This is a genomic window from Micromonospora sp. KC606 (assembly GCF_004348675.1).
Lineage (GTDB): Bacteria > Actinomycetota > Actinomycetes > Mycobacteriales > Micromonosporaceae > Micromonospora.
Genome location: NZ_SMKN01000023.1, coordinates 1 through 46,394 on the forward strand (window position 1 = coordinate 1; position 46,394 = coordinate 46,394).

Consider the following 46,394-nt stretch of genomic DNA (forward strand, 5'->3'; position numbering starts at 1 on the left):
AAGAGACAGGGGCGGGGCGTGTCGTGGTCGTCTGGTTCCGGTGACGGTGGCAACGCAGACGGTTCCGGTGGCGTGTCAACGGCCATCGGCCCGCTCTGCTGGAGCGCAGGGTCCGATTGCCGCCAGTATCTTTCGCTTGCTTCAGGGAAAGTTGGCCATGGCTCGCGCACTGTGCGGCGGGCCTGTTCAGCTCATCCGTGCGAAAGGCAATGACATGCATGTGGTCCCCGGTCTCAAGGTGCTGTACTTCGGAACTCCGGTGGTGTTGATCAGCTCGCGCAACGAGGACGGCACCGCGAACCTCGCGCCGATGTCCTCGGCGTGGTGGCTGGGCCAGTCCTGCATGCTGGGGCTGGGCAACCGTGGCCAGACGACGGCGAACCTGTTGCGCGAGGGCGAATGCGTGCTGAACCTGCCGTCATCGGCAATGGTCGAAGCGGTGGACCGGATCGCGATGACCACAGGCAAGGCGGTGGTGCCTGAAGGTAAGGCGGCGCAAGGCTACCGGTATGAGCCCGAGAAGTTCTCCACCGCCGGCCTGACCGAGCAGGCCTCAGACCTGATCCTCCCGCCCCGGGCTGCGGAGTGCCCGATCCAGATGGAGTGCAAAGTCGTCTCGGCGACCCCTTTCAGCGGCCCCACCTCCTTCGCCACCGCCTTCCATGTCGAGATCCTTCGCACCCACGTCGAGGAGGAGCTGATCATCCCGGGGACGCACTACATCGATCCGCTGAAGTGGGACCCGCTCATCATGAAGTTCACCGAGTTCTTCGGCGGCGGGCAGAATGTGCATCCGTCCAGGCTCGCCGAGGGCTGGAACATGCCGCATCAGCTGCAGCCGGCGACCGTTTGACGTGGTGCCGCGTGCCGCCAACCCCACCCACCAGCTGTTCGTGATCTTTCGTACGGAACTATCTTACTTAGTATGTCTGGTGGGGATGGCCTGTTCGAGGTGGATCCGGCGGCGGTCGCCCGGCCGACGACCGTGTCGGCTACGCCGGGGAGGAAGACGTTCCGGGTGTTCGCCCCCGATCAGATGCTGTTGCTGCCGCCTTCGCTGGATGAGTGGCTGCCTGAGAACCATCTGGCCCGCTTCGTCGCCGAGCTGGTCGATGAGGTCCTGGACCTCGGGCCGATCCTGGCCTCTTATACGGAGAGGCGCGGGTTCCCGCCGTATGACCCAAGGCTGATGGTCCGGCTGCTGATCTACGGGTACACCACCGGGGTGCGCTCGTCGCGGGCGGTCGAGCGCAAGTGCGTAGACGACGTGGCATTCCGCTACCTGGCCGCAGGGCAGGGCCCTGACTACCGGTCGATCTCCCGGTTCCGGGCCCGGCACCTGGACGCCCTGGCCGGGATCCTCACCCAGTCGCTGCACCTGGCGCAGAAGCTGGGCATGGTGAAGATGGGCCGGGTCGCCCTGGACGGCACCAAGCTGGAAGCCAACGCCTCCAAACACAAGGCCATGAGCTACGCCCGGCTGATCGACAAGGAAGAACGCGTCGAGCTTCAGATCGCGGAACTGGAGGCGGAGGCGCTGCTGGCCGACGCCGAAGCCGCCGATGCCGCCGAGGACGCGGTGTTCGGGGTGAACGGCAAGGACATCGACCTGCCCGGCGAGCTGGACCGGCGGGAGAAGCGCCTGGCCCGGCTGCAGGCCGCCCGGGCGCAGATCGAGGCCGAGGCCGCTGAGAAGGCGCGCAGGCACGCCGAGGACAAAGAGACACGCCGCCAGGGGCGGTCCGGCGCTGACGATCCCGATGCCGTCACCGCCGCCGGACGCACCGCCGCCGGCACCGCACGGCCGAAGGACAAGGCACAGGCCAACTTCACCGACCCGCAGTCCCGGATCATGAAGAACGGTGACGGCGCCTACATCCAGGCCTACAACGCCCAGGCCGTCGTGGACGACGCCCACCAGATCATCACCGCCGCCGACGTCACGACGAACCCCTCCGACGCGCTGAACTACACCGGCATGCTCGACCAGTCCGCCGCGAACACCGATGTCCACGCCAAGCAGGCCCTGGTCGACGCCGGGTACTGCTCCGAGGCCAACCTAGCGGCCGCCGCCGCGCGTCAAGCCGAGCACGGCACCGAAACCCTCATGGCCACCGGCCGCCTGGCCCACGACGAGCAGGTCAGCGCCGCCCCGCGCGGACGCATCCCGGCCAACGCGACACCCAGGGAACGCATGGCCCGCAAGCTGCGGACCAAGCCCGGCCGCGCCGCCTACGCCCGCCGCAAAGCCATCGTCGAACCCGTATTCGGCCAGATCATAACCTGCCAGGACGGCCGGGAACTCCTGCTGCGCGGCGAGAACGGAGCACGCGGCGAATGGCGGCTCCTGGCCGCCTGCCACAACCTCCGCAAAATCTTTCGGCACGCCGGAACCGCCGGGCTGACCGCAGCCCGCCCCTGACGACCGGGCCGGCAGGGACTCTCCAGACCGAAGGAGGCCCGCTACCGCGCCCCGAAAGCCGATCTGCGGCCATGAACACGCCAACCAGGCGAACACGACGGGCTACGCCCGCCACGATCACCCGTTACCGACCCACGCTCCTAGCCATTGGTCGAGCGTCTGGGGAAGGGCGCCGTCCGGCGGGGCCATACACCGGTCGTCTGCCGAGCGTGATTTGAGATAGCGCGGGTCGTCTGAGACGACGACGGCGAGCCCTTCGTCGAACCACTGGGGCACCGTGGTGTCCGATCTGAGCCGGCTTATGTCGTCGATACGCTGCTCGACGAGTGGACACCGGTGATCGACGGCGATCTTTCGACCATGGCGTTTAGTCAGGTTGGCAACGTCGATCACGTCGTTCAGCATCCGGCCGGGCCGTGCACGAGTCATCGGCCAAAGGTTGACACCTACCGACGACGCCGTCCCAGCTGCGAGATCGGGAAGCCGTCCGGCTCGCGGAGCTGTTCGGCGAGCCCGCACTCGTACCCGAGGATGACCAACTGCGTGCGGTCCCGCACACCGAGCTTCAGGAACAGGCGGCTCAGGTACGTCTTGACCGTGGCCCGGCTGAGGAACAGCTCCGCGGCGGTCTCCTCATTGGACATGCCTCGCAGAATCGCGGCCACGACATCGCGCTCGCGATCCGTGAGCACGTCGAATCGGGCCAGGTCGGGTTGTCGACGGTCCATCCGCACGGAGACATCGGCGATCAGCCGGCGGGTTACCTCCGGCGCGAGCATCGCGTCACCGGCATGTACCACGTGGACGGCGCGCAGGGTCTCCGCCGGCGCGGCGTTCTTGAGCAGGAACCCGGACGCGCCGAGGCGGAGGGCCTTGTAGACGTACTCGTCAAGGTCGAACGTCGTCAGAATGAGGACCCGCGTCGCCGGTTGTCGCTCACAGATCAACTCCGTCGCGGTCAATCCATTCATCACCGGCATACGAATGTCCATCAACACCACGCTGGGCCGGACCCGGTCGACCGCGGCGACCGCCTCCCGACCGTCGCGGGCCTCACCCACCACGACGATCGACGGATCGCTTTCGAGCAGCTCGCGCAACGACGCCCGTAACAGATCCTGGTCCTCGGCGATCAACACGCCGATCCGCTCAGCCACCGCTCACCTCGTGCCGCCCCAGCGGGACGACCGCGCGCAGGGCGAACCCGCCTTCGGCCCTTCTCCCGGCAGTGAGGGCGCCGCCCATGAGTCGAACCCGCTCCCGTAGGCCGACAAGCCCGAACCCGGATCCGGTGGCTGCGCTGCGGGATACCAACCCGTTCGCCGGACCGGTGTCCACAATCTCGACACGTACATCGGTGTCGCCTCCGACGACCGCCACCTGGCAGCTGGTACCGGGCGCGTACCGGGTCACGTTGGTCAGCCCCTCCTGCGCGATTCGGTAGACGGCCAGCCCGGGACCCGGCGGGACCCGGTCGCAGCCGCTCACCGTCAGATTCACGGCGATCCCGGCATGCTCGACGCGTTCGACAAGCCCTCGCAGGTCATCGATGCCCGGCTGCGGGCCGCGCGCCACGCCTTCACCGGGGTCACGGACTGCAACCAACGCCGCACGCAGCTCATCCAGCGCCTCGCGGCTCGTCGTCTCGATCTGCGCGAGTTTCTCCCTCATCCGTCCGGCGTCGTCGCCGACCTGACGCGCGACACCAGAGACGACCGAGATCGTGCCCAACGAGTGCGAAACGATGTCGTGGACCTCCCGAGCGACCCGAAGCCGCTCCGCCGTGACCGCGTGCTCCTTCTCGGCCCGCAACGCGTGCTCGGCTTGCCGTCGTTGCCTCCTCATCGTGCTGCCCAACGCCCACGTCCCGGCCAGCACCAGCAGACTCACCATCACATACCGGACGGTCTCCTCAGCCCCAGCCGGTCCGCCAACCGCCACTAGGACGATCGCCAACCCAATCGTCACCGAGGTGGCAGGGACCAGCCTGGGACTGCCCCACGAAACCGCGACAGGAAAAAGGGTCCACGCGGCGGCCACAAACGGGTCATGAGTCATGCCCGACACCGCGCCGGCGAGCGTCACTCCCGTAACGAGGCAGAACGCCACGACGGACCAGCGCGACCGGAGCAGCATCCCCACGATCAACAGGACGATGGCCCACGCATGCACGGAGCGCGACCAGCCGGGACGGTCGACCAGCGGCAGCCAGAAAACCAGAACGCAGAGCAGCGCGGCGCCGAGATCCAGGCCGAACGACCGCGCCAACAACGACAGGACCTGACGCGGCCGAGCCATGTCTGCACATTACCCGGGGCCATCAGCCGACAGGAATCGGTGACCGCGTGGTCACGCCGAAGGGCCACCGGCTGCGTCTGCGTCCCGGTCTCGTACGCACCCGCGTTTAGCAGAGCCCAAGGCCGGCAAGAACCGTGTCCACCTGGACATCAGAGAGCCGGCGGCGGTGTATCCGGCAGGTCCGGAACCGATGATGACCAGCGGATGGGGTTCGGATATGAGGGGCTCCCGCTCAGCGATGAGCCGCCCGCTGGCAGGTGGGCTGCCGGCGGGGTCGTCGAGCCGCCAGTCCTCGTGGCGTTTGCCGGGGAAGACGGGGCAGGCGTCGCCGCAGCCCATGGTGACGATCACGTCAGACGACTCCGCGGTCTCGTACTCGAGAAGCTTGGGGGTCTGGTCGGTGACGTCGATGCCGACCTCGCGCATGGCCTCGACGGCGGCCGGGTTGACGGTCTCGGCGGGTGCGCTGCCGGCGGAGCGGACCTCTACGGCGACTGGCAGACAGCCCGCGACGTCCAACTCGACCTGCTCGAAACCGGCGTCTGCAACAGCAACCCCAGCGACTCCACCGGCACCGAAAGCTGCTGCGGCACCGCCCCGCAACCCGCCGGCGAAGGACTCGCATGCCCCGCTCAGCCAGTACGTCGGTCGCGGCATCGGTCAGACTAGCGAAACAGGTCATTCGGCAACGATGGACCCCGATCTACGGATGTAGTGTCTTCTTCCACATCCGTAGATCGGGGTCGGCATGGCGCGTAGCGCAATCGTCGTCGGCGGCGGTATCGGGGGCCTGGGTGCCGCCATTGGCCTGCGCCGCAGAGGCTGGCAGGTGACCGTGCTCGAACGGGCCGCCCAGTTTCGCCAGGTTGGGGCCGGCCTGGTGCTGCAGGCCAACGGTGTGCGCTGCCTCGATGTGCTCGGACTCGGCGCCGCCGTCCGGGGGCGCGGCCGGGCCGACATGTCCGGGGGCACGCGCAGATCAGACGGGCGGTGGTTGGCCCGCGTCGACGCCGGCGCCATGGAGCGCCTGCTCGGTACGCCGGCCATCGGCGTCCACCGCGCCGCCCTCCACGAAATCCTGCTAGGCGCTCTGCCGGACGGCACCGTCGTCACCGGCGCCGAGGTAACCAGCGTCACCGAGGACGGCAGCGTCAGGTACCGGACCGTGGACGGGTCGGGGCGGGCACAGGCTGATCTCGTGGTCGGAGCCGACGGCATCCGTAGCGCGGTCCGTAACCTGCTGTGGCCGGAGGCCGGCGCCCCGGTGCACGTCGGCGTGTCGGCGTGGCGCGGGGTGACACCGGTGTGGGACGGCGACCTGGTCGTCGCCATCAGCTGGGACCGGGGTGCAGAGTTCGGTATGGTGCCGCTCGCCGATGGCCGCGTGTACTGGTACGGCGCTGTCAACGCGGCGCCCGGGCAACGGGCCACCGACGAATTGGCTGAGGTCCGTGCCCGATTCGGCGGCTGGCATGATCCGATTCCGGCTCTCATCGCTGCCACGGGCTCCGTGCAGCGCGACGACCTCGCGTGTCTCGACGGGCCGCTCACCACCTATGTCAAGGGGCGGGTCGCCCTGCTCGGCGACGCCGCGCACGCCATGACGCCCAACCTCGGCCAGGGTGCCAACCAGGCACTCGAGGACGCCGTCGTGCTGGCGGCGGTCGCCGACCGCCCGGACGGGTTGGCCAGCTACGACCAGCAGCGCCGGCCACGCAGTCAGCAGGTGGCGAAGGCCTCACGCGTGATAGGCCGCTTCGGTCAGCAACTGAGTAACCCGATCGCCGTGGCTGCCCGCAACACCGTCATGCGTCTCTCGCCACCACAAATGGCCCTGCGCTCGATGGCCCGCTACGCCGACTGGCAACCGCCGAAGCTGGTCTGATCCCCACACGACAGGCCCCCAGTGCCGGATGACCGCCGGTGACGTGGGCTGACGTCGTGGTGCGCTCCGCTGCGGAGAATCCGTGGGCGGCGGACCGGCCCGTCCTTGCCGTGGACCGGTCCGCCGGTGTGGTCGCGCAGCGGTCAGCCGTCGGTCGCGAGTGCTGCCGTCGGGCTGACCCGCGCCGCGCGGCGGGCGGGAATCAGTCCGGCCAGCGCGGTGAGTACCGCGAGGATCACCACCGCGGCGGCGAGTTGGCCGGTGGGAATATCCACCGGCACGTCGCCGCTGCCGGCCTTGACGAACATCGCCGCGTACGGCACCGCGAGCAGGACGCCCATGGTGGCGCCGACGGTGCCGTAGAGCCCAGCCTCGACGGTGAGCATCATGGTGAGTCCGCCACGGGACATGCCCACCGCGCGGAGCAGCCCCGCTTCGCGGATCCGCTCCACCGCCGACAGCGCCGTGGTGGTACCCACGCCCACGACCGCCCCGCACTCGGACGGTGTGCCGTCCGCTGGTGACGGTGACGGTGTCGCCGACCCGTACGCCGGCGTCCTTGGCGACGGCTTCGTCCAGGGCGGCGCGGCCCGGTCCGAGATCGCCCAGGCTGCCGGCCGTGACGCTGGCCCGCATCCGGCTCCAGGTGGCCAGGTCCGCCAGGTGGACGTCGGTGGCGGTCACCTCGGAGGTCGCCTGACCGACCCGAACGGTGGTGCTGCGGTACGGCACGATCGTGGTCAGCTCGGTGTGTGCCTGGGCCTGCCGGACCAGCTCGTCCGGCAGGGTGTGGCCGGATGGGGCGCGAAGATCGAAGTCCGCCGGGGCCACGACGGCGAGGTGCCGCTCCACGTCGGCGCCTCGGCGCGTACCTGCGCTCGCTCGACAACGCTCGGAAACGGCGGCTCGCCGCAGCCCTCGCCGAGCAGCGCGCCGAGTTCGCCCGCGATCTGCACGACTTCATCGCCCACCACGTCACCGGGATCGTCGTGCAGGCACAGGGGGCACGGCTGATCGCCGGACAGGACCCGCAACGGGTGATCGACGCCCTGACTCAGATCGAGTGCGCCGGATCGGAGACCATGACGGCGATGCGGCGCATGGTCGGTGTGCTGCGCGACGATCGGACCATGCAGGCGCCGGTCGTCCCGCTGGCCGGCATCGCAGAGCTGGCCGGCCTGGCGCACCGGTTCACCGCCTCCGGCGGCCCGCCGGTGCGGCTGCACATCGACGGCATCCTCGACGGACTGCCCGTCGACGTGGACACCTCCGCATTCCGGATCGTGCTCGAGGCCCTGACCGACACCCGGAGGCACGCCAGCGGGGCAAGCGCGGTGGACGTGTCGCTGCGCCGTACCCCGGACTGGCTGCTGGTCGTGGTCACCGACGACGGCACGCCTCCGACACGCGCCGGGCGCGCAGGCGAGCACGACGGCTTCGGGCTCGCCGGCATCGCCGAAAGGGTCAAGGCCCTCGGCGGCCGATTCCACGCCGAGCCCGGCATCACCGGAGGATGGACCGTGGAAGCGACGCTGCCGCTGAAAGCGAAGGGAAACGCGTGACGATCCGCGTGATCGTCGCCGACGACCAGGCGATGGTCCGCACCGGCTTCGGCATGATCATCAACGCCCAACCGGACATGCGGCTCGTCGGCGAGGCCGCTGACGGTGTCGAAGCCGTCGAGCTCGCCCGCCGGCTGCGCCCCGACGTCGCCCTGCTGGACATCCGCATGCCACGCCTGGACGGGCTCGAAGCGCTGCGCCTGCTCGCCGGCCCCGACGTGGCCGACCCGATGAAGGTCGTCATCGACGTCGTCAAACTCGTCGCCCGCGGACTGACCAACACCGAGATCGCCACCCGCCTGTTCATCTCCGTCGGCACCGTGAAGACGCACCTGGCAAACGTCCAGACCAAGCTGCCCGCCCGCAACCGGGTCGAAGTCGTTGCCTGGGCGTGGGAACGGCACATCGTCTCGTAAGCGGCGCCGGTGGCAGGACGCCGGTCGCGGCGGCGATCGAGCCGTCACGCACCGAACCGGGTGGGCCAGGGAGCGACCGACGCCGCCGGGGGGTGGTCGCGCAACCGCGCCTGCTGGAAGCTGTCGGGTGAGTCGTTGGGCGAGTCCACACCGGCAGCCGGGAACGTGTGCCCTCTCGCCTGCTCACGAGTCGCTTTCAGGCGCGGCGGGCAGTGCCCAGTTCCTCAACCGAGGCGAGCGCGTCGGCGAGCAGGGTACGTTGGCCCTCGTCCAGCGCGGTGGCGCGTACCCTGGTCAGCAGTTCGTCGATGCGGGCGACGTCGCCGAGCCGCATGGCGAGTTCGGCGCGGTAGACGAGTGCCTCCACCACGACGGTGATGTCGGGCTCGTCGTCGACGCGGGCCAGGGCGCCGTCGAGGACCTTTCCTGCCTGCGTGGCGTCTTCTTTGGAGTCGCCGAGGACAATCGCGTTCTGGAGGGTGCGGCCCAGCCGGCTGGTGGGTTCGGCCTCGACCTCGCCGACGTCGGCATCGTTGGTCCCGTCCGCGGCGGGAGTCTGGAAGATCCGGATCCAGTTGCCACCCGGGTCGATGACGCTGAAGCCGCTGGCCTGGCCGGTGTTCTTCCGCTTCCGGGGGCGGGTGACCCGAGGAATCCCGCCGAGCAGGACCTTGCCGTGCCTCGCTCGCATGCCGTCCGCGAAGGACTGGTAGAGGGCGCCGACGTCCGGGACGAACACCAGACAGCTGCCGTGTGACTGTTCCGGGTCGAGGTCGGGCACCCCAAAGAAGTGGAGTTGGAGGTCTTCCCGCTGGACGGAGACGTAGTGGTTGGGGCGCTCCTGGCGGTGGGTGACGACAAAGCCCAGCATCGTGTAGAAGTCGCCGATGTCGTCGATGGAGCGGCAGGGCAACAGGGGGATGGTTACCTCATTGGCCACGGTCATTCCTCTCATCGGGGGCGGGTCGGTCGGTGTCGAGGGGATCGGTGTCGAGGTACCGCCCGAGGCGACGCAGTGTCGCGGCTGCCGTCTCCAGCTCGGCGAGGGTCATCCCCTCGGCGATCCGATTCGCCCACTGGGCCTGCCGGCGCTCGACGAAGGTCAGAGCCTGCCGCCCCCAAAAAGTCAGTGACATCAGCTTCGTACGCCGATCGCCCGGATGGCCTTCCGACGAGCGGAGTCGGCTGTGGACGGACACGCTGGTCACGGGTTGCCGCGAACCATCGGCGCTCACAGGCTGCCGCCAGGTTGTCGCACGCGTCAGGCCGCTCGCTGGGCCGGTAACAGGCCAACCCGGCGCACCGGCCAGCCCAGCCGTTGGGGGATCACAGGGGTCCCAGCACAGCAAGCGGGTCGGCGTCCAGTGCCAGTGTCTCCAGGACGTGCAGGAGCTTGCGTTCCTCGTACCTGAAGTGCGACTCCATGATCGCCGCCACGCCCTCCAGGTGTTGCTCCAGCTCCACAGGTGAGGCGGCCCGGGTCACGGCGGCCTGCACCCCGGCCAGCAGGTGGGCGATCATCGAGTGGTCCTGCTGGAGGTGGTGCAGCGTCTCGCGTAGCTCGGGGTGCTGCTGGGCGATCGCGGGGAACAGGTCGCGGTCCTCGCCCTCGTGGTGGGCCGTCAGTGCGGTGCAGAACCCGTGGCAGAACAGCAGCAGGTCTCTGGTCGCTGGCTGCGCCGACTCGCCAGCGGCCAGGGCCTGCCGGGTCACGGTCAGAGCTTCGCGCAGTCTGTCGTGGACACCGCGCAGCTCTCGGCTCCAGGCAACCAGCCTGGTCTTCTCGCCCTCACCCACGGGTGGAAGGCGAAGGGACGACGATCATCGTCGGTGCTCCCTTCGGTCCGGCGCCTCCATGCCTGACACGGTCTGCCACCGGCACGCGACGCTGCGGTCCAGCCTACCGCGAAGCGCACCGGGACACTTGTCCGAAGGATGTGACTCTTTGTGAGGCCCGAGCAGTCCCGGTCAGCGTGGAACCGTATCCGGCAGCCCTGAGCGGCGGCGTGCGCCGACGCGTCCCGGTGGCTCGGGCCCTCCTGAACCGCCCGGCGCCGTCGGGGTCCGGGTGGACCGCCGGTCGCGCGGCAGAGTCATGGGGGAGTAGGGTTTGGCCGCCGCCCGGGACCTCGGTGCCGTACGGCGACGTCCGCTTCGAACGATCCGGGTCGGAGCCAGTAGTGGGCAAGGACAACCCGGGGCGCGGCGATCCGACGACCTCCGATCGCCGGCTGCGGCTGTGGGCCGTTCTCGCCGATGCCGCCCGGGGCGGCACGGTCGCGGTCGATCATGTGTGCGCGACGACGGTGTCGGTCGTGGGCGTGGACTCCGCCGCCGTCGCGGTGATACTCGACGCCACCCCGCGCGTACTGATGCACGCCACGGATCGGACCGCGTCGGCGTTGGAAGACCTGACCCTGATCCTCGGTGAGGGGCCGGGCGTGGACGCGACGACCGGTGGACCTGTCCTGGTCGCCGACCTGACGGCACCGGAGTGCCGGAACCGCTGGCCGGTGTTCGCGCCGGCCGCGGTGCTCGCCGGGGCCGGCGCGGTGTTCGCGTTGCCACTACGGGTGGGCGGGATCCGCCTCGGTGTCCTGGACCTCTACCGGGCCCGGGCCGGTGATCTCGGGGCGGAGCAACTGGCCGACGCGCTGGTCCTGGCGGACACGGCATGCGCGGTGCTGCTGGACGACGCGACCCGCCGCGGGGTGGACCGGGACGATCAGTCGCCCGAGCGGACCGGCCTGCGACACCCCGAGGTACACCAGGCGACCGGTATGGTCATGGTCCAGTTGGGAGTGAGCGCGGCGGTGGCGCTCGTCCGGTTACGCGCCTATGCGTACTCCCAGGACCGGCGGCTCCAGGACGTGGCAGCTGACGTCGTCGCCCGACGCCTGCGTCTCGAACCGGCCGGGACACCTGGTGACCAGAATGGGTGAACAAGGGATCGGCGCCAGGACGGCGCGTTACGGACCATCCCGTCGGGCGAGCGACGGAGCCACTGATCAACGAGGTGACCGGAATGGCCCAGACCCAGCTGGCCGACGTTTTCGTGGAGATGGCCGACACTCTCATCGACGACTTCGACGTGATCGAGTTCCTGCACGTGCTGGCCGAGAGGTGTGTCGAGCTGCTGGGTGTGTCGGCGGCTGGGTTGCTCCTGACCGACCAGCGGGACACGCTGCAGGTGGTCGCCGCCTCATCCGAACGCACCCGACTGCTGGAGCTGTTCCAGCTCCAGACCGACCAGGGCCCCTGCCTCGACTGCTTCCGTACCGGCCAGCCGGTGTCGGTCGCCGACCTGACCCTCACCACTGCCCGATGGCCAAGGTTCACCGCCGCCGCGGCCGAGGTCGGCTTCGCCGCGGTGCACGCCCTGCCCATGCGCCTGCGCTCCGACGTCATCGGCGCGCTGAACCTCTTCGACGTCCGGCCGGGGGCCCTCGACGAGGGCAAGCTCCGCATCGGTCAGGCGCTCGCCGACGTGGCAACCATCGGACTGCTGCAACAGCGAGCCATACACCGAGGCGACATCCTCACCGAACAGCTGCAGACCGCACTGAACAGCCGCGTCCTGATCGAGCAGGCCAAGGGCGTCCTGGCCGAACGCCTCCAGGTGGACGTGGGCCAGGCCTTCGCGATACTGCGCGACGGCGCCCGCAGCCGCAACCGGCGACTGTCCGAACTGTCCCAGGCGATCGTCGACGGCTCCGAGCAGTTCGCGCCGGGACCGGACGCCAACCTGCCCGGCTGACGACCGGCTCCACAGCCGAGCCAGTTTCCGAGAACTCGGCTCTCAGGTTGTTGGTCGGGGAGATGGAGGCGTACGGTGGCCATGTCGCCCGGGTCCCCGGTGGCCGCCGTTCTCGCCGTCGCCAACCCATTAGGGGCGTTGAACAATGGTCACCCCCATCCAGACACCGATGGCCGTTTCGTCCCCTCCGACGTCGAGCCCGAAAACGGGGTACAGCGAACAACTGTTGCGTCTACGCGCAGCCCTGAACGTCGACGATCCTGACCGTGCGCGGCTGCGAACCTCGATCATCGAAGCGAACCTGCCGATGGCTGGTCGACTGGCCCGCCGCTACGCCGGCCGCGGGGAACCATACGAGGACCTGGCTCAGGTCGGCGCGATCGGCCTGATCAAAGCCGTCGACGGATACGACACCAGCCGGGACGTGCCGTTCGCCAGTTACGCCATCCCGACCATTCTCGGCGGCATCCGGCGGCACTTCCGCGACACGGCCTGGGCGATCCGGGTGCCACGGGCAGCGCAGGAACTGAGCGCCCGGGTACCCGAAGCCCGCGGCGAGCTCGGGCAGCAACACGGTCGCCAACCGACTGACGAAGAGCTCGCTGACCACCTGGAGGTGACCGCCGCCCAACTCGTGGCCGCCGTCGCCGCCCGCGGCGTCTATCGCCTGCCGTCGCTGAACGGGCCACCGCCCGGGAACGACGGCGTCGAACGCCTCGCGCTCATCGGCGCCGCCGATCCGGGATACGCAGACGTGGATGACCACCTCACCCTCCAACTGCACCTCGCGGCGCTTCCCCCGCGTGAACGTCAGATTCTGACCATGCGGTTCTACGGCGACCTGACCCAGGCGCAGATCGCCACCCAGGTCGGGTTGTCGCAGATGCACGTCTCCCGGCTGCTGAAGCGCTCTTTGGCCCAGCTGAAAGCCGAGATGCTCCGCTGACCGGTCTGCGGGTGTTGCTCCTGGTGGCCGTCCGGCTTCTGCCGCTGGTGATCGTCACGACGTTTGCTGACCGCTGACCGCTTCCCGGGGGCCACCCCGGCACGGCAGGGCCCGTACCGGCGTAGCCTGGAGCGGTCCGGACCGACGAGGTCCCGCCGCTGCGGTGCTGCCACGCCGGCTGCGCCCCGGGGGATCGCACGTACGTGCCCCACTATTCGCCGGTCACGGCGACACGTCGACCGCCCGCCGCGCCTCAGCACCCGGTGAAGGGTTTCGACCGGGCTTCCACACCGCCACCCGTGACCATGATCGTTCCGAACGCTTTTTCGAGGGAGTAGACGATGAGGATCGCCAGGTACAGGATCGTTATGGCTCTGCGCGAGCGCGGCCAGCAGGCCAGGGCCGACTGGGTCGAGCGGGAACTACCGGAGCGGGTGAATCCCGCCGAGCACACCGGGCTGCTCACCACCCTGCGGCTCAATCCGGCCGATCTCGCCGACGCGCCGTCCCCGTGAGGGTGGCTCTGCTCGGGCCGGTCGCCTGGCGGACACCTCCGTACCACTACGGCCCATGGGAACAGGTGACCGGCCTGCTCGCCGAAGGGCTGATCACGCGCGGCGTGGACGTGACACTCTTCGCGACGCTGGACTCGATAACCTCCGCCGACCTCGACGGCGTGTGCCCGCGGGGATACGCCGACGACCCGAGCATGGACGGCCGGGTGTGGGAGGCGATGCACGTCTCCCACGCGATGGCCCGCTCGTCGCAGTTCGACCTGGTGCACAGTCATCTCGACTGGCTACCGCTGGCCTTCGCCGAGCACTGCCGCGCTCCGCTGCTCACGACCGTGCACGGGTTCTCCGGCGCGGGAATCCTGCCGGCCTACACCAGGGCCCGCTCGTCCTACGTGTCGATCTCCGACGCCGACCGGGCCGCCGGGCTCGACTACGTCGCCACGGTGTACCACGGCGTCGACCTCACCGGGCTGCCGTTCACCCCGGACGCCGGCCCCGGACTGGTCGCCTTCGGCCGGATCCATCCCGACAAGGGCATCCACACCGCCATCGAGATCGCCCGCCTCGCCGGCCGGCCCCTGACCATCTGCGGCATCGTCCAGGACGAGCGGTACTTCGCCGAACAGGTGGCCCCGCACATCGACGGGGACCAGGTCACCTTCCTCGGGGCGGTGCCGCCTCGACGGCGCGCGGAGATCCTGGGCGCCAGCGCCGCCCTGCTGCACCCGATCGCCTTCGACGAGCCGTTCGGCCTGTCGGTGGTGGAGTCGATGGTCTGCGGCACACCGGTCGTCGCGTTCGCGCGGGGGTCCATGCCGGAGGTCGTCGACGAAGGGGTGACGGGATTTGTCGTGCACACCGTCGAGCAGGCCGTCGACGCTGTCACCCGGGTCAGCGGCCTCGACCGGGCCGGCTGCCGGGCGCGGGCACGACAGCGCTTCGGCGCGGACCGGATGGTCACCGACTACCTGGCCGTCTACGACGACCTCACCCACCGGCCGCACCTCTGAGCCTGTTGCACGACCGGCGATTCCCGACGACAGGGCCCGCGCGATCCCGACAACCGGAAGGCCCGACACCCATGCCCAGCTACGGGTTCCTCAGCACCCATCCCCCGACCCGGTGCGGACTTGCCACCTTCAACGCAGCCCTGAGCGCCCACCTGACCGCCGACGGAACGCCCGGCGGCATCGTGCGAATCACCGACGGCAGTGACGACCAGAGGGCTCTGCCCGGGGTCGTACACACCTGGTCGGCGCGTACCCCGGCCGGCTGGCGGGAGGCCGCAACCGCCCTCAACGCCTTCGACGTGGCCATCGTCCAGCATGAGTACGGCATCTACCCCGGCACCGACGGCGAGGACGTCCTGCCGCTGCTGCGCCGACTCACCGTGCCGAGCATCGTGGTCCTGCACACCGTGCTCCGTCAGCCGTCCGGCCGGCAGAGGTCCCTGCTGGAGCAGATCATCGCCGCCGCCGGCGCGGTCGTCACGATGACGGACACGGCCCGCGACCGGCTGCTCGTCGGCTACGCCGTGCCTTCGGACAAGGTCACGGTCATCCCGCACGGTGCCGCCGAGCACATCGGCGTACCCGTGCACCGCCGCCCCCGCCCCCACCTGCTGACCTGGGGACTCCTCGGTCCCGGCAAGGGCGTCGAGTGGTCGTTGCGAGCCCTCGCACGATTGCAGGACCTCGAACCGACCCCCACGTACACCGTCGCAGGCCGGACTCATCCAAAGGTGATCGAGCACCAGGGGGAGACGTACCGGGCGGGACTGCACCGGCTCGGCGCGCAGCTGGGCGTCGCGCACGGCGTGGACTACCAGGACGTCTACCACGACGAGGCCACTCTCGGCCGGCTGATCCGCTCCGCCGACGTGGTGGTGCTGCCCTACGACTCCCACGAACAGGTCACCTCCGGGGTGCTCATCGAGGCGGTGGCCGCCGGGGTACCCGTCGTGGCCACGGCATTCCCGCACGCCGTCGAACTTCTCACCGGCGGCCCCGGTCTGGTCGTACCCCATCAGGAGCCGGCGGCGCTGGCCGCCGCTATCCGGCGGATCCTGACCGAACCGGGCCTGGCCGCCCGGCTGGCCGGCCGCAACCGGCCACTGGCCGCCGACCTGCGCTGGCCGGCGGTGGCCGCCCGCTACGACGCCCTCGCCGAGCGGCTCGTCGCGCACCGCGCCACCGTGGTAAGCGCGGCGTCGGCGTGACGACGACCACCGACCTCCCCAGCACGGCGGACAGCGGTCGCCGCTGGTCGGCGCACCCGCCGAGTTTCACGCACCTGAGCCGGCTGAGCGACGACACCGGCCTGTTCGAACACGCACGCCACGCCATCGTCCGCCGCGAGCACGGCTACTGCACCGACGACGTCGCCCGCGGCCTGGTCGTCACCAGCCGCGAGCCGGAGCCGACCGAGGAGGTGATCCGGCTGGCGGAGCGCTACCTCGCCTTCCTGACCCACGCCCAGGACGCGCGCGGTTCCTTCCACAACCGGATGGGCCACGACCGGCGCTGGACCGACCAGCCCGGGCTCGGCGACTGGTGGGGCCGGGCACTGTGGGGGCTGGGCACCGCCGCCGCCCGGAGCCCCGCCGCCTGGATCCGGGAGGAGGCCCTCGTCGCCTTCAGCAAGGGTGCCGCGCGGCGTTCCCCGGCCCCCCACGCGATGGCCTTCGCCGGACTCGGCGCCGTCGAGGTGCTACGACGCCACGCCGGCCACGCCGCCGCGGCCGCGCTGCTGGCCGACGCCGCCATCATGATCGGAACCCCCGATCCGGATCCACGGTGGCCCTGGCCGCAGCAGCGGCTGACCTACGCCAGCGCGGCCCTCGCGGAGGTCATCATCGCCGCCAGCCAGCTGCGCCACGACGGCCCACCGCTCGACGCGGGGCTGCGGATGCTGACCTGGCTGCACGACATCCAACTCCGCAACCGGCGGCTCTCGGTGGTGCCGGCCGCCGGGTGGCGCCGCGGCGCGGTACGGCTGCGCCACGACCAGCAGCCCATCGAGGTCGCAGCCTTCGCCGACGCCTGCGCCACGGCCGCCGCGGTCACCGGCGACCCCGGCTGGGAGACCGGATTACGGCAGGCGATCGGGTGGTTTCTGGGCGACAACGACCTCGGCATGCCGATGTGGGATCCGGCGACCGGTGGCGGCTACGACGGGCTGACCCCGCACGGACCCAACCTCAACCAGGGCGCCGAGTCCACCCTCGCGCTCATCTCCACCCTGCAGCACGCCCGGCGGTGGTCATGACCGGTATCCGGGCTGTTCGGCAGGACCTCACCCTCACCCCTGATCCCCGCCGGGTGATCGTCAAGCTCTTTGTCCCAGGCGAGGACGCGGCCCTGGTACGCACCCGCGCGCGGGCCCTCGTCGACCGCGTCGCGCAGCTCGGTGACGAGGAGACCGGCCGGCTGCTGCGGGACGCCTTCGACCGCTTCGGCACTCGACACCGCGATCTGGACGGCACCTTCCACCACCACTACGACCTCGTCCGGCACCGCGTCGCCCGAACTCGGGACCTCTCCCCCACCACCCGGCTCCTTATCGGCGCCTACTTCAGTCACGAGTACGCGGTCGAGGCGGCGGCCCTGTGCAATCCGTCGATGGTGGTCCACCCCGACCAGGCCGGACTGATCGCCGGGCAGCTGCGCGTCGCGGTCAGCCTGCGCCAGATCGGCGAGGGGCACCTGTCGTCCATCGGGTTCGCCACCGCGGTCCTCGGACCCGGGCACCGGCTCGCCGTCGCCGACCGGTCCGGCCCCCTCGTCGTCGGGCAGCGAGTCGGCATACGGCACCGGCGGGACCTCCTCGCCGCCGGTCTGACCGAGGTGGACTGCGACAACGAGATCACCGCCACCGTGCTGGACGCCCTGCCCGAACGCTACGACGAGGCCACCTTCGAGCAGGTGCTCGGCAACCTGCCGGCAGACCTGCTCTCTCGCAGCACCGGTCCGGGCACTCTCGAGCACCTACGCCGCACCGATGCCGCCAGCTACGCCATGACCTTCCCCGCCGACACCGTCCTCCATCAACGGGTGCTCTGGCCGACCATCCCCGCGGAGAGCAACGGCATGGAGGACGCCCGGTTCGTCAGACTCACCGACGGGGCCGGACCGCTGTACCGGGCCACCTACACCGCCTACGACGGCCGGCGCATCGCCACCCGCGCCCTGGTCAGCGCTGACCTGCGCCACTTCGAGATCACCCCGATGCGCGGGCCGGGCGCCCGCAACAAGGGCCTCGCGCTGTTCCCCCGTACCGTCGGCGGCCGACACCTGGCACTGTGCCGCGCCGACGGCGAAACGATCGGCCTGACCTGCCTGGACGCGGAGAACCGGTGGCAGGCGCCGGTGCCCCTGCACACCCCTTGCGACAGCTGGGAACTGATCCAGGTCGGCAACTGCGGATCCCCCATCGAAACCGACGCCGGCTGGCTCGTGCTCACCCACGGGGTCGGCCCGATGCGCCGCTACGCCATCGGCGCGCTCCTGCTCGACCTGCATCGACCGGAAAGGGTCGTCGCGCGGCTCCCCGGTGCGCTCCTGTCACCTGACAACGCCGACCGGGACGGGTACGTCCCCAACGTCGTCTACTCCTGCGGCGGGCTCATCCACGACGGCGAGCTGTGGCTGCCGTACGGGGCCAGCGACGCCCGGGTCGGATTTGCCACCATGCCGCTGGCCGCGCTCCTGGCCGGGATGGTGGAATCCACGCCAGCACCGGGCGGCCGGGACGGCTGAATGGCCGGCTGCCGCCGAGCTGCTGCTGGCCTTGCCAACGAGCACCGGGATACCCGCCGCCGATCGCCAGCAGAGCACCGACTCCGGTCAGACCGTGCCGGCCGCCGCCAGGATCGCCACCGGAAGCAGGAGCATCCACTGCGGCAGTCGAAGCAGGGGCCGTGACCATTCGGCACGGAGGGTGACGACCACGAACGCCGCCGCGTAGGCGAGGAAGTGCGCGACGATGAACAGCACCAGCGGCGCGTTCGACTCGGGATACAGCCCGAGGCCGAGCAAGGCCACCGCACTGAGTAGCAGGTCCGCGGTGACGAAATGCCACACCGCGTGCAGCGTACGCATGGGCTCATCAGGCAGGGTGCTGCCGAGAAGGGCGCGAACTACGTCCGGCCCGCCCGCGATGACGTGGATGAGGGCGGTGACTCCCGCGACCGCGCCTGAGGCCAGAAGCCAGCCGTCCACCGGACCTCGATTCCTTCAGCGATCATGTGGCGATGCTCCGGCCAGTCGGTGGTCGGGGCGATCGCCGAGGATTCCCAGGTGGAATAGCACGGCGCCGGCGAGCGTGTCCAGGACCAGCTCGACCGGCACGGGGCCGCCGGTCTCACCCGACGCTCGCGCCCGCTCGAACACCTCTGTCCGTCCACCAGCACGCCTTGGCACGCCGGCCGCCGCCCCAACTGACCGGCGTTGGCACTAGTTGCGCTGCCCCTGGTTCTTTGTCTGGCCCTGGTTCTTTGTCTGGCCCGGCAGCGGTGCGACGGTGTTCATGGCCTCGTCCACCAGCTCGTCGAGAGACCGCTGGTTACCTTCCGAAACCCACTCCGACTGGGCGGACTCGAGGCTGGCCAGTGCCGCGCCGGCGAGTGCGACCGCGGCGATCCGGGCCGGTCTGCTCTCACCCTCGGCAAGGCGGCGCTGGAGCACATCGGCGAGCAACACCCGCCAATGCGCGTACTTGTGCAGGTGGCTGGCGTGTAGCGCGGGAGTGCTCAACATCATGCGGGTCATGACCTGTGCTTCTGGTCGGGCGCTCATCCCTTGCACGAGGTCGTCGAAGGCGCGGCGCAGCGCGAACCATGGGGGCTCCTGTGGCGGACGTGCGGCCAAGGCCGTGGCGATCTGTTGGCCCATCTCCGCGAACCACTGCCCGAGCACGTCCTCCTTGCTGGAGAAGTACCGGTGGAAACTGCGGCGGGAAAGGCCGGTTGCGGCCGCGATCTGCTCGACCGTCGTCGCTTCGAAGCCCTGCTCGACGAACAGCTTCAGGGCCGCGCCCGCCAACTGCGCACGCACCATGTTGCGCGTGCGCTCGCGCAGTCCCACCTTCGGCTCGTCCACGGGACCAGCGTACACCAGTCGGCACAATGAGCCATGTTTAGCACTCAGGGTCTAGCCTGACACAGTGAGACATCTTTGGCGTATGGTGAAGCCGTCAACGGCACCAGCCACCGTCACCCGGCCGACACCGCCGATTCCCGCCCTCACCGGGCGATCGAAAGGGTTCCCCATGGCAAAGAACTGGTTCATCACCGGCACCTCCCGCGGCTTCGGCCGTGCCTGGACCACAGCCGCGCTCGAGCGCGGTGACCGGGTCGCCGCCACCGCCCGCGACACCGGCATGCTGACCGATCTGGTCGACCGCTTCGGCGACGCGATCTTGCCGATCGAACTCGACGTCAACGACCGGGCCGCCGGTATCGCCGCTGTCCAGACTGCGTACCGGCACTTCGGCCACCTCGACGTGGTGGTCAACAACGCTGGTTTCGGCCACTTCGGCGCCATCGAGGAGCTGACCGAGGACGAGGCCCGCGCGCAGATGGAGACGAACTTCTTCGGTGCGCTGTGGATCACCCAGGCCGCGATCCCGCTGCTGCGCCAGCAGGGCGGGGGGCACATCGTGCAGGTGTCCAGCATCGGCGGCGTGACCGCGTTCCCCGGCCTGGGCATCTACAACGCCTCGAAGTGGGCCCTGGAAGGGTTCACCGAGGCGCTGGCTCAGGAGGTCGCCGGGTTCGGGATCAAGACCACGCTCATCGAGCCGTCCGGCTTCGCCACCGACTGGGCCGGCTCCTCCGCGGCCCGCTCCGAGCCGGACCCGCTCTACCAGCCGCTGCGCGACGCGATCGCCAGTTGGGGCGACGCTCCCAGCCCCACGGCCGAAGACAGTGTCGAGGCCCTGTTCCAGGCCGTCGACGCGGCCGAGCCGCCCACCCGCCTGCTGCTCGCCTCGTTCGGCTACGACCTGGTCCTGGCCGCCCACGAGCGGCGCATCGCCACCTGGCGAGCCTGGGAGAAGGTCGCCCGCTCGGCCGACCAGAAGGCAACAGCCTGACGGCTGGCCCCGGCCAGCTCATCACGTGGCAGTTGGCTCCGGCGCCCGGCCGCGCCGATAACCGCCGCCACCAATCGCAGACCAACGGCCCGACGGCCGACCGGGCAGATTCATCACCTACGAATCTGCCCGGTCGAGCCGCCGTCGATCAGCTCATGCCGTAGCCCGCATGAACTGCTGGTTCTGCCCGCTCCCACAGGTGTACTGGACCAGGCGGGCGCCGTCGGCGGTGGAGCTGCTCGGGACCTCGAGGCACTTGCCGGAGTGGCGTGCGACCAGGCGCACATGGCCGCTCCCGGCGTCCTGAACCTGCCATTGCTGGTTCTGTCCACCGTTGCACGTCCACTGGATGATCCTGGCGCTGTTGGCGGTCGACGCGGCATTCACGTCGAGGCATTTACCGGAGTGCCCAGCGATGATCCGGTAGTAGTTGTTGCCGGCGCTCTGGAACTCCCAACGCTGGTTACTGCCGCCGTTGCAGCCGTACTGGGCGATCTCGGCCCCGTCTGCGGTCGACGCGCTGATCACGTCGACGCACTTGCCCGAGTGCCGCGCGGTGAGCGTTCCGGTACTACCTCCGCCGTCACCCCAGCCGTGCCTGAGGCGGTCGGCGCCGGTGGAGTTGCGGACACTCAAGGTCAGGTTGGTGCCGCTGCCGTTCAGCGCGAACATGGAGTACCAGTCGTAGTTCTGTCCGGCGGTGATCTTGCCCCCGAGCGCGGGCCAGTAGACCGAGCCCATGTTGCGGGCACGCATACTGTCGGTGACCGCGCGAATGTGCCGGACGAAGTTGTTGGTGCTGCTGGCGTCGTTGTAGTTCAGGCCGGTGTCCATCGGTGCGCCGAACTCGGTCAGGATCGCACGCGAGGCGCAGGAGCCCAGCCGGGTCTCGAAGTGGCTGCGCCAGCCGGCGTAGTCGTTCGTACCGAACATGAAGGCGTAGTGGTGGTAGGACAGCAGGGTGCCGTTGAACCGGCTGTCGTTGCACACGGGCCTGAGGTCGTAGTTGTAGCCCGTGCCGCTGACCAGAATCCGGCCCTTCGGGATGGACGAACGGGCGTTGATCCACGAGGCGGCGAGGTTCATCCACTCGGAGGCGCTGTAGCCGTGGGGTTCGTTCATCGGCTCGAAGTGGACCAGGCTGTTGGAGCCGAACTCGGAAGTCACGGCATTCCACATCGAGTTGAAGGCGCTCATGTTCGTGATCCGGCCGCCGGACGCCGCCCCGTCCTCCCAGTAGGTGAGGATGACTTTGAACCCTCTGGCGGTGGCGGCGTCGATGGTGCCGCGATAGGCGTTCCACCACGACGAACCGACGGTGTGGGTGTTGATCGGCAACCGGACGGTGTTGACACCGAGGTGATTCTCGAACCCGTTGTAGATGGCGTCCGCCTTGGCCCGGACGGTCGAGTAGCTGTCCGACTGGCTCAGCCCGTCGAGGACGAGCAGACCTTCGACGAAGTTGTCACCCCGCACCGCCCAGTTCACACCCCTGAACTGGCTGGTGTCCGCGCTGGCCGGCGACGCACTGGAGAGTGCGGCGACCGGCACCAGAACCAGCGTGCTCAGAACGCTGACCAGAATCCGGCGGAGGGATCGGAATGTAGGCACTGAGGGATGACTGGTGGTGTCGGTGGATGGCATGGTTCTGACCAATCTCGCGAATGTCGTGTCGATGAGGGCACCGAAGGGCGATGTTGACGTCGCCATCCTGGGGGCGGCCACGCTCGGTCCGCCCCCCGGTGTGGTCAGACGGGTTGGCGGGTGAAGCGCTGGTTGGTGCTGCCGTTGTAGGTCCACTGGGAGATGCGGGCTCCATCGGCGGTCGAGCGCTCCCACACGTCCATGGCCAGGCCACTGGCGCGGTTGATCAGGCTCACCGTGCCGTCGCTGTGGTTCTGGACCCGCCACTGCTGGCTGGTGGCGCTGCTGCTTTCGGCCTGCTGGGTGATGGCGGCACCGGTGGAGTTGCCCATGGTCTGGAGGACCAGGCCGCTGTGCCGCGCCTTGATCCGGTAGTGGCCGTCGCCGGCGTCGACGAACTCGAACTGCTGGTTGGTCGCGCCGGTGGCCGCCCACTGGATGAGCGCGGCCCCGGCCGCGGTCGATCGAGCGTCGATGTCGGCCAACTTGCCGCTGTGCTGGGCAACCAGACGGAAGTGGCCCGAGCCTCCGGGGGGCGGCGTGTCGCCCAGGTTGGCTTCCCATCGGGTGTTGGATCCGGCCGCGTCGGCCGGGAGCCGGTCTCGTGCGGCGGTGTCGCCGTACATGCTCCAGCGCGCCCAGTCGACAACGGTGTTGGGGAAGCGCCTGTCGCTCCAGAAGCTGGTGTGGCTTCCCCCGACGAAGGTGAGGAACGCCTTGGGCGCGGGCATCTCCGCGTACGCCTGCCGGGCCGAGGAGTACTGCGTGAGCGTGTCCCGGTCACCGTGGACGAACAGGACCTTGGCCCGCACCGAGCTGGCGGGGTTGCCCATGTCTATGCAGGACTGCGGGTTGGCGGAGATGATCCGGCTGTCGGGCCAGGAGGTCAGCAGGCCGTGGGTGACCATGCCGCCCATGGAGTGTCCGGACACGCCGACGCCGATGCTGGTGTTGATGTGCCCGGCGAGGGGTCCGCTGGAGTTGAGGGCGAGGGTCTGGGTGATGATCTCCGAGACGTCCCGGGAGGTGTTGCCGTTGTTGACCTCGTTGATGCTGTGCTGGAAGTGCGGGGCGGGGACGACGAAGCCCGCCGCGACCAGCGGCCGGATGAGGAACAGAGAGTTCTGCGGACTGCTGTCGTAGCCGTGGGTGTAGTTGTAGACGGGGAAGACCCCGTTGGCGACCGGGGCGTTGGTGACCGGGTTGCCGCCGGCGGTGCCGGTGGCCGGGTAGTAGACGTAGGTGGTGCACGGGCGATTGCCCCGCCGCCAGTCGTACCGGCGCACACCCACGGCGAACGGCGTGGTCGGCGCGGTATCCAGGGTACCGACCGGGGCGGCGTTCGCCTCCCAGGCGCCGAACAGGGCCGTACCTCCCACGGCCGCCACTCCCGCAGCGCTCGCCTTGAGGAAGGCACGTCGTTGCATCGACACGATGACTCCTTCGTAGGTTTCTGGGTGGTCAGCGCCCGGCTCGATGGACGGCCGACGCGCGAGCCGTCGCCCGGCTAGCGTTCCGCCGATGAGCACAAGGAGTAGCGACGCCGAGACGGTATGGCATCCGCCTTGATGTGCCCTGCTCCACCCATGTTAACGATCACATTGAGATATATCAAAGAGTGTTCCTGTCGGACGCATAGTTGTCAATCGATGGACTTCGACGTACCGGTGCCCGGCGCCGACCGCACCCGGACCGACTCTCGAGGGGCGGTGCACCCGACCGGCTCACGATCGATAACGTGTCGGGCCGCACCTACGTGACGGCCTTGCTGTCGGTGCCGACCTGTCCTGGTTGAGCGGCAGGGTAGAGCCCTGCCGTGCCCGAGCGTCCTGAGGACCTGGCCGTGACCCGCGCGTCGCCGCCACCACACCCGCCCCGGGCGGTACTGCGCGGATCAGTCAGCGCCAGGCACTCCTCGGCGGCGTGGTCCTGACTCCAGGCGTAGCGGTGCACGATCGGCTGTGCGAAGAACACGCTGCCACCGATCACCTCCACGTCCGGAGCCGCGACCGCCTCAGGCCACTTCGGGCCGCCTTGGCCGTCCCCTCCCACCGCTCGAAAGGCGACACCACGACATCGACGTCAGCGCGCCCGGCGAACACAAGGCGCGCCGCCGCAGCCAACTCTTGCCCCGGCTCCAAAGCCACCACGCTCCACCCGCGATCGAGCAGCGTGGCCTGACCTGACCCGTGCCCGTCCCGACCTCCCGCACCCTGACTCCAGCGGTAGCCAGACCCGCGTAGTCACCGTTCCAATGTCTGGGTATTCAGCTGGCGTCGGCACTACCGCTTCTGCTCGGGTACCCCTCGAAGGCTGACTTCAGCGTGGCCAACGTCAACAGTGCGATGGCCGTGGCCACATTGGTCAGCGCTCGCCAGGCTCGCCTCATCGCGGTCGCCGGACGCAACTGAGCGCCTCTGCCCGCCGGCCACCAACTCGACGCCGCCCAGGCAACCCACGACACCAGCAACAGGATCGCAGCACCCGCCACCACAAGGGCCGGCCACGGAATCCTCCCGCACCGGCGATGTTCTGCTGCGCCACGTCCCCCGCAGTGACGGTGCCTACCGCAGCGGTCCCGCGGTGACAGCCGCCGGATGGAGCCCCACGCCCAGAAGGCGGCGGAAGGAGCGCGTCCAGGTCATCGTGGACGCCCTCCTTCCGCACCACCATGTCAGATATCCGCCCTGGCAGCCGTGCCCGGAATCAATCGACGCGGCGGTGGTCGCGCACCTGCCAGCGGTGATCCGGGGTCACCGTCATCCCGACGGCCGACCTAGTAGCAATACAGCGAGCTGGCGCGGCTGAGGACATACCAATCAGCCTGTCCGTGACCGGTCCGGATGGTGTAGCACTTCTTCTTCGGCCACTTCCAGCTACATGCCACCCAGGTGCCGTTACCCTTCTTTTTCCCCTTGTTGTTCTGGCAGACGTACTGGTTGCCGCTACCCTTCCAGCTTCCGAGCTTGAAGTAACCGTCGGCCTTGTCGCTTCTCACATACATGGTCCGCCGGTCGAGCCGGAGACACGTCGTCGCCCCGATCTCACCGCTCTTGTAACAGATAATGTTTTTACTGTTCGACCCCTCGAACACTTTCGAGTGCGACACGGCCTTGCCAATCTTCCAGTACAGGTTTCCAGCAAACGCCGGGGATGCGAATCCGGTCACGAGGCCGAGAGCCAGGACCATCCCCATCACGACTGAGCGGATTTTGAACACTAAGCTTCCCCTTTCGCTACTGTCCATTTGCGACAGAAGTCTGGCAGCGCGAAAGACCCTGGTCAATGAAGAGTCGGGTGGCTTGAGGAAATCTTGCGCTTGCCCCGGGTCCAGGCCACATGCCGAGAATAGATGCGAAAGCAACAAGCCAGGCCCGACGCGCGACCTCCATCGTCAGAGAAAGGCCGGGATCACTTCCAGATACTTGACGGGGCGCCTGATTCAAGCTGTTTGTGAGTGATGCGCGTTCAAGTGCCTCGCCAGGTTGGGGTGGCTCATGCCGCGACCGCCGGAGGAATCTGCCATCCCCCGGGCATCCCCCACGTTCGCCGACGTCGCCGCGCTCGCCACCGCGGCGACCCGCGAACTCGCTGCGGGGCGCGACCGGCGTGTTCGTCACCCAGGGGCAGTCCCCTGCACGGTGACCGCCTCACGGAAGCATCCGGCGGGGCGAAACTGCTGGCCGCCCTTGCAGGCCGCGGCCCCGGACCTGCGGGGTGTTCGCAGGATCCGGGGCGCGGCGGCTCTGGCGGTCGTCAGGCGGCCGACGATGCCATGGCTTCGCGTACCTTGGCGGTGTCGACGAATTGTTCGAAACGGACGATGAGCCCGCCACGCACCACGAAGTGGTGGGCGACGCGGACGTGGATGGGTTTGCCGGTGGCCTTGTTGGTGGCGGTGTACCGGGCGAGGACGACGACGTTCTCTCCGTCGACGATGTAGGAGTCGTCGTGGGCGGTCCAGTCGTCCCAGTCGGCGGCGAGCCGCTCCATCACGTTGGATGTGACCCCTTCCGGGGTGCGGTAGGTGCCGGCGAGAGGGAAGCCGGCCATCTCGGTCCACTCCACGTCGGGGGCGAGGGTGGCGCGTAGGGTTTCCAGGTCACCGGCGGCGGAGGCGAGGTACTGCCGGCGTACCACGTCGGCGGGGGCGGTGGAGGTGGCGAAGTCGGTCATCGCTCAGCCCCAGCTCATCTCGCCCTTGGCGACCTTGGCACCGATCTGGGCGGCGATCAGCATGCCGTGGTCGGGGTACCGGGTGGTGAGGGCGTGGGTGAGCGCTGCGCCGTCGTCGGCCTTGCCCAGCTCTTCCTCGAAGGCGTTCAGGTAGTCGCGGGTGCCGGTGATGGCGCTGGCGTCGGCGGGCGTGTCGGGTAGCCGGTGGCCGGGCACGACCAACTGCGGTTCGAGGGCGGCCATCTCGTCCAGCAGGGCGATCCACGCTGCGCGCTGCTCCAGGTTGGGGGTGTCGGCGACCCACACGTGCTCGCGCTGGAAGAGCAGGACGCCGCCGAGGATGGCCCGGTGCTGCCCCTGCCACAGGTAGTGCCGGTCAGGCAGCACGGCCGGTCCGCCCCGCAGCTGGAACACGTGGTCTTCCAGCGTCAGGTCGCCGCTGAGCGGGGTGAGGTCGACCAGCCGGGTGGGAAGGTTCGCGCCGAGCGCGGCCCAGGCCTTGAGCTTGCTCTCGTAGGAGTGGTGGATGTGCGCGATGGTCTGCGGGGTGGCGACGAAGGCCGCGTCGGGGAAGGCGTCGGCGACGACCTCGGCCCCGAAGTAGAAGTCCGGGTCGCCGTGGCTGATGAACACGGTGGTCAGCCGCTTGCCGGAGTCCAGGATGTGGGCGACCAGTCGGTGGCCGTCGGCGCGGGTGAACCCGGCGTCGACCAGCAGCGCGTCGTTGTCGCCGGAGATGAGAGTGGCGGTCTTGTTCTTGCTGCCGGCGGGAAAGTCCAGGTCGAAGATGGTGAAGTCGAGCGTGTGCATCGGTTGCTCCTCGGGATGTGCGGACTTGTGGTCAGGATGTGGTGGTCGCCGTGATGGTGGCCAGGCGTTGGTTGATCTGGTCGGCGGTGGCATGTCCGAAGGCGAGCGGGACCACGCGTTGACCTGCGGCGGCCAGCAGGGTCGGGTACGCGTCGACGCCCAGGTCGACGGCGCGGCGGAAGTCGGCCTCGGCGGCGGCCTGCGCGGCGGGCTCCTGGAAGGCGGCGACGACCGCATCGGCGTCGAGCCCGGCCGCTCCGGCGACCGTGCGGTAGGTCTCCGGTGCAGAGAGGCTGTGCCCATCGATGTAGAAGGCGCGCTGGAGCGCCCCGGCCAGCTCGACCGCTCGGTCGGGGGCGGCCTGACGCAGGGCGGCCACGCCGCGGGCAGCAGCTTCGGAGTCCATCACGAATGAGCCGTCGACGATCAGTCGGTGGTAGCCATCCCCGAACTCGGCTCCGGTCAGTTCGCTGATCTTGGCGTTTGCGGCCGGTACGTACCCGAAGTTTCCGATGGGTTGCCGGCGTTCCCCGACGAACAGGCCGCCGGACACCACCTCGACAGGCAACTCGGGGTGCCTGGCCGCGACCTGCGACATGGTGCGGGAGAACCCGTGTGACCAGCCGCAGTACGCGTCGAAAACGTAAACGAGCTTCATGGCTGTCCCAGCTTGTGCGGCGCTCGCCCGGCGCGAGCGGTTCACCTGATGCAACAGATTCTGACACGTCAGGTATTTCCACCCGGCGGGGGTCCCAGAACGTGATGCGCGCCACAGCGTGGTCAGCGCAGGCGCGGCAGCACGTCTCGCGCCGAGTGGCTGAGGATCCGCAGATCCTCCGTGAAGCGCTCGCGGTGGGAGGCCGGCAGCGGTTGCAGGAAGTACTGCTCGATGTTCTCCACGTGCACCCGGGAGGCGCGGACCACCGTCTCCTCGCCCAGCGGGGTGAGCCGCACCAGCCGGCCCCGTCGGTCGCCGGGATCCGCGACACGCTCCACCAACCCGGCCACCTCCATCCGGTCCACGAGCCGGGTCACACCACCCGTGGTGAGCACCTGCTCCCGGCTGATCGCCCCCATCGACAACCCGCGACCGCCTGCCCTGCCCAAGATCAGAAGGACCTCGAACATCAGATGGCTGATTCCGCACTCCTGTTCGATCGCCCGGCCCAGGATGTACTCCAGCCGATTGGCCGCCCCCTGCAACCGACCAAAGGCCAGTATCAGCTCGTGGTCGGCGGCTTCCTTGGCCGTTGAGATCTCTGCTTGCTCAACCACTGCGCCGATACTCCTCTCGACACCCAACCCTAGATCACGACCGACGAAGGCCCGGTCGCGATACCGAGACAAGTGTCGCGGTGTAGTCGAGGCTGGCAGCGCTTTCTGGCGGTGGCACACGGGCAGGCCGGCAGGCAGGCGTCCGCGGGCACGTGGGCCTGCGCCACGGCTTCCAAGCCGATGGCCCGTCCCCCGGTGCCCGTTACCGGCGAGCCGCCGCCCCGCCAGCAACGGGCGGTCGGGTCAGTAGGCGACGGTGATGCGGCGGCGGATGTTGTCGTCGGTCTCGAGTTCGTCCACCAGCGCGACGGCGTAGTCCTCCGCGCTGATGAAGCTGCTGCCGTCGGTTGCGGTGAGCAGGTGGTCACCGCCTCGCCGGAAGGTGCCGGTGCGCTCACCCGGGGCGATGTGGTCGGCGGGTGAGACGTACGTCCAGTCGAGGTCGGTCACCTCGATGCGGAGGAGGTTGAGCAGGTCGCGCTGGGCGAGCGCCTCGGCCTTGTAGACGGCGGGGAAGTCGGGATTGTCGACCCGGTCCTGTCCGGACGCGGTCTTGAGGCTGCCCGCGCCGCCGACGGCGATCAGGCGGCGTACGCCCGCGGTGCGCAGACCTTCGACGAGCGAGCGGTAGGTGCCCAGCAGTGGGGCGGCGGGGTCGGAGCCGTCGCGGGGCGGGGAGACGGCGGAGACCACCGCGTCGTGACCGGCGGCCTGCTCGGCCACCGCGGATGGCACGGCGGCGTCCAGGGCCACGGCGGTCAGTGTCGGGTCGGCCGGCAGGCCGTCCGAGCGGCCCGAACGGGACGCGGCGGTGACCTGGCATCCGCGGTTGAGCGCCTCGGCGACGATGCGCGAGCCGAGCATGCCGGTGGCGCCGATGACAAGGATCTTCACGAGGGTTCTCCGTTCGTCGGATTCGAGGGATTCGAGGACGGAAGGTGAGGCTGCGACTCGTTCTGCACGAGCCCGCGCGGGCAGTGCCCGAGCACCTTCGTCACCAGTTCCCGCAGGATGAGGCGCTCGACCGGAGTGAGCGCTCCGAGCAGGTCCTGGTTGACCTGCGGCACGTGCGCCTGCAGGGCCCGCCGCAGCCGTTGCCTACCGTCGGAGGTCGGCTCCAGCAGGGCCGCCCGGCGATCGTCGGGGTGGGGGTGACGCACCAGCAGCCCTGCCTGTTCCATGCGGGCGATCAGGCGGGTGAGGCCACCGGAGGTGAAGGAGAGGTCCTCGGCCAGGCGGGCGCTGGTGGTCCGGCCCTCGGGGTGCCGCGCCAGCCGCAGCAATACCTCGAACTCGGAACCGCCGAGCCCCGACGCCTCGCGGATGATCTGCTCGGATCGCCCGCCGATGGTGTCCGTGACGCGCAGGATGTCGCCGTACAGAACCACCGCGTCATCGTTCACGAGGGTTTCCGGGACCGTACCACCGTCGCTCATAAACCTGACTGTACAGCAATCTACAAGCCGGTGCACGGCGCGCATAAACAGAAGAACATGCAGTAAACCTGCGAGTGAGTAGCACCACACCCGCCATCGCCACATGTAAATTAGCTGCAACGGCAGCTAATCTCAGGTCTGAACATGAGACCATTGGAAGGGAGTCATCATGGCGATCGGGCGACGTCAGGTTCTGGTGGGCGGCTCACTCGCGGCCGCGGCTACCGTGGTGGGCACCGCCAGGGAGAACAGCGCTGCGGCCAGCCCAGCCCGCTCGGCCGGACGTCCAGGTTTGACGGTGCACGAGGAGACCAAGAGCCTGCAGCAGCTCTACCGGGAGGCGAAGGCCGAGGGCGGCACCCTGACGGTCTACGCGGGCGGGGACACCGCTGTCCAGCAGGACGGCAACAAGGCGGCCTTCGAAAAGGCGTTCCCCGGCGTCACCGTGAACATGGTCGTGGACTACAGCAAGTTCCACGACGTCCGTGTCGACAACCAGCTCGGCACCGACACCCTCGTCGCCGACGTGGTCCAGCTGCAGACCCTCCAGGATTTCCCCCGGTGGAAGAACCAGGGGGTACTACTGCCCTACAAGCCGGCCGGGTTCTCCCGCATCCACCCCGCGTTCAAGGATCGCGACGGCGCCTGGACCGGCATCTTCGTCGACGCGTTCTCCACGATCTACAACATCGACGAGGTCGGGGCGAAGGCGCCCGCGACCGCCGCGGACCTGCTCGATCCGCGCTGGAAGGGCCGCATCGTCTCGACCTACCCCAACGACGACGACGCGGTGCTGTACCTGTACAAGCTCATTGTCGACAAGTACGGCTGGGATTGGTTGGACAGGTTCGTCGCCCAGGACGTGGCCTGGGTGCGGGGCACGCAGGAACCCGCCGACCGGGTAGAGGCGGGCAGCGCCGCCGTCGCGCTCGGCACCGACGGCGCGCTCACTCCTGGCGCGGGCGTGAAGACCCGTTTCCTCGTGCCGACGCACGACCCGTTCATGGCGTGGGCTCAGCGGGCTGCCATTCTCGCCGGCGCTCGGCACCCCGCGGCGGCGAAGCTGTACCTGAACTGGTGGTTGTCGAAGCAGACCCAGTCCGACTTCTACATGTGGTCCGTCCGCACCGATGTCGCACCGCCCCAGGGCTACCGGCCCATCTGGGCCTACCCCAACGCCAACCTCGACGGCTTCGACCGTTTCATGAACGACCGCGGCCTTGCCGAGCGCTTCCGCCAGCAACTGGCGCTGTACGTCGGCGAGGTCGAGGGTGACCCGTCCCCCGGCTGGCTGGGGCTGCACCCCGGACGATGAGCCCGGCCACGTCATTGTCCATTGACAAGTCCGTTTCGAACGTCCACAGGAGGCATCACATGCGCATCCGCTATCCGCATGCCCTCGCCGCCCTCGCCGCCGTCGCGGCCGGCGGGACGGGAGCCGCCCTCGCCGTGAGCCCCGCAACGGCGGAGGGCGCTACGAACTCGGCGCCCTCGCGGCATTCCCGTACCGTCACCATCACGGCAGTGGAGAAGGGGACATCCATCAACATGGTGGACGTCGCCCCCAGCGACTCGGCCCTCGGTGACCAGCTGATCGGTACCGGCGACCTCGTCGGTACCGACGGCCGCAAGATCGGAACGAGTAGCTTCCAGGGCATCTCCACCAACGCCAAGCCACGCACGTCGGAGATACTGACCTTCGTCTACGAGCTGGCCGGCGGAAAGATCACCACCGCGGGCACCGCCACGCTCTCCGCCAACGGTCCGATCTTCGACGAGCAGTTCGCGATCACCGGCGGCACCGGCAGATACCAGAACGCGCGCGGCCAGGTGCGGGTCGTCCAGGAAACCGTCGAGCAGGCGAAGGTCACCTTCCACATCGAGCAGTGAGTTTCGCGGGCTCGTAGCCGTCACGGCGGTCGCCGGACCGGCCTGGAAGCGGGGGGACGCGCCGGGCAGGCCGGACGACCGGGCCGACGGAGCGCCCGCACCGAATCAACTGAGACCACGACCACGACGCCCGGCAGGTCGGAAGCCAACCCGTACACCGGCGCCGCAGGCGCCACACCGCGCACCTTGAGCAGCGCCTCGACCTGCGCCGCGCGGACCGTCATCGACGATGGGAGGGCGAGCTCAAACGCCCGGTACGCCGCTGCCGCTCTCCCCCAGCTCTGCGGTGAGCTGCTCCTCCGTGAGGGCTTCGACCTCCAGGTAGATCTCCGCCGTGGCAGTCAGGATCGCCGGATCCGTTGCCCGGCGCAGCAGTGCGTCCGCGAGCCGTGCGACGGTCAGCGAGCCGAGCACGTCGTGGATGCGGACGTCGTCGGTGTCGAGGGCGGCGCGGAGGCGCGCAGTGATGGCCGTGGCGAGCACGGAGTCGCCGCCGAGCTGGAAGTAGTCGTCGTGCAGCCCGATCGGGCCGGACTGGAGGGCCTGCTCCCAGACGTAGGCGACCAGCTTCTGCAGGGGCGTTTCGGGGCCTGCGTGCGTCTCGTCCGCCGGGCGCGTCTCGGCGAGGGCCGTGAGCGCCCTGCGGTCGACCTTGCCGTTGGGGGTGAGTGGCAGTTCCGACGTGACGACGAGGGGGTCGGGCAGCATGTGCGGCGGAAGGCGGAGGGCGGCATGCGCGACCAGGTCGGCGGCGGTGACGCCGGCGCTGACCGCGACTGCGGCGAGCCGCGGCGCGCCCGTCCCCCGCAGCACGAAGGCAACCGCCTGGCGGACCTCGGGATGGTCGCCGAGGGCGGCTTCGACCTCGCCCAGCTCGATGCGGAAGCCGCGGATCTTCACCTGGTCGTCGGCGCGACCGAGGAACTCCAGGGTGCCGTCGGGCCAGTACCGGGCGCGGTCGCCGGTGCGGTACCACCGCCCGCCGTCGCGGGTGACGAACCGGTCGGCGGTGCGGTCCGGATCGGCACGGTAGCCGTCGGCCACGCCTGCCCCGCCGATCCACAGTTCGCCAGGGACCCAGTCCGGGCAGTCGCGGCCCTGCGGGTCGACCACCCGGCACTGGACGCTGCGCAGCGGGGTGCCGTACGGAACGCTCGTCCACTCGCCCGGAACCACCCCGTCGTGGACCTCCTGGATGGTGGAGTGGATCGCCGTCTCGGTCGTTCCACCGAGGCCGAGGAAGCGGCAGCCGGGCACCTGGGCGTGCAGCCGACCGGGCAGGTCGGTGCCGACCCAGTCTCCGCCGAGCAGGACGACGCGCAGGCTGTCGCCCAGCGGCTCGGCGCGACCGGCGGTCAGCAGCATGTCGAGCAGGCTCGGCACGCAGTTGAGCACGGTCACGGCGTGGTCGCGGACGAGGGCGGCCCAGGCGGCGGCGTCGCGGCGGGCCGTTTCGTCGACCGCGACGATGGCCCCGCCGACGGAGAGCGGCGCGAACAGGTCGAAGACCGAGAGGTCGAAGTCCAGCGCGGACAGGGCGAGGGTACGGTCGTCGGCGCTGAGGGCGAGCCGCTCGACCAGGTCGTTGATGGTGTTGGCGGCGGCCCGGTGGGACACCTCGACGCCCTTCGGCTCGCCGGTGGAGCCGGAGGTGAACAGCACGTACGCGACGTCGGCCGGGGCGGCGAGAACGGGGGCGGCGGCAGGGTGCGCCGCCGTGACCGCCGTGGCGTAGCTGACCTCGTCGTCGTCGGCCGGGTGCTCGGCAACGACGACCGTGATGCCGGCCCGCTCGCGGATCCGGCGTACCCGCTCCGCGGGCTGCTCCACACCGATCGGGACGTAGTGGGCACCCGCCGCCAGCACCCCGAGGACGGCGACGACCTGCTCCGGGCCCTTGGGCAGCCGGACGGCCACGGCGTCGCCGGCCCGGACGCCGAGGTCGGCGAGGGTGCGGGCGAGGCGGAGGGCACCGTCGGCCAGCTGACCGTAGGTGAGGGCGGTACCGGCTGCGGTCACGACCGCCGGCCGGTCCGGCTCGTGGGCGGCGCGGGCGAAGAACGCGTGGTGTAGCGGGTGCTCTGGCAGCGGGCCAGCGGTGGCGTTGACCCGTTCCCGCACCGCCCGGCACGCCGGGGGACGCAGGTCCCCGACCGGGTGGTCCCAGGCCGCGCCGTTCGCGACGCGACCGAGCAGATCACCGAAAGCGGCGAACATCTCGTCGGCGACGCCGTCGGGCAGCGCGTCGGCACGGACGTCCCAGTTGACGAGCAGGCCGCCGTGCAGCTCGGTCACCTGGGCGTCGAGAACGACCTGCGGGCCCTGGGAGATGATGTGGACCGGCTCGCCGAGGACCCGTTCCACCTCGGCGCCGAAGAGCTCGCCGAGGTCCAACGCGCTGGTGAACACGACAGGGGCGAGCACCTGCGTGCCGTGCTCCCGGGAGAGGTCGCGCAGCACGTCCAGCCCCGGGTACGAGGCGTGCGCGACGGCGTCGTGCATGGACTGCTGCACGTCCTGGGCGCGCTCGGCGAACTCGGCGGGCTGGGACACGTCCACCGGCAGCAGCACCGAGCTGGTGAAGTCGCCGACGAGACGCTCCACATCGGGGTGGACCGGCTGACGGTCGAACATCGGGACGTTGAGCAGGAAGCGTGGTACGCCGCTCCACGCCCCCAGCACCTCGGCGAACGCCGTGGCGACGGCCACGGCCGGAGTGACGGCGTGGCGGCGGGCCTGGCGTACCAGGCCGGCACGGGTCCTGGGGTCGAGCCACCGGTGCAGCCGGACGACCCGGTCCGGGTCGCTCCGCTGACTCTCGGGCCGCGCCGGAAGCTCGGGAGCGCCCGGCAGATCGGCGAGCCGCTCCTGCCACCAGCGCACGTCGTCGGGACGGGGCCGCTCGGTGCGCCGGTGGGCGAGGTACTGCGCGTACTGGAGGCCGAGAGCCGGCAAGGGCTGGTCCGGGTGCTCGTAGAGCCGGACCAGGTCGGCGAGGAGCATCCGGTAGCTGCGGGCATCGGCGGCGAGCATGTCGATGTCGACGTGGACGCGGGTGCGGCGCTCGGGCAACAGGGTGACCCGCACGTCGATCATCCGCCCCTGTTCCACCGGGAGGAGCTGGTGGGACATCTGCTCGCGCAGTGCCGTGGTGGCCGCGGCGGCCTCGTCCGGGGCGGCGTCGCGCAGGTCGAGAACCGGCAGCTCGGAGCCGTGCCGCCATGGTTCGGTGACCTGCCGCCCGTCGTCCAGGATGCGGGCGCGCAGCATGTGGTGATGCTGGGCGAGAACGGCGAGGGCGGCGCCGAGCCGGGCGGGATCGACGTCGTGACCGTCGAACTCGGTGTAGAGGTGCGCCGCGACGGCGCCGAGCTGCTGGCTCGCACCGCGCCCCACCCAGTACGCGTGCTGCATCGGCGCGAGCGGGAACGGTTCGCCCTCGGGGATGGCGGGTACGTCCGGGCGGCCGGATGTGGTCGAGTCGTCGGACGGTGTCGTGGATGCGAGCAGGGCGGACCAGGCGCCGAGGGTGGGGGTGGCGATGAGGTCGGCGAAGCTCACCTGGGCGCCGCGCTGGCGTAGCAGTCCGGCGATGCGCATCAGCTTGAGCGAGTCGAGGCCGAGCGCGATGAGATGGTCGTCGTCGCCGGCAGTGGTTCCGCTGCCCAGCAGCTCGAGGGTAAGTCGCCGCAGGTCATCCAGGTCGGACATCGACAACCTTTCGGGAGTGCGCGCATGGCCGTTGGTCGAGGGTCGTCGACCACTGGTTAGGCTAACCTAACCTACTACGGGACGCGTCCAGTGGGGACCCCCGTTCCGGTTGTGCCGCCTGCGAAGGAGAACCAGCGATGCATGTCCCCGACGAACTGGTCGCCCCCCTTCCCTCTGGCCTGACGCCCTGGCCCCGCGACCTGCGTGAGCGTTACGTCGAACGCGGGTACTGGGACGGTCGGACGCTGGGCCGGCTGCTGCGGGACTGGACCGAGGCGCACGGCCGCCGGCTCGCCCTGGTCGCCGGCCCGCACCGGATGACGTACCGGCAGCTCGACGAGAGGGCCGACCGGATGGCGGCGGGTCTTGCCGACCTCGGCATCCGGGCTGGTGACCGGGTGCTCGTTCAGCTGCCCAACACCGGGGCCTTCCCGCCGCTGCTGTTCGCCCTGGCCCGGGTCGGCGCGATCGCTGTGCTGACGCTGCCCGCGCACCGGCTCACCGAGATCGGTCACCTCGCCCGGCTCTCCGGCGCGGTGGCCTACGTCGTCGCGGACGAGGTCGCCGGGTTCGACTACCGGGAGCTGGCCGGGCAGGTCGCCGCGCAGGCGCCGGACCTGCGCCATGTGCTCGTCGATGGCGATCCCGGGCCGTACACGGCGCTCGCCGCGGTCGACGCGGAGCCGCGGGAGTTCGTGGAGCCCGATCCCGCCGACGTCGCCCTGCTGCTGGTCTCCGGCGGCACGACCGGCGTGCCGAAGCTGATCCCTCGAACGCACGACGACTACGGCTACAACGCCCGGGCCAGTGCCGAGGTGTGCGAGCTGGACCGCGACACGGTGTACCTCGCATGCCTGCCGATCGCGCACAACTTCCCGCTCGCCTGCCCGGGCATGCTCGGTACCTTCGCGGTGGGCGGCACGGTGGTGCTGTCACCCTCCCCCGCACCGGACGACGCGTTTCCGCTCATCGAGGCGGAGGGCGTCACCCACACCGCGCTCGTCCCGCCGCTGATCCCGCTCTGGATCGAGACCGTCGGTTGGGATCCGGCGGACCTGTCGACGCTGGAGGTGCTGCAGGCCGGCGGGTCCAAGCTCTCCGCTGAACTCGCCCGGCGGATTCCCGATGCGCTCGGCTGCCGGGTTCAGCAGGTTTTCGGGATGGCCGAGGGGCTGCTGAACTACACCCGCAGCGAGGACGACGACGAGATCGTGGCCACCACGCAGGGGTGGCCGATGTGCCCGGACGACGAACTGCGCATCGTCGACGCCGACGGGGCCGACGTCGCCCCGGGCGAGGTGGGCGAGTTGCTGGTGCGCGGCCCGTACACCCTGCGGGGGTACTACCGGGCGCCCGAGGTGAACGCCACGGCGTTCACGCCGGACGGGTACTACACCACCGGTGACCTGGTCCGTGCCCTGCCGTCCGGCCACCTCATCGTCGAGGGGCGGGTGAAGGACACGATCGATCGCAACGGTGAGAGCGTCTCCGGCGAGGAGATCGAGAGCCACCTGCACGCCCACCCGCTCGTCGACCGGTGCGCCGCCGTGGGGGTGCCCGACGGCGCCGAAGGCCAGCTGATCTGCGTGGCGCTGCGACCGCCCGCCGGCGCTTCGGCGCCGGAGCTGGCGGACGTGCGCGCGTTCCTGCTGGACCGCGGCGTCGCGGCCTTCAAGCTGCCCGATCTGCTGGTCGTCGTCGACGAGCTGCCGCTGACCGCCATCGGCAAGATCGACAAGCGGGCGCTGGCCGCTGCTGCCGCTGCTCCGGCCGCCGCACCATGACGCCGTTTCGCCGTCGCTGACGCCGGGCTCGACGCGCCTGCCCCGCCGCCACGTTTCGACGCGGCGGCGGGGCATCGCTCATCCCCGGGCCACGAGACTCGCCGGGCGCAGGTCGGTCCAGTGCGTCTCCACGTACTCGATGCAACCCTGGCGGGAATCCTCGCCGTGGGCGATGGACCAGCCCGCTGGCACGGCGGCGAAGGCCGGCCAGATCGAGTGCTGGTTCTCCGCGTTCACGAGCACCAGATAGCGGGCGTCGTCGTCCTCGAACGGGTTGGTGGCGGCCATGGGTCCTCCTTCGGTAAGGGTGGGTGAGGGTCAGCCGGGGCTGGCGGCGGTGGCCAACCCGGCATTCGCCTGAGCATGCGCCTCGGGTTCGGCGCGACGCTGGACCAGCGAGTCGCAGATCTCGCCGGAGCGCACCGCGAGGGTGGAGAGCAGGGAGGCCGTCAGGCCGTGGCTGTGCTCGGTACCGGCGCCCTGCAGGTAGAGTCCCGCCCGAATCCAGTCGGAGGTGGACACCCGGTGGTCCCGGCCGATCCGCAGACGCCCGCGCCCGTCGGTGACGCACTCCTCGGCGAGCGGTCCCAGCAGCTCGCGCGGATCCATCGGTTGGTAGCCGGTAGCCAGCACCACGGCGTCCGAGTCGAGCCGGTACCGCTCCCCCGTGGTGAGCGACCGCAGCACACACCGCACGCCGTCCGGCTCCTCGTGCACCGAGACCAGGGCGGTGGTGTTCAGGATGCGCAGCCGCTGCGCGCCGGCGACCTTCTCCTGGTACACGATCCGGTAGAGCTGCTCGATCAGGTCGCTGTCCACCACCGAGTAGTTGGTGTTGCCGTGGTAGCCCAGCAGGGCCTGCTTGACGTCCTCGGGGGCGGCGTAGAAGTCGTCCACGGCGGCCGGATCGAAGATCCGGTTCGCGAACGGGCTGTCGTCCGCCGGGCTGTAGCCGTACCGGGTGAACACCGCGCACACCTCGGCGTCCGCAAAGGTGCGGTGCAGGTACTCGGCGGTCTCGGCGGCGGACTGGCCGGCCCCGACGACGACGAACCGCCGGTGTCGCCGTTCCCCCAGCTCGCGGGTGCGGAACAGCAGGTCACGGTTGTGCCACACCCTCGGTCCCGCGGTGACGCCCGGGGGCAGCCGCGGTTGCAGGCCGGTGCTGACCACCACGTTGCGGGTTCGCAGCACCCGGTGCCCACCGTCGGCGTGCGACACCACCACGTCGAGGTGGTCGACCCGCCCAGCGGTGGCGGCAGCGGGCCGGATGGCGACCGCCGTCTCGCCGTAGGTCACCATGTCGTCCACCGCGGCGGCGCACCACCGCAGGTAGTCATGGAATTCGACCCGGGTCGGGAAAAAACTCTTCTGGTTGATGAAGTCCGGCAACCGGCCACGCTCGTGCAGGTAGCACAGGAACGTGAAGCGGCTGCCCGGATCGCGCATGGTCACGAGATCCTTGAGGAATGACACCTGCATCGTCGCGCCCTCGATCAGCATCCCCGGGTGCCAGCCGAACTGCGGCTGGCGCTCCACGAACGCCGCGCGCACCGGTTGGGCGGCCGGAGGTCGGGTGTTGTGCTCGTGGATCGCGACGGCCAGTGCCAGGTTCGCGGGGCCGAACCCCACGCCCACCACGTCGTGGACGGTGTCCGCCGGCCCGTGCGGCGTCGGGCCCGAGTGCCGTGCTGACATGCGGTTCTACCCCTTTCTCTGTGCGTGGATGAATGCCGGCGCAACGCCGGGGCCGCGCAGCGGCTCGAGGGCCGCCTCCAGCACGGCGGTCCGCTGGTCGAGCAGGTAGAAGTGGCCGCCCGGAAAGGAGCGCACCCCCGCGAAACGGTCGGTCACCTCGGCCCACCGGGCGGCGTCGTCGGCCGGCGTCGCCGGGTCCTGCGCACCACGGAACACGAACACCGGGGTAGGCAGGCGGATCCGCGCCACCTCCGGCCGGTACGGCTCCAGGAGTCGCAGGTCGGCGCGGAACGTGTCGAGGGCCAGCGCGCGCAGCTCCGGATCGTCGAACACCTGCGCCGGGGTGCCACCGAGCTCCCGCAGGTACCCCGCGAGCCGGTCGTCGTCGTATCCGGCAAGGGCCGGTCGCGGGTCCCGCTGGCGGGCCGGGCTCGCGTACCCCGACACGATCAGCCCGGCCAGCGTGCCGCCCGCCGCGTCGACCCGCCGGCTGACCTCGTACGCCACGGCCGCACCCATGCTGTGTCCGAACAGGGCGACCGGTCGGTCGCCCAACGGACGCAGCGCCTGCGCGACGGCGTCGGCGAGTGCCGCCAGATCGGCCGCCGGTGGTTCTCCCCCGCGCTGCTCGCGACCGGGCATCGTGACGGCGAGCACCTCCACCTCGGGCGGTGCGGTCCGGGCCCAGTCGAGGTAGAACGACGGCAGGCTGCCGGCCGGGGTGAAGCAGACCAGCCGACCCGTTGCCTCGGGCTTGCGCACGTACGGGCGGAACCAGCGCGTCCAGTCGTCGGTCAGCGGCATGGATCGCTTCCTCTCGCGGGGTGCGGTGCCTCCGCGCCGGCCAGGATCGGCGGGGCGCCGTCCGGCGTCACGGCACTACGGCGGCGTCCGCCTTGGTGATGGCGGCGGCGGTGTCGGTGAGGACCTTGGTGAAACGCTGGTAGGTGAGCGGCGTCTCGGTCTGCCAGTCGGCAACCTGATTGGCCTTGACGGCGGGGCTGCTCTGCCAGGCGGGGTAGGCCGCCAGCTGCGTCAGGTCGAGGCCGCCTTCGGGGCGCGCGTCCTCGAAGATCAGGTCGGCCTGGTACCGACCGGCTTCCTCCCAGCTGAGCGACTCGAAGCCGGCCTCGGGCTTCGCCGGCTTGACGACCTGCACACCGAGCTGCCGCAGGTACTTCAGGTCGGCGTGGAAATCGGGGTCGGCGACGAAGAAGTTCTCCTTGGTCCCCGACACGACCGCCACCGACAGCCCGGGCTTCGCCGCCGCCGCCGTCCTCACCGCGTTGGCGGCGGCCTCGAACTCGGCTCTGGCCTGCTGGACAGCCGGGCTGTCCGGGTCGGCGCCGAGGGCCGTGGAGAGCTCACCGAATCGCTTCACCGCGTCCGGGGCCGCGACACCCATCAGCTGGATCACGGCGATCGGAGCGATCTTCTCCACCTTCGCGATGACCTCCTCGGGGATGTACCAGATCATCGGGCCGTAGGCGATCGTGACGATGAGGTCCGGCTTGAGCGCGATCAGCTTCTCCAGCTGAAACTCGCCGAACGCGGTGCCGACCGACTCGACGCCGGTGAGGTCCAGGTTGCCGATCTGCGGGCTGGGCTTGCCGTCCGGGGTCTTCTGCGGACCGAACACGCCGACCGGCTTGATGCCGAAGTCGTACAGGGCGGCGGCCGGGTGGGACTGCGCCACGATCCGGGTCGGACGCTTCGGCAGGTCGATCTTCTTGCCCCGGTCGTCGGTGAAGCTCCACGGGCCCTCGGCGCTGGCCGACGCCCCGCCGCCCGTCTCCGGGGTCGCGGTCTGCGCGCCGCACGCGCCGAGCAGAACCGTCATGACGACGGCGGCGCCCACGGCGAGCAGCCGCCGCCCGCCCTGGACGGGAGAGCCGATCAGTGACATGGTGCGGGTTTCCTTTCAGCAGGCGCCCCAGGGCACTGCGCCCGGCGGCGTCGGTAGGTCATCGAGGATCAGTGGGCGACGAGGACGGAGTGGTGGCGGCCGTACGGCACGACGTGTGGCCCGCCGCTCACCGGGTCGTCGACAACGACACACGCGAGGCCGAAGACGTCCTCGACGAGCTGCCGCGTGATGACCTCGCCGGGGGGCCCGGCGGCGACGACCCGGCCGTCGAGCATGGCGATGACGTGGTGGGCGTACCGCGCGGCGTGGTTGAGGTCGTGCAGGACGAGCACGACGGTGCGGCCCTGTGCGCGGTTCAGGTCGACGACCAGGTCGAGGATCTCGATCTGGTGGGCGAGGTCGAGGTGGTTGGTGGGCTCGTCCAGCAGCAGGACACCGGTGTCCTGGGCGAGCGCCATGGCGATCCAGGCCCGCTGCCGCTGTCCCCCGGACAACTCGTCGATGCCGCGCCGGGCGTCGTCGAGCAGCCCGGTCGCGGCCAGGGCGCCGGTCACGGCCCGCTCGTCCTCGGCGGACCACTGCCGCCACCACGACTGGTGCGGGCTGCGACCACGCCGGACCAGGTCGAGCACGGTGATGCCGTCCGGCGCGGTGGGGTCCTGCGGCAGCACACCGAGCAGCCGGGCGAGTTCCTTACCGCGCAGCGTGTGGATCGGCCTGCCGTCGAGGTGCACGCTGCCGGCCGCCGGGCGGAGCAGCCTCGCCAGGCCCCGTAGCAGGGTCGACTTGCCGCAGGCGTTGGCGCCCACGATGGCGGTCACCCGGCCGGGTGGGATCGTGACGTCCAGGCCCTCCACCACCCGGCGGCCGGGGTACCCGAGCGTCAGTCCCACAGCGGCCAGTTCGTGCGCTGGTCGATCCATGTCAGCCTCCTACACCGGAACGGTTGGCGCGGCTCAGCAGCCACAGCAGGACCGGGGCTCCGAGAGCGCCCGTCACGACGCCGACGGGCAACTCGGTGCCGGGCAGCGCTTCCCGGGCGAGTACGTCGCCGAAGAGCACCACCGCGGAACCCACCAGGCCGGACGAGACCAGCGCGGGGCCGGGCGTACCGACGAGCCGCACGGCGATCTGCGGACTCACCAGGGCAACGAAGGCGACCGGCCCGGCGGCGGCGGTGCCGACGGAGACCAGCGCCGCCGCCACGGCGAGCAGGGCGATCCGGGCGAGCTGGACGGGGTAGCCGAGCGCCTGGGCGGGCGCGTCGCCGAGTTGCAGCCCGCGCAGCCACGGCGCGAGGACGACGACGGCCGGCGCGAGAACGGCGAGGCCGACGACGAGCGGGCCGACGTGTTCCCAGCCGCGGGCGTTGAGGCTGCCGGTCAGCCACATCAGGGCCTGCTGCGCCTGGTACACCCCGGCCTTCAGCAACAGGTAGGTGGTGACGCTGCCGCACAGCGCGGCGACGCCGATCCCGACCAGCACGATCCGGAACCCGGTCGTGCCGCCGTTCCAGGCCAGCAGGTAGATCAGCAGCGCCGACCCGAGCCCTCCGACCAGCGCCACCGTCTGCAGGCCGAGCCCGGAGCCGGCGCCGATCAGCAGTCCGGCGGTGGCGGCGGTGCCGGCACCGGCGGACACACCGATGACGTCCGGGCTGGCGAGCGGATTGCGGGTGAGCGACTGGAAGATGGCCCCGGAGACGCCGAAGGCGGCCCCCACGAGCAGGCCGACCAGGGCACGAGGCAACCTCAGGTCGTGAACGACCAGGGCCGTCACGTCGTCGCCGCCGGTCACCAGCGCCGCGGCCACGTCGGACAGCGGCAGGTCGAGTTCGCCGACGGCGACGTCGAGCGCGAACGCCCCGGCGACCGCCGCCGAGAGCAGCAGGCACACCAGCACCGAGCGGACCCGCACCAGCCAGGACGCGCGGGTGCCGGGCACGCTCACCACGACACCTGGGACGACCGTCGACGCCTGCGCTGGAGGGGACATGTCACAGCTCCCGGAGTCCGCGACGGCGGACCAACGCGACGAAGAACGGCGCACCGAGCGCCGTGACGACGATCCCGACGGGCAGCTCGTCGGGCCGGGTGAGCAGCCGGCCGGCGATGTCGGCGGCGAGCAGCAGACACGGGCCGAGCAGGGCCGAATACCACAGGATCCACCGGTGGTCCGGGCCGGTGAAGGCCCGAACGACGTGCGGCACGACCAGGCCGACGAAGGCGATCGGCCCGCACAGCGCCACGGCGGCGCCGGCCAGCAGGGTGACCGCGGCGGCGCCGCGCAGCCGGACGAGATGCACGCGCTGCCCGAAGCCGCGGGCGATGTCCTCACCGAGCGCCAGGGTGTTCAACGCCGGCGCGGTGGTCGCGGCCAGCAGGGCGCCGGCGGCGAAGAAGGGCAGGATGGATCCGAGCGTCGTGGCGGGTTGGCCGGTGAGCGCCCCGACCGCCCAGAACCGGAAGTCACCGAGCGCCGCGGCGTCGACGAGCAGAGCGGCGTTGACGAGCGACTGCAACAGCGCGGAGACCGCCGCGCCGGCGAGGGCCAGCTTGGCTGGTGTGGCGCCGCCACGGCCGGCCGAGCCGAGACCGTAGACGAGCGCGGTGGCGACCACGGCGCCGGCGAGGCCGAACCAAACGTAACCGTGGACCGACACGACGCCGAACACGGCGGTGGTGAGGACGATGCCGACGGAGGCGCCGGCGGTGACGCCCAGGATGCCCGGATCCGCGAGGGGATTGCGGGTCAGCCCCTGCATCAGGGCGCCGGCGACCGCCAGCGCCGCTCCCACCAGCAGCCCGAACAGCGTACGCGGCAACCGCATCTGGCGGACGATGCCGGCCACTTCGGACCCGTCCGGGTGCAGCAGCAGTGTGAACACCTGATCCGGCGGAATCCACCGGGTGCCGAGCGCCACGGACAGCAGGCTGAGCAGCAGCAGGAGGGCCAGACAGCCGAGGGTCGCCCACGCGTGCGCCCGGCCGGCGGGCAGCACCGGCCGGTGTGGCGCGACGCTCGTCGCCTCGGATGTCACCAAGGTAGGATAGCCTCGCCTAACTAAGTTGGATAGTTGCGGTCGTCACTTCTCCGGTGGACGACACCGCGGCGGCCCGGTCGACATCCACCGGGTCGGCGTGTGAGCCGCCAGCCCGGTGCCGCCACAGCTCCGGATAGCACCATCCCACCAGGGCGGCCGTGACGAGGCAGAGCGCCCCACCGGCGACGACCGCCACGGCCGGGCCCACCACACCCGCCCCGAGGCCCAGCAGCACGCCGCCGAGCGCGGGCGCGGTCATCGCCTGCGCGAGCCAGAGGCTGCCGACCCGGCCCTGCAGACGCGCGGTGGTGTGCTGCATGAGCAGCGTGCGGCGCAGAATCTCGGAGACGGTGTCGGCAGCGCCACCCAACGCCAGGAAGACCAGACCCAGCCCGAGTACGGGACTGGCGCCGAAGCCCACGATCACCACGCCGTAGGCGCCGACCACCCCGAGCAGCACCCGGCCGGGCCGGCGCAGCCGCACCGTCCAACCGGACACCACCGAGGCGAGCGCGGCACCCGCCGCGGGGGCGGCGGTGAGCAGGCCCACCGCGCCCGGGCCGGCGGCGAAGACGCGGTCCGCGAACTGGGGAAACAGCGCCGCCGGGGTCGCGAACAACGCACCACAGAGGTCGACCAGCAGCACGGCGGCGACGAGTCGGGTGCGCCGGACGAAGGAGACCCCCTCCCGCATCGCGTGCCACCAGGCGGCGCCGCCGCCCGATTCGCTTCCGGTAGGCGGCTCCGGCGGAAGCGCGCCGAGCCGGGCGAGCAGCGGGATCGCGCCGGCCGCGCCGAGCGCCGCCATCGCGTAGGTGGTGGACAGGCCCGGACCGGCGACAAGCAGCCCACCCAGCAGCGGGCCGGCGATGGCGCCGACGGTGGTCGTTGCGGTGACCAGCGCACCGGTCGGCGGCAGCTGGTCGGCCGGCACGAGGCTGGGCACGACGGCGGTCAGCGCGCTCTCGGCGATGCCCTCGGTCACGCCGAACAGCGCGCCGAGCAAATAGATCAGCCACACCCGGGGTTGGTCGGCCGCCGCGTTGAGGGCCAACGCGGCGAACGTCACGACGGCCCAGCCGCTGCCGAGCAGGATCAGGCCCCGCCGCTCCCGGCCGTCGGCGAGGACTCCCCCGGCGAGCAGGCCGACCAGCAGGCCCGCGCCCAGGACCAGACTCACCGCCGCCACCTGGAACGAAGATCCGGTCAGCGCGTAGACCTGCACCACCACGCCGACGGACGTGAGCCCGATGCTGATCAGCCCCAGCAGCCGGGCGGCGAGCACCCAGGCCAGGCGTGACCCGCCCCGCAGGGGGCGCAGATCCAGTCCGAACTCACGGATACGCACCCGTCACCTCCACGCGTCGCTATAGCTTGATTAGGCTAACCTAAGTTAGGGTGCCCTTCGAGCGATTCGGCTTCGGAGGTGACGGGAACGTGTCCAGTCTGGACGACGGCGGCAGGACCGACCTGGCGGCCCAGCGGCGGGAACTCGTCCGCCGCCGACTCGCGGAGCGGGGGATCGCCCATCGGCCGGACGCACCCGCCACCGTCCCCCGCGTCACCGGGCCTGCGCCGCTCTCCGCCGCGCAACGCCGCATGTGGCTGCTGCACCAACTGGAGCCGGAGGGAACGGCCTACCACGTCTGCGTGGGCGCACGGCTGTCCGGCCCGTTGTCGGCATCGAACCTCGACCGGGCCCTGCGCAGCGTCGTGCGTCGGCACGACGTGCTGCACTCCGTGTACCGGGTCGACGCCGACGGCGAACCGCGCCAGGTCACCGTGTCGCCCGACGGGCTGGAGCTGCGTACGACGGACCTGACCGCGCTGACGCCCGCCGACCGGGAGGCCGCCGTCGACCGGGCCGCCGCACGGCTCGCCGGACGCCCGTTCGACCTCGCGACCGAGCTGCCGGTGCGCCTCGAGATCGTCCGGCTCACCGCCGACGAGCACGTCCTCCTGCTGGTGGCGCACCACATCGCCTGGGACGACGCCAGCTGGCAGGTGCTGCTGCACGACCTGGGCGCCGCGTACGCCGGACGGGAGCTGCCCGACCTGCCGGCCCAGTACGCGGACCTGGCCGCCGCGGAACACCAGACCCCTGCGTGGACCGTCGCGGACCTGACCCACTGGCGGAACCGGCTGGCCGATCCCCCACCCCCGGTAC

45 protein-coding genes and 1 pseudogene are annotated in these 46,394 nt (G+C 70.5%); 18 read left to right on the plus strand and 28 right to left on the minus strand.

Annotated features, from left to right (window positions below; all coding sequences use genetic code 11):
• Positions 1-214: 214 nt before the first annotated feature.
• Complete coding sequence (locus tag E1193_RS08275) at positions 215-853, plus strand: flavin reductase family protein (RefSeq protein WP_132181893.1); 639 nt, start codon at positions 215-217, stop codon at positions 851-853.
• Positions 854-925: 72 nt separating this feature from the next.
• A complete protein-coding gene (locus E1193_RS08280) occupies positions 926-2,422 on the plus strand; it encodes an IS1182 family transposase (protein ID WP_243707418.1) in 1,497 nt (498 codons plus the stop codon).
• A 117-nt stretch (positions 2,423-2,539) separates the two neighbouring features.
• Here the strand turns inward: E1193_RS08280 and E1193_RS08285 are convergent, their stop codons facing one another.
• The 4 genes and pseudogenes from E1193_RS08285 to E1193_RS08300 form a co-directional block, all read right to left on the minus strand.
• Positions 2,540-2,827 (minus strand): hypothetical protein, encoded by a 288-nt coding sequence (locus E1193_RS08285; RefSeq protein WP_132181819.1) that lies wholly within the window; start codon positions 2,825-2,827, stop codon positions 2,540-2,542.
• Positions 2,828-2,868: 41 nt separating this feature from the next.
• Entirely contained in the window at positions 2,869-3,579 is a 711-nt protein-coding gene (locus E1193_RS08290) for a response regulator transcription factor (RefSeq protein ID WP_132181821.1), read from the minus strand.
• The gene (locus E1193_RS08295; protein ID WP_165945679.1) at positions 3,572-4,690 is read right to left on the minus strand and encodes a histidine kinase; all 1,119 of its coding nucleotides are present in this window, start codon (positions 4,688-4,690) and stop codon (positions 3,572-3,574) included. Before E1193_RS08295 ends, E1193_RS08290 begins: the two co-directional genes overlap by 8 nt.
• 294 nt (positions 4,691-4,984) lie before the next feature.
• Positions 4,985-5,209 (minus strand): annotated as a pseudogene (locus E1193_RS08300) (heat-shock protein HtpX); the annotation flags it as partial.
• Positions 5,210-5,468: 259 nt separating this feature from the next.
• Between E1193_RS08300 and E1193_RS08305 the strand changes: the two are divergent.
• The gene (locus tag E1193_RS08305) at positions 5,469-6,605 is read left to right on the plus strand and encodes an FAD-dependent monooxygenase (RefSeq protein WP_132181825.1); all 1,137 of its coding nucleotides are present in this window, start codon (positions 5,469-5,471) and stop codon (positions 6,603-6,605) included.
• A gap of 143 nt (positions 6,606-6,748) precedes the next feature.
• Here the strand turns inward: E1193_RS08305 and E1193_RS08310 are convergent, their stop codons facing one another.
• Positions 6,749-7,084, minus strand: a complete 336-nt coding sequence (locus tag E1193_RS08310; RefSeq protein ID WP_165945680.1) for an ABC transporter permease — start codon at positions 7,082-7,084, stop codon at positions 6,749-6,751.
• 318 nt (positions 7,085-7,402) lie between these two features.
• Here E1193_RS08310 and E1193_RS08315 point away from each other — a divergent pair, with 318 nt between their 5' ends.
• Complete coding sequence (locus tag E1193_RS08315; protein WP_132181829.1) at positions 7,403-8,167, plus strand: histidine kinase; 765 nt, start codon at positions 7,403-7,405, stop codon at positions 8,165-8,167.
• A complete protein-coding gene (locus tag E1193_RS08320; RefSeq protein WP_243707420.1) occupies positions 8,164-8,583 on the plus strand; it encodes a response regulator transcription factor in 420 nt (139 codons plus the stop codon). The genes E1193_RS08315 and E1193_RS08320 overlap by 4 nt, the downstream gene beginning before the upstream one ends.
• Before the next feature lie 196 nt (positions 8,584-8,779).
• Here E1193_RS08320 and E1193_RS08325 read toward each other — a convergent pair whose 3' ends face one another.
• From E1193_RS08325 to E1193_RS08335, 3 genes are all read right to left on the minus strand, one after another.
• Positions 8,780-9,523 carry a VOC family protein gene (locus tag E1193_RS08325; protein ID WP_132181833.1) on the minus strand — a complete coding sequence of 248 codons (744 nt, stop codon included), beginning with the start codon at positions 9,521-9,523 and terminating at the stop codon, positions 8,780-8,782.
• A complete protein-coding gene (locus E1193_RS08330; protein WP_132181835.1) occupies positions 9,513-9,719 on the minus strand; it encodes a hypothetical protein in 207 nt (68 codons plus the stop codon). The genes E1193_RS08325 and E1193_RS08330 overlap by 11 nt, the downstream gene beginning before the upstream one ends.
• 190 nt (positions 9,720-9,909) lie before the next feature.
• Positions 9,910-10,380, minus strand: coding sequence for a hemerythrin domain-containing protein (locus E1193_RS08335; RefSeq protein WP_132181837.1), 471 nt, complete (start codon positions 10,378-10,380; stop codon positions 9,910-9,912).
• Between the two features lie 383 nt (positions 10,381-10,763).
• On the opposite strand from E1193_RS08335, the gene E1193_RS08340 reads away from it, so the two are divergent.
• From E1193_RS08340 to E1193_RS08370, 8 genes are all read left to right on the plus strand, one after another.
• The gene (locus E1193_RS08340) at positions 10,764-11,525 is read left to right on the plus strand and encodes a GAF and ANTAR domain-containing protein (RefSeq protein WP_207922627.1); all 762 of its coding nucleotides are present in this window, start codon (positions 10,764-10,766) and stop codon (positions 11,523-11,525) included.
• An 83-nt stretch (positions 11,526-11,608) separates the two neighbouring features.
• A complete protein-coding gene (locus E1193_RS08345) occupies positions 11,609-12,340 on the plus strand; it encodes a GAF and ANTAR domain-containing protein (protein ID WP_132181839.1) in 732 nt (243 codons plus the stop codon).
• A gap of 145 nt (positions 12,341-12,485) precedes the next feature.
• Positions 12,486-13,286 carry a SigB/SigF/SigG family RNA polymerase sigma factor gene (locus E1193_RS08350; RefSeq protein WP_132181841.1) on the plus strand — a complete coding sequence of 267 codons (801 nt, stop codon included), beginning with the start codon at positions 12,486-12,488 and terminating at the stop codon, positions 13,284-13,286.
• Between the two features lie 341 nt (positions 13,287-13,627).
• Positions 13,628-13,801 carry a hypothetical protein gene (locus E1193_RS31770; protein WP_165945681.1) on the plus strand — a complete coding sequence of 58 codons (174 nt, stop codon included), beginning with the start codon at positions 13,628-13,630 and terminating at the stop codon, positions 13,799-13,801.
• The gene (locus E1193_RS08355; protein ID WP_132181843.1) at positions 13,798-14,811 is read left to right on the plus strand and encodes a glycosyltransferase family 4 protein; all 1,014 of its coding nucleotides are present in this window, start codon (positions 13,798-13,800) and stop codon (positions 14,809-14,811) included. Before E1193_RS31770 ends, E1193_RS08355 begins: the two co-directional genes overlap by 4 nt.
• Positions 14,812-14,882: 71 nt before the next feature.
• On the plus strand, positions 14,883-16,019 hold the full coding sequence (locus E1193_RS08360) for a glycosyltransferase (RefSeq protein WP_132181845.1): 1,137 nt from the start codon (positions 14,883-14,885) through the stop codon (positions 16,017-16,019).
• Positions 16,016-17,068 carry a glycosyltransferase gene (locus tag E1193_RS08365; protein WP_132181847.1) on the plus strand — a complete coding sequence of 351 codons (1,053 nt, stop codon included), beginning with the start codon at positions 16,016-16,018 and terminating at the stop codon, positions 17,066-17,068. Before E1193_RS08360 ends, E1193_RS08365 begins: the two co-directional genes overlap by 4 nt.
• A complete protein-coding gene (locus E1193_RS08370) occupies positions 17,065-18,558 on the plus strand; it encodes a glycoside hydrolase family 130 protein (RefSeq protein WP_132181849.1) in 1,494 nt (497 codons plus the stop codon). The genes E1193_RS08365 and E1193_RS08370 overlap by 4 nt, the downstream gene beginning before the upstream one ends.
• A gap of 87 nt (positions 18,559-18,645) precedes the next feature.
• Here E1193_RS08370 and E1193_RS08375 read toward each other — a convergent pair whose 3' ends face one another.
• Together E1193_RS08375 and E1193_RS08380 are read right to left on the minus strand one after the other, a co-directional pair.
• On the minus strand, positions 18,646-19,020 hold the full coding sequence (locus E1193_RS08375; RefSeq protein ID WP_132181851.1) for a hypothetical protein: 375 nt from the start codon (positions 19,018-19,020) through the stop codon (positions 18,646-18,648).
• A 234-nt stretch (positions 19,021-19,254) separates the two neighbouring features.
• The gene (locus E1193_RS08380) at positions 19,255-19,899 is read right to left on the minus strand and encodes a TetR/AcrR family transcriptional regulator (protein ID WP_132181853.1); all 645 of its coding nucleotides are present in this window, start codon (positions 19,897-19,899) and stop codon (positions 19,255-19,257) included.
• 169 nt (positions 19,900-20,068) lie between these two features.
• Between E1193_RS08380 and E1193_RS08385 the strand changes: the two genes are divergently transcribed.
• The gene (locus E1193_RS08385) at positions 20,069-20,893 is read left to right on the plus strand and encodes an SDR family NAD(P)-dependent oxidoreductase (protein WP_132181855.1); all 825 of its coding nucleotides are present in this window, start codon (positions 20,069-20,071) and stop codon (positions 20,891-20,893) included.
• Positions 20,894-21,046: 153 nt separating this feature from the next.
• Here E1193_RS08385 and E1193_RS08390 read toward each other — a convergent pair whose 3' ends face one another.
• From E1193_RS08390 to E1193_RS08430, 9 genes are all read right to left on the minus strand, one after another.
• Positions 21,047-22,444, minus strand: a complete 1,398-nt coding sequence (locus E1193_RS08390) for an RICIN domain-containing protein (RefSeq protein ID WP_243707422.1) — start codon at positions 22,442-22,444, stop codon at positions 21,047-21,049.
• Between the two features lie 197 nt (positions 22,445-22,641).
• Positions 22,642-23,964, minus strand: a complete 1,323-nt coding sequence (locus tag E1193_RS08395; RefSeq protein ID WP_132181899.1) for an RICIN domain-containing protein — start codon at positions 23,962-23,964, stop codon at positions 22,642-22,644.
• A 1,349-nt stretch (positions 23,965-25,313) separates the two neighbouring features.
• Positions 25,314-25,757 carry a hypothetical protein gene (locus E1193_RS08400; RefSeq protein ID WP_132181859.1) on the minus strand — a complete coding sequence of 148 codons (444 nt, stop codon included), beginning with the start codon at positions 25,755-25,757 and terminating at the stop codon, positions 25,314-25,316.
• Positions 25,758-26,293: 536 nt separating this feature from the next.
• Entirely contained in the window at positions 26,294-26,713 is a 420-nt protein-coding gene (locus E1193_RS08405; RefSeq protein ID WP_132181861.1) for a nuclear transport factor 2 family protein, read from the minus strand.
• A 3-nt stretch (positions 26,714-26,716) separates the two neighbouring features.
• Complete coding sequence (locus tag E1193_RS08410; protein WP_132181863.1) at positions 26,717-27,523, minus strand: MBL fold metallo-hydrolase; 807 nt, start codon at positions 27,521-27,523, stop codon at positions 26,717-26,719.
• A 31-nt stretch (positions 27,524-27,554) separates the two neighbouring features.
• Positions 27,555-28,181, minus strand: a complete 627-nt coding sequence (locus E1193_RS08415) for a DsbA family protein (RefSeq protein WP_132181865.1) — start codon at positions 28,179-28,181, stop codon at positions 27,555-27,557.
• A gap of 122 nt (positions 28,182-28,303) precedes the next feature.
• The gene (locus tag E1193_RS08420) at positions 28,304-28,798 is read right to left on the minus strand and encodes a MarR family transcriptional regulator (protein WP_132181867.1); all 495 of its coding nucleotides are present in this window, start codon (positions 28,796-28,798) and stop codon (positions 28,304-28,306) included.
• 243 nt (positions 28,799-29,041) lie between these two features.
• Positions 29,042-29,692, minus strand: coding sequence for an NAD(P)H-binding protein (locus tag E1193_RS08425; RefSeq protein ID WP_132181869.1), 651 nt, complete (start codon positions 29,690-29,692; stop codon positions 29,042-29,044).
• Entirely contained in the window at positions 29,689-30,234 is a 546-nt protein-coding gene (locus E1193_RS08430) for a MarR family transcriptional regulator (protein WP_132181871.1), read from the minus strand. Before E1193_RS08430 ends, E1193_RS08425 begins: the two co-directional genes overlap by 4 nt.
• 169 nt (positions 30,235-30,403) lie before the next feature.
• Here E1193_RS08430 and E1193_RS08435 point away from each other — a divergent pair, with 169 nt between their 5' ends.
• Positions 30,404-31,549: an extracellular solute-binding protein gene (locus tag E1193_RS08435; protein ID WP_132181873.1), complete on the plus strand. Its 1,146-nt coding sequence runs from the start codon at positions 30,404-30,406 to the stop codon at positions 31,547-31,549.
• 59 nt (positions 31,550-31,608) lie between these two features.
• Positions 31,609-32,124: a hypothetical protein gene (locus tag E1193_RS08440; RefSeq protein WP_207922628.1), complete on the plus strand. Its 516-nt coding sequence runs from the start codon at positions 31,609-31,611 to the stop codon at positions 32,122-32,124.
• A gap of 243 nt (positions 32,125-32,367) precedes the next feature.
• Here E1193_RS08440 and E1193_RS08445 read toward each other — a convergent pair whose 3' ends face one another.
• Positions 32,368-35,835 carry a non-ribosomal peptide synthetase gene (locus E1193_RS08445; RefSeq protein ID WP_132181875.1) on the minus strand — a complete coding sequence of 1,156 codons (3,468 nt, stop codon included), beginning with the start codon at positions 35,833-35,835 and terminating at the stop codon, positions 32,368-32,370.
• A gap of 137 nt (positions 35,836-35,972) precedes the next feature.
• Between E1193_RS08445 and E1193_RS08450 the strand changes: the two genes are divergently transcribed.
• Entirely contained in the window at positions 35,973-37,619 is a 1,647-nt protein-coding gene (locus tag E1193_RS08450; protein ID WP_132181877.1) for an AMP-binding protein, read from the plus strand.
• Between the two features lie 78 nt (positions 37,620-37,697).
• Here E1193_RS08450 and E1193_RS08455 read toward each other — a convergent pair whose 3' ends face one another.
• The 8 genes from E1193_RS08455 to E1193_RS08490 all read right to left on the minus strand — a co-directional run bounded on the left by E1193_RS08455 (position 37,698) and on the right by E1193_RS08490 (position 45,575).
• Positions 37,698-37,907: an MbtH family protein gene (locus E1193_RS08455; RefSeq protein ID WP_132181879.1), complete on the minus strand. Its 210-nt coding sequence runs from the start codon at positions 37,905-37,907 to the stop codon at positions 37,698-37,700.
• Positions 37,908-37,937: 30 nt separating this feature from the next.
• Entirely contained in the window at positions 37,938-39,317 is a 1,380-nt protein-coding gene (locus tag E1193_RS08460; protein ID WP_132181881.1) for a lysine N(6)-hydroxylase/L-ornithine N(5)-oxygenase family protein, read from the minus strand.
• Between the two features lie 6 nt (positions 39,318-39,323).
• Positions 39,324-40,121 carry an alpha/beta fold hydrolase gene (locus E1193_RS08465; protein ID WP_132181883.1) on the minus strand — a complete coding sequence of 266 codons (798 nt, stop codon included), beginning with the start codon at positions 40,119-40,121 and terminating at the stop codon, positions 39,324-39,326.
• Between the two features lie 67 nt (positions 40,122-40,188).
• Positions 40,189-41,223, minus strand: a complete 1,035-nt coding sequence (locus tag E1193_RS08470) for an ABC transporter substrate-binding protein (RefSeq protein ID WP_132181885.1) — start codon at positions 41,221-41,223, stop codon at positions 40,189-40,191.
• 68 nt (positions 41,224-41,291) lie between these two features.
• A complete protein-coding gene (locus E1193_RS08475; protein WP_132181887.1) occupies positions 41,292-42,107 on the minus strand; it encodes an ABC transporter ATP-binding protein in 816 nt (271 codons plus the stop codon).
• A gap of 1 nt (position 42,108) precedes the next feature.
• Positions 42,109-43,179: an iron chelate uptake ABC transporter family permease subunit gene (locus E1193_RS08480; RefSeq protein ID WP_132181889.1), complete on the minus strand. Its 1,071-nt coding sequence runs from the start codon at positions 43,177-43,179 to the stop codon at positions 42,109-42,111.
• A gap of 1 nt (position 43,180) precedes the next feature.
• Positions 43,181-44,224 carry an iron ABC transporter permease gene (locus E1193_RS08485; RefSeq protein ID WP_243707423.1) on the minus strand — a complete coding sequence of 348 codons (1,044 nt, stop codon included), beginning with the start codon at positions 44,222-44,224 and terminating at the stop codon, positions 43,181-43,183.
• A 19-nt stretch (positions 44,225-44,243) separates the two neighbouring features.
• Complete coding sequence (locus tag E1193_RS08490) at positions 44,244-45,575, minus strand: MFS transporter (protein WP_132181891.1); 1,332 nt, start codon at positions 45,573-45,575, stop codon at positions 44,244-44,246.
• 89 nt (positions 45,576-45,664) lie between these two features.
• On the opposite strand from E1193_RS08490, the gene E1193_RS08495 reads away from it, so the two are divergent.
• Positions 45,665-46,394, plus strand: a 730-nt coding sequence (locus E1193_RS08495; protein ID WP_243707425.1) for a condensation domain-containing protein, incomplete at its 3' end; no start/stop codon positions are given.

Excerpts from the sequence above, each read along its gene's own strand:
- E1193_RS08275 (WP_132181893.1), top strand. The coding sequence starts at position 215 with ATGCATGTGGTCCCCGGTCTCAAGGTGCTGTACTTCGGAACTCCGGTG.
- E1193_RS08280 (WP_243707418.1), top strand. The coding sequence starts at position 926 with ATGTCTGGTGGGGATGGCCTGTTCGAGGTGGATCCGGCGGCGGTCGCC.
- E1193_RS08285 (WP_132181819.1), bottom strand. The coding sequence starts at position 2,827 with ATGCTGAACGACGTGATCGACGTTGCCAACCTGACTAAACGCCATGGT.
- E1193_RS08305 (WP_132181825.1), top strand. The coding sequence starts at position 5,469 with ATGGCGCGTAGCGCAATCGTCGTCGGCGGCGGTATCGGGGGCCTGGGT.
- E1193_RS08315 (WP_132181829.1), top strand. The coding sequence starts at position 7,403 with ATGGGGCGCGAAGATCGAAGTCCGCCGGGGCCACGACGGCGAGGTGCC.
- E1193_RS08330 (WP_132181835.1), bottom strand. The coding sequence starts at position 9,719 with ATGTCACTGACTTTTTGGGGGCGGCAGGCTCTGACCTTCGTCGAGCGC.
- E1193_RS08345 (WP_132181839.1), top strand. The coding sequence starts at position 11,609 with ATGGCCCAGACCCAGCTGGCCGACGTTTTCGTGGAGATGGCCGACACT.
- E1193_RS08350 (WP_132181841.1), top strand. The coding sequence starts at position 12,486 with ATGGTCACCCCCATCCAGACACCGATGGCCGTTTCGTCCCCTCCGACG.
- E1193_RS31770 (WP_165945681.1), top strand. The coding sequence starts at position 13,628 with ATGAGGATCGCCAGGTACAGGATCGTTATGGCTCTGCGCGAGCGCGGC.
- E1193_RS08360 (WP_132181845.1), top strand. The coding sequence starts at position 14,883 with ATGCCCAGCTACGGGTTCCTCAGCACCCATCCCCCGACCCGGTGCGGA.
- E1193_RS08370 (WP_132181849.1), top strand. The coding sequence starts at position 17,065 with ATGACCGGTATCCGGGCTGTTCGGCAGGACCTCACCCTCACCCCTGAT.
- E1193_RS08385 (WP_132181855.1), top strand. The coding sequence starts at position 20,069 with ATGGCAAAGAACTGGTTCATCACCGGCACCTCCCGCGGCTTCGGCCGT.
- E1193_RS08395 (WP_132181899.1), bottom strand. The coding sequence starts at position 23,964 with ATGCAACGACGTGCCTTCCTCAAGGCGAGCGCTGCGGGAGTGGCGGCC.
- E1193_RS08405 (WP_132181861.1), bottom strand. The coding sequence starts at position 26,713 with ATGACCGACTTCGCCACCTCCACCGCCCCCGCCGACGTGGTACGCCGG.
- E1193_RS08410 (WP_132181863.1), bottom strand. The coding sequence starts at position 27,523 with ATGCACACGCTCGACTTCACCATCTTCGACCTGGACTTTCCCGCCGGC.
- E1193_RS08415 (WP_132181865.1), bottom strand. The coding sequence starts at position 28,181 with ATGAAGCTCGTTTACGTTTTCGACGCGTACTGCGGCTGGTCACACGGG.
- E1193_RS08430 (WP_132181871.1), bottom strand. The coding sequence starts at position 30,234 with ATGAGCGACGGTGGTACGGTCCCGGAAACCCTCGTGAACGATGACGCG.
- E1193_RS08435 (WP_132181873.1), top strand. The coding sequence starts at position 30,404 with ATGGCGATCGGGCGACGTCAGGTTCTGGTGGGCGGCTCACTCGCGGCC.
- E1193_RS08440 (WP_207922628.1), top strand. The coding sequence starts at position 31,609 with ATGCGCATCCGCTATCCGCATGCCCTCGCCGCCCTCGCCGCCGTCGCG.
- E1193_RS08445 (WP_132181875.1), bottom strand. The coding sequence starts at position 35,835 with ATGTCCGACCTGGATGACCTGCGGCGACTTACCCTCGAGCTGCTGGGC.
- E1193_RS08450 (WP_132181877.1), top strand. The coding sequence starts at position 35,973 with ATGCATGTCCCCGACGAACTGGTCGCCCCCCTTCCCTCTGGCCTGACG.
- E1193_RS08455 (WP_132181879.1), bottom strand. The coding sequence starts at position 37,907 with ATGGCCGCCACCAACCCGTTCGAGGACGACGACGCCCGCTATCTGGTG.
- E1193_RS08460 (WP_132181881.1), bottom strand. The coding sequence starts at position 39,317 with ATGTCAGCACGGCACTCGGGCCCGACGCCGCACGGGCCGGCGGACACC.
- E1193_RS08465 (WP_132181883.1), bottom strand. The coding sequence starts at position 40,121 with ATGCCGCTGACCGACGACTGGACGCGCTGGTTCCGCCCGTACGTGCGC.
- E1193_RS08470 (WP_132181885.1), bottom strand. The coding sequence starts at position 41,223 with ATGTCACTGATCGGCTCTCCCGTCCAGGGCGGGCGGCGGCTGCTCGCC.
- E1193_RS08475 (WP_132181887.1), bottom strand. The coding sequence starts at position 42,107 with ATGGATCGACCAGCGCACGAACTGGCCGCTGTGGGACTGACGCTCGGG.
- E1193_RS08480 (WP_132181889.1), bottom strand. The coding sequence starts at position 43,179 with ATGTCCCCTCCAGCGCAGGCGTCGACGGTCGTCCCAGGTGTCGTGGTG.